This is a genomic window from Leifsonia sp. NPDC077715 (assembly GCF_040686855.1).
In the GTDB taxonomy this organism is placed as follows: domain Bacteria; phylum Actinomycetota; class Actinomycetes; order Actinomycetales; family Microbacteriaceae; genus Leifsonia.
On sequence record NZ_JBFBOG010000002.1, the window covers coordinates 1,317,056 to 1,371,995 of the forward strand.

General features: G+C 70.9%; 55 protein-coding genes and 1 tRNA gene (1 of these 56 only partly in view). 21 read left to right on the plus strand and 35 right to left on the minus strand.

Features of this window, described 5'->3' with window-relative positions:
- Positions 1-40 precede the first annotated feature (40 nt).
- From AB0P25_RS13410 to AB0P25_RS13425, 4 genes are all read left to right on the plus strand, one after another.
- Positions 41-496 carry an Lrp/AsnC family transcriptional regulator gene (locus tag AB0P25_RS13410; RefSeq protein ID WP_363807953.1) on the plus strand — a complete coding sequence of 152 codons (456 nt, stop codon included), beginning with the start codon at positions 41-43 and terminating at the stop codon, positions 494-496.
- Positions 497-550: 54 nt separating this feature from the next.
- Positions 551-1,369, plus strand: a complete 819-nt coding sequence (locus AB0P25_RS13415) for an aldo/keto reductase (protein WP_363807954.1) — start codon at positions 551-553, stop codon at positions 1,367-1,369.
- A 99-nt stretch (positions 1,370-1,468) separates the two neighbouring features.
- Positions 1,469-4,015, plus strand: coding sequence for an ATP-dependent Clp protease ATP-binding subunit (locus AB0P25_RS13420; protein ID WP_363807955.1), 2,547 nt, complete (start codon positions 1,469-1,471; stop codon positions 4,013-4,015).
- 134 nt (positions 4,016-4,149) lie between these two features.
- Positions 4,150-6,645 (plus strand): transglycosylase domain-containing protein, encoded by a 2,496-nt coding sequence (locus tag AB0P25_RS13425; RefSeq protein ID WP_363807957.1) that lies wholly within the window; start codon positions 4,150-4,152, stop codon positions 6,643-6,645.
- Between the two features lie 13 nt (positions 6,646-6,658).
- Here AB0P25_RS13425 and AB0P25_RS13430 read toward each other — a convergent pair whose 3' ends face one another.
- Together AB0P25_RS13430 and AB0P25_RS13435 are read right to left on the minus strand one after the other, a co-directional pair.
- On the minus strand, positions 6,659-7,546 hold the full coding sequence (locus AB0P25_RS13430) for a 3-methyladenine DNA glycosylase (RefSeq protein WP_363807959.1): 888 nt from the start codon (positions 7,544-7,546) through the stop codon (positions 6,659-6,661).
- Entirely contained in the window at positions 7,543-8,151 is a 609-nt protein-coding gene (locus AB0P25_RS13435) for a cyanamide hydratase (RefSeq protein WP_363807961.1), read from the minus strand. Before AB0P25_RS13435 ends, AB0P25_RS13430 begins: the two co-directional genes overlap by 4 nt.
- A gap of 101 nt (positions 8,152-8,252) precedes the next feature.
- On the opposite strand from AB0P25_RS13435, the gene AB0P25_RS13440 reads away from it, so the two are divergent.
- Complete coding sequence (locus AB0P25_RS13440; protein WP_363807963.1) at positions 8,253-9,044, plus strand: hypothetical protein; 792 nt, start codon at positions 8,253-8,255, stop codon at positions 9,042-9,044.
- Between the two features lie 51 nt (positions 9,045-9,095).
- Here the strand turns inward: AB0P25_RS13440 and AB0P25_RS13445 are convergent, their stop codons facing one another.
- Together AB0P25_RS13445 and AB0P25_RS13450 are read right to left on the minus strand one after the other, a co-directional pair.
- Positions 9,096-10,127, minus strand: coding sequence for a zinc-dependent alcohol dehydrogenase family protein (locus AB0P25_RS13445; RefSeq protein ID WP_363807964.1), 1,032 nt, complete (start codon positions 10,125-10,127; stop codon positions 9,096-9,098).
- Positions 10,124-10,594 carry a (deoxy)nucleoside triphosphate pyrophosphohydrolase gene (locus AB0P25_RS13450; protein ID WP_363807966.1) on the minus strand — a complete coding sequence of 157 codons (471 nt, stop codon included), beginning with the start codon at positions 10,592-10,594 and terminating at the stop codon, positions 10,124-10,126. Before AB0P25_RS13450 ends, AB0P25_RS13445 begins: the two co-directional genes overlap by 4 nt.
- Before the next feature lie 136 nt (positions 10,595-10,730).
- Here AB0P25_RS13450 and AB0P25_RS13455 point away from each other — a divergent pair, with 136 nt between their 5' ends.
- A complete protein-coding gene (locus AB0P25_RS13455) occupies positions 10,731-11,423 on the plus strand; it encodes a DUF1345 domain-containing protein (RefSeq protein WP_363807967.1) in 693 nt (230 codons plus the stop codon).
- A 6-nt stretch (positions 11,424-11,429) separates the two neighbouring features.
- On the opposite strand, the gene AB0P25_RS13460 is transcribed toward AB0P25_RS13455, so the two are convergent.
- Positions 11,430-11,729 carry a DUF1905 domain-containing protein gene (locus AB0P25_RS13460; RefSeq protein ID WP_363807969.1) on the minus strand — a complete coding sequence of 100 codons (300 nt, stop codon included), beginning with the start codon at positions 11,727-11,729 and terminating at the stop codon, positions 11,430-11,432.
- Between the two features lie 62 nt (positions 11,730-11,791).
- On the opposite strand from AB0P25_RS13460, the gene AB0P25_RS13465 reads away from it, so the two are divergent.
- Together AB0P25_RS13465 and AB0P25_RS13470 are read left to right on the plus strand one after the other, a co-directional pair.
- Positions 11,792-12,178 carry a hypothetical protein gene (locus AB0P25_RS13465; protein WP_363807970.1) on the plus strand — a complete coding sequence of 129 codons (387 nt, stop codon included), beginning with the start codon at positions 11,792-11,794 and terminating at the stop codon, positions 12,176-12,178.
- A 67-nt stretch (positions 12,179-12,245) separates the two neighbouring features.
- Positions 12,246-12,872, plus strand: a complete 627-nt coding sequence (locus AB0P25_RS13470; protein ID WP_363807971.1) for a hypothetical protein — start codon at positions 12,246-12,248, stop codon at positions 12,870-12,872.
- 1 nt (position 12,873) lies between these two features.
- Here AB0P25_RS13470 and AB0P25_RS13475 read toward each other — a convergent pair whose 3' ends face one another.
- The 3 genes from AB0P25_RS13475 to AB0P25_RS13485 all read right to left on the minus strand — a co-directional run bounded on the left by AB0P25_RS13475 (position 12,874) and on the right by AB0P25_RS13485 (position 15,610).
- On the minus strand, positions 12,874-14,328 hold the full coding sequence (locus tag AB0P25_RS13475; RefSeq protein WP_363807973.1) for a lipase maturation factor family protein: 1,455 nt from the start codon (positions 14,326-14,328) through the stop codon (positions 12,874-12,876).
- Between the two features lie 65 nt (positions 14,329-14,393).
- Positions 14,394-14,936, minus strand: coding sequence for a cysteine hydrolase family protein (locus AB0P25_RS13480; RefSeq protein WP_363807974.1), 543 nt, complete (start codon positions 14,934-14,936; stop codon positions 14,394-14,396).
- A complete protein-coding gene (locus AB0P25_RS13485; protein WP_363807976.1) occupies positions 14,933-15,610 on the minus strand; it encodes an endonuclease/exonuclease/phosphatase family protein in 678 nt (225 codons plus the stop codon). The genes AB0P25_RS13480 and AB0P25_RS13485 overlap by 4 nt, the downstream gene beginning before the upstream one ends.
- 155 nt (positions 15,611-15,765) lie before the next feature.
- Here AB0P25_RS13485 and ligD point away from each other — a divergent pair, with 155 nt between their 5' ends.
- Positions 15,766-16,785: a non-homologous end-joining DNA ligase gene (ligD, locus tag AB0P25_RS13490; protein ID WP_363807977.1), complete on the plus strand. Its 1,020-nt coding sequence runs from the start codon at positions 15,766-15,768 to the stop codon at positions 16,783-16,785.
- A 3-nt stretch (positions 16,786-16,788) separates the two neighbouring features.
- On the opposite strand, the gene AB0P25_RS13495 is transcribed toward ligD, so the two are convergent.
- Positions 16,789-17,859: an ATP-dependent DNA ligase gene (locus tag AB0P25_RS13495; protein ID WP_363807979.1), complete on the minus strand. Its 1,071-nt coding sequence runs from the start codon at positions 17,857-17,859 to the stop codon at positions 16,789-16,791.
- A gap of 79 nt (positions 17,860-17,938) precedes the next feature.
- Here AB0P25_RS13495 and AB0P25_RS13500 point away from each other — a divergent pair, with 79 nt between their 5' ends.
- Positions 17,939-18,379 carry an SIP domain-containing protein gene (locus AB0P25_RS13500; protein WP_363807980.1) on the plus strand — a complete coding sequence of 147 codons (441 nt, stop codon included), beginning with the start codon at positions 17,939-17,941 and terminating at the stop codon, positions 18,377-18,379.
- A gap of 191 nt (positions 18,380-18,570) precedes the next feature.
- Here the strand turns inward: AB0P25_RS13500 and AB0P25_RS13505 are convergent, their stop codons facing one another.
- From AB0P25_RS13505 to AB0P25_RS13535, 7 genes are all read right to left on the minus strand, one after another.
- The gene (locus AB0P25_RS13505; protein ID WP_363807981.1) at positions 18,571-19,416 is read right to left on the minus strand and encodes an SDR family NAD(P)-dependent oxidoreductase; all 846 of its coding nucleotides are present in this window, start codon (positions 19,414-19,416) and stop codon (positions 18,571-18,573) included.
- Entirely contained in the window at positions 19,413-19,793 is a 381-nt protein-coding gene (locus AB0P25_RS13510; RefSeq protein WP_363807982.1) for a Fe-S oxidoreductase, read from the minus strand. Before AB0P25_RS13510 ends, AB0P25_RS13505 begins: the two co-directional genes overlap by 4 nt.
- Positions 19,790-21,241 carry an NAD(P)/FAD-dependent oxidoreductase gene (locus AB0P25_RS13515; RefSeq protein WP_363807984.1) on the minus strand — a complete coding sequence of 484 codons (1,452 nt, stop codon included), beginning with the start codon at positions 21,239-21,241 and terminating at the stop codon, positions 19,790-19,792. The genes AB0P25_RS13510 and AB0P25_RS13515 overlap by 4 nt, the downstream gene beginning before the upstream one ends.
- 66 nt (positions 21,242-21,307) lie before the next feature.
- Complete coding sequence (locus AB0P25_RS13520) at positions 21,308-22,093, minus strand: crotonase/enoyl-CoA hydratase family protein (RefSeq protein WP_363807985.1); 786 nt, start codon at positions 22,091-22,093, stop codon at positions 21,308-21,310.
- A 10-nt stretch (positions 22,094-22,103) separates the two neighbouring features.
- Positions 22,104-22,970: an arginase family protein gene (locus AB0P25_RS13525; RefSeq protein ID WP_363807986.1), complete on the minus strand. Its 867-nt coding sequence runs from the start codon at positions 22,968-22,970 to the stop codon at positions 22,104-22,106.
- The gene (locus AB0P25_RS13530) at positions 22,967-23,716 is read right to left on the minus strand and encodes a PspA/IM30 family protein (protein WP_363807988.1); all 750 of its coding nucleotides are present in this window, start codon (positions 23,714-23,716) and stop codon (positions 22,967-22,969) included. The genes AB0P25_RS13525 and AB0P25_RS13530 overlap by 4 nt, the downstream gene beginning before the upstream one ends.
- Positions 23,717-23,775: 59 nt before the next feature.
- Complete coding sequence (locus tag AB0P25_RS13535; protein ID WP_363807990.1) at positions 23,776-25,848, minus strand: TPM domain-containing protein; 2,073 nt, start codon at positions 25,846-25,848, stop codon at positions 23,776-23,778.
- A gap of 147 nt (positions 25,849-25,995) precedes the next feature.
- Between AB0P25_RS13535 and AB0P25_RS13540 the strand changes: the two genes are divergently transcribed.
- Positions 25,996-26,736, plus strand: coding sequence for a gamma-glutamyl-gamma-aminobutyrate hydrolase family protein (locus AB0P25_RS13540; RefSeq protein WP_363807991.1), 741 nt, complete (start codon positions 25,996-25,998; stop codon positions 26,734-26,736).
- Between the two features lie 95 nt (positions 26,737-26,831).
- On the opposite strand, the gene AB0P25_RS13545 is transcribed toward AB0P25_RS13540, so the two are convergent.
- From AB0P25_RS13545 to AB0P25_RS13580, 8 genes are all read right to left on the minus strand, one after another.
- Positions 26,832-27,449 carry a protein-L-isoaspartate(D-aspartate) O-methyltransferase gene (locus AB0P25_RS13545; RefSeq protein WP_363807992.1) on the minus strand — a complete coding sequence of 206 codons (618 nt, stop codon included), beginning with the start codon at positions 27,447-27,449 and terminating at the stop codon, positions 26,832-26,834.
- 37 nt (positions 27,450-27,486) lie between these two features.
- Positions 27,487-28,488, minus strand: a complete 1,002-nt coding sequence (locus tag AB0P25_RS13550; RefSeq protein ID WP_363807994.1) for a BadF/BadG/BcrA/BcrD ATPase family protein — start codon at positions 28,486-28,488, stop codon at positions 27,487-27,489.
- On the minus strand, positions 28,485-29,756 hold the full coding sequence (locus AB0P25_RS13555; RefSeq protein ID WP_363807995.1) for a 6-phospho-beta-glucosidase: 1,272 nt from the start codon (positions 29,754-29,756) through the stop codon (positions 28,485-28,487). Before AB0P25_RS13555 ends, AB0P25_RS13550 begins: the two co-directional genes overlap by 4 nt.
- 5 nt (positions 29,757-29,761) lie before the next feature.
- Positions 29,762-30,670, minus strand: a complete 909-nt coding sequence (locus tag AB0P25_RS13560) for a carbohydrate ABC transporter permease (RefSeq protein WP_363807996.1) — start codon at positions 30,668-30,670, stop codon at positions 29,762-29,764.
- Positions 30,667-31,650 (minus strand): sugar ABC transporter permease, encoded by a 984-nt coding sequence (locus AB0P25_RS13565; RefSeq protein WP_363807997.1) that lies wholly within the window; start codon positions 31,648-31,650, stop codon positions 30,667-30,669. The genes AB0P25_RS13560 and AB0P25_RS13565 overlap by 4 nt, the downstream gene beginning before the upstream one ends.
- 10 nt (positions 31,651-31,660) lie before the next feature.
- Positions 31,661-32,992: an ABC transporter substrate-binding protein gene (locus AB0P25_RS13570; RefSeq protein ID WP_363807998.1), complete on the minus strand. Its 1,332-nt coding sequence runs from the start codon at positions 32,990-32,992 to the stop codon at positions 31,661-31,663.
- 81 nt (positions 32,993-33,073) lie between these two features.
- Positions 33,074-34,192 carry an ROK family transcriptional regulator gene (locus AB0P25_RS13575; protein WP_363808000.1) on the minus strand — a complete coding sequence of 373 codons (1,119 nt, stop codon included), beginning with the start codon at positions 34,190-34,192 and terminating at the stop codon, positions 33,074-33,076.
- Between the two features lie 119 nt (positions 34,193-34,311).
- On the minus strand, positions 34,312-35,319 hold the full coding sequence (locus tag AB0P25_RS13580) for an SDR family oxidoreductase (RefSeq protein WP_363808001.1): 1,008 nt from the start codon (positions 35,317-35,319) through the stop codon (positions 34,312-34,314).
- A gap of 143 nt (positions 35,320-35,462) precedes the next feature.
- Here AB0P25_RS13580 and AB0P25_RS13585 point away from each other — a divergent pair, with 143 nt between their 5' ends.
- Together AB0P25_RS13585 and AB0P25_RS13590 are read left to right on the plus strand one after the other, a co-directional pair.
- Complete coding sequence (locus tag AB0P25_RS13585) at positions 35,463-36,701, plus strand: mechanosensitive ion channel domain-containing protein (protein ID WP_363808003.1); 1,239 nt, start codon at positions 35,463-35,465, stop codon at positions 36,699-36,701.
- Positions 36,698-37,168 carry a hypothetical protein gene (locus AB0P25_RS13590; RefSeq protein WP_363808004.1) on the plus strand — a complete coding sequence of 157 codons (471 nt, stop codon included), beginning with the start codon at positions 36,698-36,700 and terminating at the stop codon, positions 37,166-37,168. The genes AB0P25_RS13585 and AB0P25_RS13590 overlap by 4 nt, the downstream gene beginning before the upstream one ends.
- Here AB0P25_RS13590 and AB0P25_RS13595 read toward each other — a convergent pair.
- Complete coding sequence (locus AB0P25_RS13595) at positions 37,165-37,890, minus strand: alpha/beta hydrolase (protein WP_363808005.1); 726 nt, start codon at positions 37,888-37,890, stop codon at positions 37,165-37,167. The genes AB0P25_RS13590 and AB0P25_RS13595 overlap by 4 nt on opposite strands.
- A 196-nt stretch (positions 37,891-38,086) precedes the next feature.
- Here AB0P25_RS13595 and msrB point away from each other — a divergent pair, with 196 nt between their 5' ends.
- The 4 genes from msrB (at position 38,087) to AB0P25_RS13615 (ending at position 40,847) form a co-directional block, all read left to right on the plus strand.
- A complete protein-coding gene (msrB, locus tag AB0P25_RS13600) occupies positions 38,087-38,536 on the plus strand; it encodes a peptide-methionine (R)-S-oxide reductase MsrB (protein WP_363808006.1) in 450 nt (149 codons plus the stop codon).
- Between the two features lie 14 nt (positions 38,537-38,550).
- A complete protein-coding gene (gene msrA, locus AB0P25_RS13605) occupies positions 38,551-39,060 on the plus strand; it encodes a peptide-methionine (S)-S-oxide reductase MsrA (RefSeq protein ID WP_363808007.1) in 510 nt (169 codons plus the stop codon).
- Between the two features lie 105 nt (positions 39,061-39,165).
- The gene (locus AB0P25_RS13610; RefSeq protein ID WP_363808008.1) at positions 39,166-40,038 is read left to right on the plus strand and encodes an ABC transporter ATP-binding protein; all 873 of its coding nucleotides are present in this window, start codon (positions 39,166-39,168) and stop codon (positions 40,036-40,038) included.
- Positions 40,035-40,847: an ABC transporter permease gene (locus AB0P25_RS13615; protein WP_363808009.1), complete on the plus strand. Its 813-nt coding sequence runs from the start codon at positions 40,035-40,037 to the stop codon at positions 40,845-40,847. Before AB0P25_RS13610 ends, AB0P25_RS13615 begins: the two co-directional genes overlap by 4 nt.
- 15 nt (positions 40,848-40,862) lie before the next feature.
- On the opposite strand, the gene rlmC is transcribed toward AB0P25_RS13615, so the two are convergent.
- The 7 genes from rlmC to AB0P25_RS13650 all read right to left on the minus strand — a co-directional run bounded on the left by rlmC (position 40,863) and on the right by AB0P25_RS13650 (position 49,746).
- Entirely contained in the window at positions 40,863-41,987 is a 1,125-nt protein-coding gene (rlmC, locus tag AB0P25_RS13620; protein ID WP_363808011.1) for a 23S rRNA (uracil(747)-C(5))-methyltransferase RlmC, read from the minus strand.
- 13 nt (positions 41,988-42,000) lie between these two features.
- Positions 42,001-44,286 (minus strand): glycoside hydrolase family 3 N-terminal domain-containing protein, encoded by a 2,286-nt coding sequence (locus AB0P25_RS13625; protein ID WP_363808012.1) that lies wholly within the window; start codon positions 44,284-44,286, stop codon positions 42,001-42,003.
- On the minus strand, positions 44,283-45,287 hold the full coding sequence (locus tag AB0P25_RS13630; protein ID WP_363808013.1) for an ABC transporter permease: 1,005 nt from the start codon (positions 45,285-45,287) through the stop codon (positions 44,283-44,285). The genes AB0P25_RS13625 and AB0P25_RS13630 overlap by 4 nt, the downstream gene beginning before the upstream one ends.
- Positions 45,288-45,289: 2 nt before the next feature.
- Entirely contained in the window at positions 45,290-46,357 is a 1,068-nt protein-coding gene (locus AB0P25_RS13635; RefSeq protein WP_363808014.1) for an ABC transporter permease, read from the minus strand.
- Positions 46,354-47,166 (minus strand): ATP-binding cassette domain-containing protein, encoded by an 813-nt coding sequence (locus AB0P25_RS13640; protein ID WP_363808015.1) that lies wholly within the window; start codon positions 47,164-47,166, stop codon positions 46,354-46,356. The genes AB0P25_RS13635 and AB0P25_RS13640 overlap by 4 nt, the downstream gene beginning before the upstream one ends.
- Complete coding sequence (locus AB0P25_RS13645) at positions 47,163-47,987, minus strand: ABC transporter ATP-binding protein (RefSeq protein ID WP_363808016.1); 825 nt, start codon at positions 47,985-47,987, stop codon at positions 47,163-47,165. Before AB0P25_RS13645 ends, AB0P25_RS13640 begins: the two co-directional genes overlap by 4 nt.
- Before the next feature lie 79 nt (positions 47,988-48,066).
- Positions 48,067-49,746 carry an ABC transporter substrate-binding protein gene (locus AB0P25_RS13650; protein ID WP_363808017.1) on the minus strand — a complete coding sequence of 560 codons (1,680 nt, stop codon included), beginning with the start codon at positions 49,744-49,746 and terminating at the stop codon, positions 48,067-48,069.
- A 150-nt stretch (positions 49,747-49,896) separates the two neighbouring features.
- Between AB0P25_RS13650 and AB0P25_RS13655 the strand changes: the two genes are divergently transcribed.
- Complete coding sequence (locus AB0P25_RS13655) at positions 49,897-50,544, plus strand: TetR/AcrR family transcriptional regulator (protein WP_363808019.1); 648 nt, start codon at positions 49,897-49,899, stop codon at positions 50,542-50,544.
- A gap of 22 nt (positions 50,545-50,566) precedes the next feature.
- Here the strand turns inward: AB0P25_RS13655 and AB0P25_RS13660 are convergent.
- Positions 50,567-50,639: transfer RNA gene (locus AB0P25_RS13660), tRNA-Arg, on the minus strand.
- A 49-nt stretch (positions 50,640-50,688) separates the two neighbouring features.
- Positions 50,689-51,309 (minus strand): iron ABC transporter ATP-binding protein, encoded by a 621-nt coding sequence (locus AB0P25_RS13665; RefSeq protein ID WP_363808020.1) that lies wholly within the window; start codon positions 51,307-51,309, stop codon positions 50,689-50,691.
- A 128-nt stretch (positions 51,310-51,437) separates the two neighbouring features.
- Between AB0P25_RS13665 and argS the strand changes: the two genes are divergently transcribed.
- Together argS and AB0P25_RS13675 are read left to right on the plus strand one after the other, a co-directional pair.
- A complete protein-coding gene (argS, locus tag AB0P25_RS13670) occupies positions 51,438-53,135 on the plus strand; it encodes an arginine--tRNA ligase (RefSeq protein WP_363808021.1) in 1,698 nt (565 codons plus the stop codon).
- Positions 53,136-53,144: 9 nt separating this feature from the next.
- Positions 53,145-53,939: a DUF2993 domain-containing protein gene (locus AB0P25_RS13675; RefSeq protein ID WP_363808022.1), complete on the plus strand. Its 795-nt coding sequence runs from the start codon at positions 53,145-53,147 to the stop codon at positions 53,937-53,939.
- 12 nt (positions 53,940-53,951) lie between these two features.
- Here AB0P25_RS13675 and AB0P25_RS13680 read toward each other — a convergent pair whose 3' ends face one another.
- On the minus strand, positions 53,952-54,203 hold the full coding sequence (locus AB0P25_RS13680; RefSeq protein ID WP_363808023.1) for a hypothetical protein: 252 nt from the start codon (positions 54,201-54,203) through the stop codon (positions 53,952-53,954).
- Between the two features lie 155 nt (positions 54,204-54,358).
- Here AB0P25_RS13680 and lysA point away from each other — a divergent pair, with 155 nt between their 5' ends.
- On the plus strand, positions 54,359-54,940 hold the beginning of the coding sequence (gene lysA / locus AB0P25_RS13685; protein WP_363808025.1) for a diaminopimelate decarboxylase. Its footprint extends 876 nt past the window's final position; 582 of the gene's 1,458 nt are visible here — the first part of the coding sequence; the start codon lies at positions 54,359-54,361; the stop codon falls past the right edge of the window.

Below are 54,940 nucleotides of genomic sequence, written 5' to 3' on the forward strand. Positions count from 1 at the left end.
GATTCGAATTTCATTCGATCCGACCGCTATTCTGGCGGCCATGGACGAATTAGATCGGGCGATCCTGCGTGAACTCCAGGCGGATGCGCGGCGCAGCAATCGCGACATCGCCGCGGCTGTGGGCGTCTCGCCGAGCACCGCGCTGGAGCGCACGCGGGCGCTGCGCCGGCGAGGGATCATCCGCGGCGCGACGCTCGACGTCGACCTCTCCGCGATCGGCCGGCCCGTCCAAGCGCTCATCGCGGTGCGCATCCGGCCGCCGTCGCGTCCGGTGATCGAGGGGTTCCGGGATTGGGTCGCGTCCCTTCCCGAGACGCTGGGCGTGTTCGTCACCAGCGGCAACGAGGACTTCATCGTCCACGTCGCGGTCGCCGACAACGAGAGCCTGTACGCGTTCGTCATCGACCGACTGACGCAGCGGCGCGAGATCGCCGACGTGCGGACCTCGGTCGTCTACGAGCACCTGCGTAACGGAGCGCCCCAGCCGCTGGACTGACCGTCGGGCGGGTCTACGATGTGGCGCACCGCATCCTTCTGAAGGGAACCCCGCATGCCTGCTCTGACCGACACCTTCACGCTCTCCAACGGCGTCGCCATCCCCAAGATCGGGTTCGGCACCTGGCAGATCCCGGACGGGAACGAGACCTACGACTCGGTCCGCACCGCCCTCGACGCCGGCTACCGCCACATCGACACGGCACGCGCGTACGGCAACGAGGCGAGCGTCGGGCGCGCGGTGCGCGACAGCGGCATCGCCCGCGAGGACATCTTCATCACCACGAAGTGCCCCGCCGAGGTGAAGGACGCGGACGGCGCCCGCCACGCGTTCCAGCGCTCCACCGAGCTGCTGGACCTCGGCCCGATCGACCTCTACCTCATCCACGCGCCGTGGCCGTGGAACGCGATCGGCACCGACCACCGCGCCGGCAACATCGAGGTCTGGAAGGTGTTCGAGGAGCTGTACGAGCAGGGTCTCACCCGGGCGATCGGCGTCAGCAACTTCGAGGTCGCCGACCTGGAGTCGCTGGTCGACGCCACCGAGGTCGTGCCGCACGCCAACCAGATCCGCTGGTTCGTGGGCAACACGCAGCCGGAGACGACGGCGTGGTCGAAGGAGCACGACATCCTCGTCGAGGGCTACTCGCCGCTCGCCACCGGCCGTCTGCTCGACAACGAGGAGATCGCGGAGATCGCGCAGAAGTACGGCAAGTCGGTCGCTCAGGTCAGCATCCGCTACCTGTTGCAGAAGGACATCCTGCCGCTGCCGAAGTCGACCACCCCCGAGCGCATCCGCGAGAACGCCGACGTCGATTTCGAGCTGTCGCCCGAGGACGTGGCCGCTCTCGACGCGCTCGACGCGGGGGAGTAGGCGCTCCGGAGTGGAGTTCTCAGCACCCCGGGAATAACCTCCCCCCTCCTGCGTTGAACTTGAGTGCACAAGGCTCAACTTTCAGAAACAGGAGAACACGTGCCTGAGAACTTCACTCCCGACGGTGACGGCGCCAACTCGTTCGACGAGTTCCTCGCCCGTTACCTCGCGGGCGAGCGTGCGCGCAACGGACGCTCTATCGACATCAGCCGCTTCCTCAGCCGGCGCACCCAGGAGATCCTGGCGGAGGCCGGACGGTTCGCGCTGCAGCACGGCCACAGCGAGCTCGACGCCCTGCACGTGCTGCGCGTGATGGCCGAGCAGGAGCCGGCCGCGGACGCCATGCGCCGCATCGGCGTCGACCCCTCGCGGGTCGCGCAGGCCGCCGAGTCGCGCCTTCCCGCGTCCGGCGACGTCATCCGCGCCGACGGCGCCTCCATCACCGGTGCGCTGCAGCGTGCGCTGTTCCACGCGTACCAGGTGGCGCAGGCCTCCGGCTCGACCTACATCGACCCCGAGCACGTCTTCTTCGCGCTCGTCATCGGCCGCGACGCCCCTGCGGGCCGCGTCCTGCAGTCCGCGGGCGTGACCCCGGAGGCGCTGACCGAGTCGATGCAGGAGAGCACGACCGTGGGCGCCGGCCAGCCCGGCGACCCGGCCGCGGAGGGCACCGCTTCCGAGACCCCCATGCTCGACCAGTTCGGCACCGACCTGACCGCGCTCGCGCGCGACGGCAAGCTGGACCCGGTCATCGGCCGCCTCGACGAGATCGAGCAGACGGTCGAGATCCTGTCCCGCCGCACCAAGAACAATCCGGTGCTGGTCGGCGAGGCGGGCGTCGGCAAGACTGCGATCGTGGAGGGCCTGGCCCGCGCGATCGTGGACGGCACCGTGCCCGAGCAGTTGCAGGACAAGAAGGTCGTCTCGCTCGACCTCGCGGGGATGGTCGCAGGGACCCGGTACCGCGGCGACTTCGAAGAGCGGCTCACCAACCTCATGGACGAGATCAGCGCCGGCAAGGACGAGCTGATCGTGTTCATCGACGAGCTGCACACCGTGGTCGGCGCCGGAGGGTCCGGCGAGTCCGGCGGCATGGACGCCGGCAACATCCTCAAGCCGCGCCTTGCCCGCGGCGACCTGCACCTGGTCGGCGCGACGACGCTCAAGGAGTACCGCCGCATCGAGAAGGACCCGGCGCTGGAGCGCCGCTTCCAGCCGGTGACGGTCGGCGAGCCCTCGATCGAGGACGCCGTGCTCATCCTGGACGGCCTGCGCGCCGCCTACGAGGAGCACCACGGCGTGCGCTACACCGAGGACGCGATCCGCGCCGCGGTGGAGCTGTCCGACCGCTACGTCTCCGACCGCTTCCTGCCGGACAAGGCCATCGACCTGATCGACCAGGCCGGCGCCCGCCTGCGCCTGTCGCTCGGCAAGCGCGTGGACACGTCCGCCCTCATGGAGCGCCTGGCCACCCTGGAGTCCGAGAAGAACTCCGCGGTCGCCGCTGAGCACTACGAGGAGGCGTCGCGCCTGCGGGACGAGATCGAGGATGTGCAGTGTCAGCTGGACGCCCTCGCCTCGGCCCCGCGCGTGGAGGCCGTCGTCGGCGAGCCGGAGATCGCGGCCATCGTGTCGCGGGCGACCGGCATCCCCGTGTCGCGTGTCGGCGAGGCCGACCGTGAGCGCCTGGCGCGCCTCGAGTCCGAGCTGCACGAGCGTGTGGTCGGCCAGGACGACGCGGTCGTTGCGGTCGCGAAGGCCGTCCGCCGCAACCGGACCGGTCTCGGTGACGAGCGCCGACCGGTCGGCAGCTTCCTCTTCCTCGGCCCGACCGGTGTCGGCAAGACCGAGCTGGCGAAGTCGCTCGCATCGTCGCTGTTCGGTGACGAGAAGGCGATGCTGCGGTTCGACATGAGCGAGTTCGGCGAGCGCCACACCGTCGCCCGTCTGGTCGGCGCCCCTCCCGGGTACGTCGGCTACGACGAGGCCGGTCAGCTGACCGAGCGCGTGCGCCGCAACCCGTACTCGGTGGTGCTGTTCGACGAGATCGAGAAGGCGCACCCGGACGTGTTCAACCTGCTGCTGCAGGTGCTCGACGACGGGCGCCTGACCGACGGCCAGGGTCGCACGGTCGACTTCCGCAACACGGTGGTCATCATGACCTCGAACCTCGGTTCGGAGTTCCTGGCCTCCCGCAGCGGTGCGCTCGGCTTCGTGCCGGCCGGCTCGGACGGCTTCGCCTCGGAGAAGGACATCCGCGACCGCGTGATGGGCAAGCTCCGCGAGGCCATGCGTCCCGAGTTCCTGAACCGCATCGACGAGATCGTGCTGTTCCGGAAGCTCGACCCGGAGCAGCTGCGCGACATCGTCCGCCTGCTGCTGAACGCGACCGCGAACCGCCTGGCCGCCCGCGAGATCGCCTTCGAGGCGACGAACGCGGCGATCGCCTGGATCGCGGAGGCCGGCTACGAGCCCGAGTACGGCGCCCGCCCGCTCCGCCGCGTCATCCAGCGCGAGGTCGACGACCGCATCGCCGAGCTGATGGTGTCCGCCGAGCTGGAGGAGGGCGGCCGCGTGATCGTGGACGCCGCCGACCGCGAGCTCCGCGTGACCGCGGAGTCGGTCGCCCTGCAGTTCGCGGCGTAACCCACCGCACCACGAAGGCGCCGGTCCTGTTCGCAGGGCCGGCGCCTTCCGCATGTACGCATCCTGAACATCTCCAAACCCGTACACACGCAACCCCCTGGAGTCGCCCAGACTCTCCTGGTTGGTTGGAAGGGATGTCCGCACCCGATCGCCCCCTGCCCTCCCGTCTCGCCGCCCTCGACGAGCGGCTGGAGCCCGTCAAGCGCTTCGAGTTCACGCCCGCCCGTACCCGCGGCGGCCAGATCGCGCAGTTCCTCGGCCTCGCCCTCGTCGCCGCCGTGCTCAGCTCGATCTTCGTGCTGCCCGCGTTCGTCGGGCTCGGCGCGACCGCCGCGGCCGGCGCCAGCGACTTCAACGCGCTGCCGTCGAATCTGAACATCCAGCAGTTCGCCCAGAACTCGACCGTGTTCGCCAAGCAGGGCGGTCAGGATGTGCCGATCGCGACGTTCTTCGCGCAGAACCGGCAGGACGTCGCGTGGGAGCAGATCGCGCAGACGATGAAGGACGCGACCGTCTCGGCCGAGGATCCGCGGTTCTACTCTGAGGGCGCCGTCGACATCTGGGGCACCCTCCGCGGCGCCGTCTCGACCGTCGCAGGCGGCGACGTCCAGGGAGGCTCGTCGATCACGCAGCAGTACGTGAAGAACGTCGAGGTCGAGAAGTGCGAGGCGCTGACCAGTCAGAAGAAGATCGAGGCCTGCTACACCGACGCGGCCGGCGTGACCCTGCAGCGCAAGGTGCAGGAGATGCGCTACGCGGTGCAGGTCGAGAAGAACTACTCCAAGAAGGAGATCCTGACCGGCTACCTGAACGTGGTCGGCTTCGGCGGACAGGTCTACGGCGTGCAGGCCGCGGCCCAGTACTACTTCAACACGACCGCCGCGAAGCTCGACCTCGCGCAGGCGGCCACGCTCGCGGCCATCCTGAACAACCCCGCGAACCTCCGCATCGACCAGCCGGACAACAAGGACAACGGCAAGGCGAACGGTTACAAGCTCACCAAGGAGCGGCGCGACTACGTGCTCGACCGCATGTACATCACGCACACGATCACGAAGCAGCAGCGGGACGCTGCCAAGGCGACCCCGATCACGCCGACGATCACGCCGACGACCCAGGGATGCGCGGGAGCGCAGCAGTTCAACGCCGCGTTCTTCTGCGACTACGTCCGCGACGTCATCCTCACCGACCCGGCGTACGGGAAGACGGCGGACGAGCGCTTCCAGACCCTCAACCGCGGCGGCCTCAAGATCTACACGACGCTGAACCTCGACCTGCAGCAGGTGGCGCAGGCGTCGCTGAACAACTACATCCCCGCATCGCGTCCGGGCATCGACCTCGGAGCGTCCAACGTCGCGATGGAGCTGGGGACGGGACGCATCGTGACGATGGTGCAGAACCGCGCCTTCAACAACACGGACACGCCCATCGACGGCACGACGGCGGTGAACTACAACACCGACGAGGACTACGGCGGGTCGCAGGGCTTCCAGACCGGCTCGACGTTCAAGGCGTTCGACCTGGCGGCGTGGCTGGAGTCGGGCCACAGCCTCTACGAGACGGTCAACGCCTCGCAGCACACGTTCCCGACCTCCGACTTCACGAACACCTGTGCCAACATCGACGGTCCGGACTGGCACGTCACCAACGACGAGGGATCGGCGAGCCGGCTCTCGGTGATGTCGGCGACCGCCGAGTCGGTCAACACCGCCTTCGCCCAGATGGGCACGAAGACCGACCTCTGCGCGATCCTCAACGCCGCGAAGGCGCTGGGAGTGCACCCCGCGTCGAAGAGCAACCCGCTGACCTCCACGCCGTCGATGATCCTCGGCACGAACTACATCTCGCCGCTCACCATGGCGACCGCCTACGCGGGCATCGCCAACAACGGCACGGTCTGCACGCCGGTCGCGATCGACCGCGTCGTCAATGCGGACGGCACCGACCACGCGGTCAGCAAGACGACGTGCACGCAGGGGCTCAAGCCCGATATCGCGGCGGGCGTCGCCTACGCGCTGCAGGGTGTCATGAAGGGCGGCGGAACGGCCGTGAGCGCCAACCCGTACGACGACATCCCCATCATGGCGAAGACCGGAACGACGGACGACTCGCTCGAGAACTGGCTGATCACATCCACCACCAAGGTCGCGACCGCGACGTGGGTCGGCAACGTCTCGGGCGACACCCCGCTGCGGTCCCTGTACTTCAACGGCGTCGGCGGCGGGAACGTGAAGTTCTCGATCGCGAAGCCGATCCTGAAGGCGCTGAACGCGCTCTACGGCGGCACCGACTTCACCGAGCCGACGGATGCGGTGCTCTACGGCAGCGAGATCACGATGCCGGATGTGACGGGCAAGGCGCCCGATGTGGCGCAGAAGCTCCTGGACGGCCTCGGCCTCGACGTCACCGTCGACCCGACGCCGGTCGACAGCGACCAGCCGGCGGGCACGGTCGCGGCGAGCGACCCGGCGGCGGGCGCGACGCTGAGCGACGGGGAGTCGGTCACCCTGACGGTCAGCAACGGCAGCTCGGGAGGATCGTCCGGGCCGGGCAACGGGACGTCCGCGCCGACTCCGACGCCGACGCCGACTCCGACGAAGGGTGACGGCAAGGGGAAGGGCGGCGGCTGACCTCTCGCCGCACTCAGGCGGCGGCCGCCTCCGCGCCGAGCCACCCATCGAGGATGCGCGCCCGCAGCGCGTTCGACCGCTCGGCGAACCCGCGCTGGCGCCGGACGTACTCCGCCTTGCCCTCTGGCGTCTCGATCGCGACCGGCTCCGCGCCCCACGGCCGCATGTCGTAGGGCGAGGCCTGCATGTCGAGCAGCCGGATCTCGCGGGCGAGCTCGAATGCATCGAGCAGCACCTCCCCGGGCACCAGCGGGCCGAGCTTCATCGCCCACTTGTAGACGTCCATCCCGGCGTGCAGGCAGCCCGGCTGCTCCAGCTCCGGTTGTGTCTCGCGCGTGGGCGCGTACCGGTTGAGCGGCACGGCGTCCGGCGTGAAGAAGCGGAACGCGTCGATGTGCGTGCACCGAAGCTCGTGCGACTCGACCACCGCGTCGGTCGCGTCCTGCCCGAGGCGCAGCGGAACGGGGTGACGATGCTCGTCCTGCCGGTACACCATCGCCCACTCGTGCAGGCCGAAGCACCCGAACCGGCCGGGACGCGCGGCGGTCGACCGCAGGATGCGCTCGACCGTGCGCAGCATCGGCGCCTTCTCGCGCTCCATTCCGTCGCGGTCGACGGTCAGCGAGCCGGGCGTACTGCCGGGGACGTACCAGCGCCAGGAGGCGCGCGGTTCGCCCGCTGCGTCGGCGAGCTCGACCCCGGGTCCCGGATGCCAGCGACGTAGCTGGGCCGGGGAGTACGAGTAGTAGGTGAACAGGAAGTCCCACACCGGGTGCTTCTCGCCGCGCGCGGCCCGGGCGCGATGGTCCGCGGTCAGCGCGTCGACGCGCTCGGCGTGAGCGCGCTCGCGGGCGCGCCAGCTGTCCGCGGGCAGCAGCACGGTGTCGGGGGCGACGGTCACCCTTCGAGGATACGTTCCAGCGGGTTGTCGCGGAGCTTGCGCTGCACGCCGCCGTCCACCAACCGCCGGGCGGAGGTGTCCGGCTTGCGCTCGGCCTGGTCGGCCACGCACGCGCCGAACTCGGCGGCGAGCTCCAACCGCGGGTACTCGGTCAGCACGTCGCGCTGGAACTCGACCGGGAGGACATCGGCGCGGGCGCCGGAGATGTCGAGCCCGGTGGCGATCTCGAGCAGGTGGCCCTCCACATCCATCGCCGGGTCGACCTCCGGCCAGTTGTGCCGCACGATCACCTCGTGCGCGCGGACGCGGCGCTCGGCCGGCCACCCGGCGCCCGCGGTCAGCGCGATGGCGACGTGCCCGGCGGCGTCCTCGTAGGCGAGGGTGGCGTTGTCGAACTCCGGCGTGATGCCGAGGTCGTGCAGCAGCGCAGAGACGTAGAGCAGTTCATGGTCGGGGGCGAACCCGCCGAGCGCGGCGAAACCCTCCGCCCACAACCACGACCGCTGCACGTGGTTCAGCAGGGAGGGGGTGTGGTAGGTCGTCGCGATCTGCACGGCGGCGCGGGCGGCGGCCGTGTCCGGGCGAGGGAAGTCGGCGATGCGCATCCCTTCATTCTGCCCGATGCGACCGAGCGTCATGATTCGCCGTCGAGCTCGTCTTCAAAGATGAACGAGCTCTTCTTACAACCGGAACGGCAGGAACCAGCATGGATCACATAGGCACGACGACCCGAGGGCCAGGCTGGCGGCGGCTCTCCCTCTGGCTGGCGATCGGTGTCCTGGTCGCGGCAGCGCTGCTCGGGTCGGTGTTCATCATCCTGGGCGATCAGGCGGAGATCGCGGGACGGGCGTGGCTGACACTGTTGATCGCCGCGGCGTTCGCCGGCACCGTCGTGCTCGACGCCGGGTTGGCTAACGGTCCTCACCGGTGGTACCTGCCCGTGTCGACCGGGGTCGACGCGGTCCTCGTCCTCGTCGGACTCCTCAAGACGTGGGGCGGCCTCTTGCAGCCGGAGGACGCGGCGAGCGGTGTCGTCTGGTCCATGCAGTTCTTCCGGTTCTTCTGGATCGTCGTCCTGGTCAGAGCTGCGTTGCTCGTCACCCAGACGTACGGCCTTCGGTTCGTCGCCCGGGCGACATCGCAAGCTACGAAGCTCTTCGCAGCCCTGGCGGTCGCATTCGTCTGGGCGATCGCCGTCCTGCTCGCTCTGCCGCCCACCCTGCCCGAACTGGAATGGCCCGATGTGTGGTGGCGTCTCGTGGGGGCGGCGACACTCGTGACGGCCGTTCTGTTCCTCATCCCGATCATCGTGTTCGCGTTCGAGCCGAAGCCGCCATCGCCGTCCGTCACGCTCGCCACCGGCACGCCCGTCGTGCCCGAGTTGTTCGTCGCCGAGCCGCCGTCGGCGCCCGAGGAGCCCGGATGGACTCCACCCATGGCTGAGGGGTTGTCTCCGGCGGCGCCCGGAGTGGAGTCGGCGGCCGGCCCTCAGACCTGAGGGCCGGCGGGGCCCACGCCGGAGCTGTTCGGGCCGGGCCGACGATGCGGGTCAGCCCACCGGGTGCAGCACGGCGATGCCCGTCGGCGGCGCCGTCTCGGCCGTCTCCAGCAGCCGCGCGGCCTCGTCGAAGCCGACCGTGCGGCCGAGGAGGTCCTGCGGGCGGAGGCGCCCCGAGGCGACCAGGGCCAGCATCTCCGGATAGTCGGCCGCGGCCATCCCGTGGCTGCCGAGCACGTCGAGCTCCCAGCCGATGACGCGGTCGAGCGGGAGGTCGGGCACCGCGGTCGCGAGCAGGCCGACCTGCACATGGCGGCCCTGGCGACGGAGCGAGCGGACGGACGCGGTCGCCGTCTCGGCCGAACCGACCGCGTCGACGCTCGCGTGCGCGCCGCCGCCGGTCGCATCCACCACAGCGGAGGCGGCGTCCGGCCCGGCCAGGACAGTGCGCTCGGCGCCCAGCCGCGTCGCCAGCTCCAGCGCGGCGGGGGAGCGGTCGACGGCCACGACGCGCGCGCCGAGAGCTTCCGCGATCATGACGGCGCTCAGCCCGACGCCACCGGCGCCGTAGACCGCGAGCCACTGCCCGGGCTGGATGCGCGCTCGCGCGGTCACCGCTCGGAACGCCGTCGCGAACCGGCAGCCGAGGGCGGCGGCGGCATCCGCCTCGAGACCGGTGGGCAGGCGGACGAGGTTGGTGTCGGCGGCCCGCACGGCGACGAGCTCTGCGTGCGAGCCCCAGTGCGTGAACCCGGGCTGCGTCTGCTGCGGGCACACCTGCGCCGCCCCGGCGCGGCACCACTCGCACGCGCCGCAGCCGTTGACGAAGGGCGCGGTGACACGGTCGCCGGGGCGCCAGCGGGTGACGCCCGCGCCGACCGCCTCCACCGTCCCGGCGAACTCGTGGCCCGGAACATGCGGGAGCGCCACGGTGTCGTCGTGCCCGGCCCAGGCGTGCCAGTCGCTGCGGCACAGGCCCGACGCCTCGACGCGGATGACGGCGCCGCCGTCGGGGACCGTGGGATCGGGGAGGTCGGCCGCCGTCACCGGTCCGCCGAAGCGCTCGTAGTACAGGGCCTTCACGTGTCCTCCTCGTCGTCGGCCGCCGAACCGCGGCGGACGCCCGTCTCGTCGCCTCCTGCGCCCGGGAGTGCGCCCGCGGCCAGCATCCTCACCACCGGCAGATCGGCCTCCGCCCAGCGCAGTTCCTCCAGCTCGGCCGGATCGACCCACCGCAGGTCGTCGTGGTCCGTGCTGGTGACCGGCGCAGCGCCGTCGAGTCGGCAGTCGTAGCAGGCGAGGTCGATCGCCCGGCCGTCGGGACGCACCGTCACCGTGCGGTCGAGCAGCGCGCCGACCCGGATGCCGACGCCCAACTCCTCGCCGATCTCGCGCGCGAGCGCCGCCTCCGGAGCCTCGCCGGCCTCCACCTTGCCGCCCGGGAACTCCCACCGTCCGGCAGCATCCTTGCCCGGCGCGCGCCGGCAGGCGAGCACGCGGCCGCCGTCGTCGGAGCGGATGACCGCGGCGACGACGAGAAGGGGCTGCATCCCTCCATCCTGCCCTGCGGTCCGTCTCGTCGGAGAACACCCTCCGAATCTCCGACGGAAAGCGGTGCGGCAGGAGATTCCGACGGATCACGGCCGAAACTCCGACAGAGACGGCGCGACCCCCTAGCATCCAGGTATGTCGCAGAGCGCGCCCGCACGTCGCCCGATGGTGGTCGTGGGATTCGTCGCGAGCCTGCTCGCCCAGCTGGCGATGATCGCGGTGGGGCTGTGGCTGGTCGTCTTCGCGGAGGACGACGTGGTCACGACGCTGCTCCTGCTCGGCCTGTGGTGCTCGATCGGGACGGTCTACCTCGTCGTCACGCTCATCGTCCTCGGCCGGCTCTCGAAGGTCGTGGCACCGCCCGCCGGCCGCCCGGCCCGCTGGGAGACGGGCCGTGGAGCGCGGGTGGTCTCCATGACGGCGACCATCCTCGCCAGCCTCATCGGGCTGGGCGCGGCCATCCAGGTGCTCGGTCCGCGCAACGACCCCGAGATCGGCTCGTTCACCGACGTCGTCGGCGTCTGGTCGATGCTGCTGGCCTGGGGATTCCTGCACTGGGGCTTCTCGCAGATCTACTACCAGCGCTACTACAGCAGGCCGACGCCGATGCTGCGCTTCCCGCATCCCGCCGACCAGCCGCCGACGGACCCGCGGTTCGTCGACTTCGTGTACTTCGCCTTCACCCTGGGCACGACGTTCGCCGCCTCTGACGTGGAGGTGCTCAGCACGCGCCTGCGCTGGACGGTCGTGTGGCACTCGGTGCTGAGCTTCTTCTTCAACGGCCTCATCATCGTGCTCGCGCTGAACACGATCACCGGGAGCAGGTAGCGCGCGCTACAGCAGGGTCTCCACGCCGATCCTGACCCGGTCGCCCAACTCGACGCCCTCCGCCTTGCGGACCGCGCTCTTGATCGGCACGACGTACGTGCCGTCCGACTCCGGGAAGATGGACGTCGACCAGCGCGAGCCGCCGAGCGTCACCGACACCTTCACCGAGTCGAACCCGGCGGGTGGATGCGGCTGCAGGCGGATGTCTTCCGACACCTCCAGCGGCAGCCGCGCGAACACCCAGAGCTCCCGCCGGGACGCCCAGCGGAACAGCTCTGCCTCGAACTCGTAGCGGTAGCCGGCCATATCCGCCAAGCTACCGGAAGCGACCGACATCGGCGCGGCCGCGGAGAGCGGAGGAGAACGACATGAACCCACGACCCGGATCGGTCACCTTCGTGGCCGTCCTCACCTACATCAACGGCATCCTGAACATCATCGGGGGCATCCTCGTGCTGTTCACGCGCGATCGGATGGCGGCGGGGAACGGCGGCGCGCTGGCGGGGATCACGACGGGGGCCATCCTGTCGATCCTGCTCGGCATCATCGTCGTGATCGTGGCCCGCGGACTGCTGCGGGGGAGCTCCGGCGCGCGGGCGGTCGTCACGATCGTCATGATCATCGACATCCTCAACGGCCTGCTCATGCTGTTCACCGGGCAGGTCGCGAGCGGCATCATCCAGATCCTCTGGTCGCTGCTCATTATCGTCCTGCTCTACACGCGCCGCGCGAACGAGTTCTTCGCCAACCGCTGATCCGTCGGCGGTTTCGGCCAGAATGGACGGGGGCGCGAGAGTTGCGCCTCCTGTTCCGAGGAGTTCCATGCGCTGGCCGAAGTGGTTCCGCAGGAGCGTCGAGAAGACGACGCGAACGCGTCCGTTCGACGAAGACGCGCTGCCCGAGCCGGTCGCCCCCACCCTCGAGCAGTCAGTCGAAGAAGGCATGCTCCTCGCGGAATACGCCACCCGCATGTCGGTGAAGAACCACATCGTGGTCGACACCATCCAGTACGGCAACTCGTACGATCCGGCGCTGCACGCGATGGAGGCGGCCGCCATGCTGCGGGAGCTCGCGTCCGAGCAGGGGATCGCGGCAGGCCGCATCGAGGAGGAGCTGGAGGCGGCGGAGAATCTGGGCGGCGACGCCGAGCATCCCCACGACTACCGCAAGGTGGATGTGGACAACCTCCGGCTGCGGCGGGATGCGGCGATCGAACTGGCGCGCCAGCTGCGGGCGAAGGCCGACTCCGACGACGAGCTGACGGCGCTGGTCGAGCGCGGCCGGAAGGACGCGTGGGACGAGGTCGGCCGCGCGATCGAGGCGGGGCTGGACGCGTTCTCCGGCGCCGAGGCGCTGAAGGCCGACTACGAACGGGAGAAGCCGGCGCGGCTCAAACTGCTCATCTGGCGCGACCTCGCCCGGCTGGAGGACGAGCGCACCGGCTACTGACTCAGTGCCCGCGGAGGCTGATCGGCGGCACGAGGTCGCCGACCTCCGACCGCACCCACACGTCGCCCGTCTCGCGCTTCTCGGCGTGCGTCGTGAAGCGGTAGAGGAACATCCTGGCGCGGACCGCGCGCGGCGCTTCTCCGTCGAACGGGTCGTGCCGGAGGAGCTTCAGCGTCGGCCTGTCGGCCTCCAGCAACCGCAGCAGGAACACCTCGAACCAGGGGGAGTCTCGCGAGCCGAGCGCCAGGAACCACATCAGCCAGTCCAGCCGCAGATGGTACGGCGCGAACTGTCGCGGAACCCGGTGCGGATCGCCCGGCTTGCCCTTGAAGCCGTACTCGCGCCAGACGGCCTCGGGGTCGTACGGGTCGTCGGCCGTGCCCTCCACCACCACCTCGTAGCGCTCCCGCGTGACACTGCCGAACGCTCCGTAGGCGTTCACCAGGTGCCAGCGGTTGAAGCTCGCGTTCATCAGCTGGCGGCGGGCGAACAGGTTGCGCAGCGGGGCCCAGCTCAGGACGACGAGGAACACGGTCACCGCGACCGCGACCACCGCGTACCAGAGCGGCACCGTGTCCGCGCCGATGCCGCCGACCGCCGCCCCGCCGAGCAGCCACGACCACACGCCGTCGCTGATGCCCGCGAACGCCAGCACGATCGTGATCCAGTTCAGCCAGGCGAAGTTGCCGGTCAGCACGAGCCACAGCTGGGTGAGGATCATGACGGCGGCCGCGACGCTCGCCACCGGCTGCGGCGCGAACAGGAACCACGGCACGATCAGCTGCGCGAAGTGGTTGCCCAGCACCTCCACCCGGTGCCACCACTTCGGCAGCAGGTGCGCCGTCCGGCTCAACGGGTTCGGCATCGGCTGCGTCTCGTGGTGGTAGTACAGCGCCGTCAGGTCGCGCCACACGCGGTCGCCGCGCATCTTGATCATCCCCGCGCCGAACTCCAGCCGGAACACCAGCCATCGGAGGAAGAACACGATCGTGATCGGCGGGGCCGTGTCCCAGGCGCCGAGGAACGCCACGACGAACCCCGCCTCGCACAGCAGGCTCTCCCAGCCGAAGCCGTAGAAGGTCTGCCCGATGTTCACGATCGAGAGGTAGAGGAACCAGACGATCAGGAAGACGAGGACGAACACGGAGGTCGGGGCGAGCTGCACGACCCCCGCGACGATGAGGGCGGACAGCACCGCGCCCGTCCACGCGACCGCACGCAGCAGCCGGTCGGAATAGCGCCACCGGAAGAGGGTCGGCTGCCTCTGCCCGTACGGATGCCGCAGGAAGCGGCGCGCGGGCAGCAGCCCGTGGTCGCCGAGCAGCGCCGGGAACTGGTTGACCGCCGACACGAACGCGATGAGGTAGATCGCCGCGACACCTCGCTCCAGGATCTCGCGGGCGATCGTGTAGTCGTCGCCGGCCAGCCACCCGGTCAGCCACGCGGGGAACTCCATCCACACCACCTCGCCGTCGGATGTGGATCACCGTACGCCGGGGGTGGAGTCGGCGCGAGGGCGCGTCAGAGCACGACGGACGTCGCGGGCTCGGCCGCGAACAGCTGCCCCGGATACCGGAGCCCGGCGAAGTACCGGTTGGTGTGCGCGACGATCTGCTGCCCGCCGATCGCGACGCCGTCCCACTCCGTGTCGGTCGTGGTGTGGGCGTCCGACACCAGGGTGACGTCGAAGCCGCGGACCGCCGCGCTCTGCGCCGTCGTGCGGATGCAGTAGTCGGTCTGAGCGCCGGCGATGACCAGGCGGCCGACGTCCAGGCTTTCCAGCACCTCGTCGAGGTCGGTGTCGGCGAACGCGTCGCGGTAGTGCTTCAGGATGCGCGGCTCGCCGTCGGCCGGGACCAGCTCGTCGGCGAGGTCGAACGCGGGCGTGCCCTCCTCCATCCCATCCTCCTCGTGCTGAACCCAGACGACCGGGGTGCCGGCCGCGCGGGCGCGGTCGACGAGGGCCGCGGTGCGCTCCAGGACGCCGGGGACGTCGACGCACCCGGGCAGCACGCCCTTCTGCAGGTCGATCACGAGCAGGGCGGAGGGGACGCCGTCGCTCACGCCGCGAGCTCCGCATCCAGGCGGATCGCCCGGTGGTCGGACGCCCCGGCCGGCAGCACATCCACGTGCTCGATCTCGAACCCGGTGGAGGTGACGAAGTCGAAGTAGCCCGAGAAGAACTTGTAGCGCAGGTAGGTGGGCTCGGTCGTCCGCTTCAGTGTGTAACCGGACGTCGTCAGGTGACGCTCGAGGCCTCGGATGAACCACGGGTAGTTGAAGTCGCCGACCATGACCGCGGGGGTGTCGGGCGAGAGGGACCGCATCCCGGCGTGCGCGGCGGCGATCTGCTCGCGGCGCAGCGAGTTGAGGGCGGTGAGCGGCGCGGCGTGGAACGAGCCGACGAGGACGTCCTCGCCGCTGTCGCGGTCCCTCAGGTGCACGGCGAGCAGGCGCTCGTTGGCGGGCGCGAGGACCCGGTCGTGCAGTGACTTCTTCACCGCGAACACCTGGGAGTGGAGGATTTCGTAGCGGTCGTCGCGCACGTACACCGCGAGTCCCAGCCGGTTGGCGCGCGTGGTGTCGGCGAGCGCCAGGTGGTGGAGGCGGGGCGGAAGCGCCTCGCTGTCGCACTCCTGCAGGCAGAGCACGTCGACGTCGTAGTCCTGCGCGATGTCCTGCAGCTCGCCGCTGGCGGCGTGCTTACGGAGGTTGTAGCTCACGATCCTCAGGGTCATGCACCTCTTCTCGAGACCTCGTCGGCGCGGGCGGCACGGATGCGTGCCCGCTTAGCCATTCTGTCCCACGCGCGCCGACGCTCAAGCGGCCCCGCGGTATCCCACTGCGAATTCACATCGCGGTCCCCGGCGGTTGGGGCGGTACGGTGGGTGCCATGGCAGGTGACGCGGTCGTCCTCACGGTTCCCGGTCCCCACGGCGATCGGGAGGTGCGCATCTCGAGTCCCGGCCGGGTGATCTTCCCCGAGGTCGGGATCACCAAGCTCGACCTCGCGAACTACCTCGTCGAGGTGGGCGACGCCTTCGTCCGCGCCAACGGCGACCGGCCGGTGTCGCTCCAGCGCTTCCCGGAGGGGATCGACGGCGAGCAGTTCTTCTCGAAGAACCCGCCGCGCGGCACGCCGGACTACGTCCGCTCGGTGCCGGTGGTCTATCCGAGCGCCCGATCGCACCCGCAGCTCGTCATCGACGAGCCGGCCGCGGCGGTGTGGGCCGCCCAGATGAACACGGTCGTCTTCCACCCGTGGCCGTCGCGCGCCGAGGACTCCGACAACCCGGACCAGCTGCGCATCGACCTCGACCCGCAGCCGGGCACCGGGTTCGCGGACGCGGTGCCCGCGGCGATCGAGCTGCGCACGGTGCTGCAGGAGGCGGGACTCACCGCGTTCATCAAGACGTCGGGCAACCGCGGACTCCACGTGTTCGCGCCGATCGTCCCGGAGCGGGAGTTCCTGGATGTGCGGCACGCCGTCATCGCCGCGGCCCGCGAGCTGGAGCGGCGGATGCCTGAGAAGGTGACCACCGCGTGGTGGAAGGAGGAGCGCGGGGAGCGCATCTTCGTCGATTTCAACCAGGCGAACCGCGACCGCACGATGGCAGGCGCGTACAGCCCGCGGGCGCTCCCGCACGCCTCCGTCTCGGCCCCGATCACCTGGGACGAGCTGGAGCATGTCTCGCCCGAGCAGTTCACCGTGCTGACGATGCCGGAGCGGCTGCGCACGCTCGGCGACCCGTGGGAGTCGTTCGGCGAGTCGCCCGGGCGCATCGACGAACTCCTCGGCTGGTGGGAGCGCGACCTCTCGAACGGGCTCGGCGAGCTGCCGTTCCCGCCGGACTACCCGAAGATGCCGGGCGAGCCGCCGCGTGTGCAGCCGAGCCGGGCGAAGAAGGCCTAAGGCTCAGGTCAGCACGTCTCCGAGGTCGTAGGCGATCGGACGGTCCAGCTGCTCGAAGGTGCACGACCGCGCCTCGCGGTCCGGCCGCCAGCGCTCTAACTGCGCGGTGTGCCGGAACCGCATCCCCTCCATCTGGTCGTACCGCACCTCCAGCACGCGCTCGGGGCGCAGCCGCACGAACGACACGTCCTTGCTGCCGGAGAACCGGCTGCGGTCGGTCTCGCCGGTGACCGCCTCGCCGTTCTCGTCGCGCTCGACGAGGGGGGCCAGCTCGTCGATCAGCGCCAGCCGCTTGGCGTCGGTGAACGCCGAGACGCCGCCGACGTTGAGCAGCCGTCCGCTGTCGTCGTACAGGCCGACGAGCAGCGAGCCGACACCGCGGCCACTGGTGTGGATGCGGTAGCCGAGCGCGACGACGTCCGCGGTGCGATGGTGCTTGATCTTCAGCATCGTGCGCTTGTTCGGGGCGTAGGCGCCGGCGAACGGCTTGGCGACCACGCCATCAAGGCCGGCGCCCTCGAACTCCTCCAGCCAGCGCTGCGCGGTCTCCTGGTCGGTCGTCGTCCGGGTCAGCTGGATCGGCGCGGGCAGGTCGCCGGCGAACTCCTCCAGCGCCGCGCGGCGCTCGGCGAACGGCCGGTCGACGTACGACTCGTCGCCGATCGCGAGCAGATCGAACGCGACGAAGGTGGCCGGGGTCTGCTCGGCCAGCATGTTCACGCGGCTTGCGGCGGGATGGATGCGCTGCGACAGCGCCTCCCAGTCCAGCCGCTGCTTCCCGGGCTCGCCGGTCGGGACCACGATCTCGCCGTCGAGCACGCACGGTCCCGGCAGGATACGACGGAACGCGTCCACCAGCTCCGGGAAGTAGCGCGTCAGCATCTTGGAGCCCCGGCTGCCGATCTGGACGTCGCCGATCGTGCCGTCTCCGGCGTCCTCGGCGTAGACGATCGCGCGGAACCCGTCCCACTTCGGCTCGTAGCTCAGGCCCCCGGCGACGCTGTCGGGCGCGGGCACGGCGGGAACCGCCTTCGCGAGCATCGGGGCGATGGGGGAGGAGGCGGAGGGCTGCATGCTCCGATCATGCCGCGAACCCCCGACCTCCGGAAGGGATGCGGAGGTTAGGTGAGCCTCACCTATAGTGGAAGGCGAGATGTACCGTCCCGACCACGCCACCCACACCGCCTCGACCGCGCACGCGGACGACCGCGTCCAATTCCTCGTCGTCGGCGACGAGACGTCGTTGGCGCAGTTGGAGGCGGAGCTCGCGCTGCTGCCGCTGTGCGCCCGTGGGCGGGTGTTCGTCGAGGTTGCCGACGCGTCCCAGATCGTCCCGCTGGCGACCCCGATGCGGATGACCGTCACCTGGCTGTCGCGCTCGCAGCGCACCGGACGCCCGGGCAGCGGGGAGCGGTGCGCCGCGGGCGAGGCCGGCGCCCGCGCCGTGCGCGCCTGGTGCGACGAGATGCTGTGCGACGGCCCGGGAGAGACCCGCGCGATCGTGACCGGCGCGTTCACGCTGGTCGCCGAGGTGCGCGACCACCTCCTCGACGCCGTCGGCATGGCCCCCGCCGCCGTTGGCGCCGGCCGCTGACCGCCGCCTCCGCCCCCGCCCGCCGCTGACCGCCGCCTCCGGCCGGCCGGCCGTGCGCCCATCCATGGGCCGCAACACGCCGTTATCCGCGCCGCTCAACGGCGTGTTGCGTCCCGCGGATGCGAACGACTGGTCCCAACACGCCGTTACGCGCCAGGCCGTGACGGCGTGTTGGGACGAGTAGTTGGGGGTCAGGCGGGGGTGGTGAGGCCGACAAGGGACTCGCTCGCGGCCCAGAGGTCGCGGCCGAGCTGGGCGTTGCGCGCCTGCGGGTTGGTGCGTCCGTTGGCGGTCAGCCGGTCGAAGTAGGTGCCGCTCGGGGCGCCGACCGGCGCCGGCCCGGCGAGGAACAGCAGGGGTGCGGCGCCCGCCTCCACCGGGATGCCGAACGTGCTCCGCGTCACCAGGTGCCCGAAGCGGATGAGCGGCGACGAGTTGCCGAAGTTGGTGGCGATCGTGCCGGGATGGAACGAGTACGCGGTCACGCCCGTCCCGGTCAGCTGCTCGGCGAGCTCGGTGGCGAACAGGATGGTCGCGAGCTTCGCCGTGCCATACGCCCGCCAGCCGCCCTGCCACGGCCGCTTCTTCCAGTCGAGGTCGTCGACGCGGAGCTGCCCGAAGCGGTTGGCCAGACTCGCGGTGGACACGACCCGGACATCCCGACCGGCGGCGGCCGTCTCGAGAAGCCGCGGACGCAGCAGCGCGGTGAGCAGGAACGGCGCCAGGTGATTCGCCTGGATGGTGCGCTCGTGCCCGTCGACCGTGAGCTCGCGCTCGTGGTTGAGGCCGCCGGCGTTGTTGGCGAGCACGTCGATCGTGTCGTAGCGGTCGAGCAGCGCGGCGGCGAGGGCGCGCACGTCGTCCAGGCGCTCGAAGTCGGCGAGGAAGGGGGTGGCGCCGATCCGCTCGGCGACCGCGCGCGTCCGCTCCGGGTTGCGGCCGACGACCGCGACCTCGTCGCCCGCCGCCGCCAGCCGCTCCGCGGCGACGACGCCGATGCCGGAGCTCGCCCCCGTGATCACGATGGTGCGGGTCACCGGTAGCCGCCCTTCTCGAGGCCCGCCTCGATCTCGAATCTGTTTCGCAGCGGGTCTCGTCCCGCCACGAGGTAGAGGAACGGGAACAGCATCCCGTACCGCTGCCACTGCCGCTTGTGCACGGCCTCGTGCTCGAGCACGTCGTCGCTGACGTTGTGGTCGGTGAGGTAGACGCCGCCGACGCACGAGCCGCCGCGGCCGAAGGTGCGCGTGGGCATGCCGCGGAACACCGTCAGCCCGGCGCGACGCTCGATCCGTCCGGTGCTCCACAGGAAGCCCCAGGCGTGCCCGACCGCGGTCGCGTACAGGTACCCGGCGCGGCTCAGTGGTGAGTCGAGCAGGAGGCGCCCCACAGGCGTCCGATCGAACGCCGTCATTCGGTGGGCCGCCCGTAGGCCTCGAGCAGCCGCAGCCACACCTCGCTGACGGTGGGATAGGACGGGACGGCGTGCCACAGCCGGCTCAGCGGCACCTCGCCGACGACCGCCACGGTCGCCGAGTGCAACAGCTCGCCGACGTCCTGCCCGACGAACGTGACGCCGAGCACGACGCCGCGTTCCTCGTCCACGACCATCCGGGCCTTGCCCGTGTAGCCGTCGGCGACGACGTGCGCCCCGGAGACCCGGCCGATGTCGTAATCGACCACGCGGATGCGGTACCCGGCCTTCTCGGCGCGCGCGGCGGTCAGCCCGACGGACGCGACCTCCGGGTCGGTGAACGTCACCTGGGGAACCGCCTGGTGGTCGGCGGTCGCCACGTACGTGCCCCACGGTTCCAGCGACACGTCGCGTCCATGCGCACGCGCGGCGATCGCGTCGCCGGCGGCGCGCGCCTGGTACTTGCCCTGGTGGGTGAGCAGCGCCCGGTGGTTGACGTCGCCGACGCCGTAGAGCCAGCCACCGTCGACCGGACGGCCGTCGGCGCCGAGCACGCGCATACTGTCGTCGACATCGAGCCAGGCGCCCTCCTCCACGCCGAACGCGTCCAGGCCGATGCCGAGGGTGCGCGGGAGGCGTCCGGTCGCGACCAGGAACTCCTCGGTCTCGATCGCCGTGCCGTCGTCGAGCCGGATGCGGAAGCCGTCGTCGTCGGTGCGCTCCACGCTCTCGGTCTTCGCGTCGAGGTGCAGGGTGACGCCGAGCTCCTTCAGGGACGCCTCCACCAGCTCGCCGGCGAACGGCTCCTCGCCGCCGAGCAGCCCGCTGCGTGCGATGAGGTGCACCTCGGTGCCGAATCCGGCGTAGGCCGTCGCCATCTCGGTCGCGACCACGCCGCCGCCGAGGATCGCGAGCGACACCGGCACGCGCTGCGCGCTGGTCGCCTCCCGGCTCGACCACGGCTCGCTCTCGCGCAGGCCCGGGATGTCGGGCATCAGTGCCGCCGAGCCGGTCGAGACGGAGACGGCGTGCTTCGCGCGCAGGACGGTCACCGTGCCGTCCTCGGCCGTCACCGTCACCTCCTTCGGTGCGGTGATGACGCCCCAGCCGCGGACCAGGTCGATGCCCGCGCCGTCGAGCCATTCGACCTGGCCGGCGTCGTCCCAGTTGCTGGTGATGTCGTCGCGGCGCTTGAGCACGGCCGCGACATCCAGCGGACCCGTGACCGCCTCCCGCGTACCGCCCACCCGCTGCGCCGCCCGCAGCAGGGCGCCGCTGCGCAGCAGTGTCTTGGAGGGCATGCACGCCCAGTAGGAGCACTCGCCGCCGACCAGCTCGGACTCGACGATCACCGTCTTGAGCCCGCCCTGCGCGGCGCGGTCCGCGACGTTCTCGCCGACCGCACCCGCCCCGATCACGATGACGTCGTAGTCCCGGGTCTCGCTCATGCCTTCTCCTCGGTTCCGCGGCCTCGCCGCTCCTGGTTGTTCGTCGTGTGGGAGGGATCGGATCGGTCAGCGGCCCACGAACTGCGCCTCGGTCCGGGTCAGGAACGCCTCCATGCCGATCCGGGCGTCCTCGCTGCCGACCAGACGGACGAGCGCGGGCTGCAGCTCGGCTTCGGCGGCGGCGTCCCCGTCGCGCACCGCGCGCTTCGCGTTCGCGAGGGCGGCCTGAACCGCGAGCGGCGCCTGCGCGGCGACGCGCTCGGCGAGCTCCAGGGCGCGGTCGAACTGCGCGCCGTCGTCGACGACCTCCTGCACCAGCCCGAGCCGGTGGGCCTCGGCGGCGTCGAAGAGGTCGCCGGTCAGGATGTAGCGCATCGCGTTCCCCCAGCCCACCGCCCGTGGGAAGCGCAGGGTCGCGCCGCCGAACGGGAGGATTCCGCGCGTGACCTCGATCTGGCCGAATCGCGTCCCGGCCGCCGCGACGACGATGTCCGAGGCCAGCATCAGCTCGATGCCGAGGGTCAGGCACGTGCCCTGCACGGCGACGACGACCGGCTTGCTGAGCTGCCGCCCCGACACCTGCCACGGGTCGATGCCGTGCTCGCCCACGAACGAGAGGCCGTCGCGCCCGATGCGGGGGCCGAGGTCGGCGAGGTCGAGCCCGGCGGTGAAGTGCTCGCCGACCGCGTGCACCAGCCCGACGCGCAGCTCCGGGTCGCGCTCGAGCTCTCCGTACGCGTCGGCGAGCCGGCTCAGCAGTTCGAAGTCGGCGGCGTTGCGCTTCTCGGGGCGGTTCAGGCCGATCAGCAGGATGTGGCCCCGCCGCTCGACGAGGATCTTGGGCTCGCTCATGCTGCCCACGCTAGCGCGCCTCCGCGGGGCCGCCGGTCGGACCGGTCAGCGCCCCGAGGATGCGCAGGATCACGGGCAGGTCGCGCGTGGCCGCGTCCGGCGACTCCGGCGCGAACTCCATGAGCCCGGCGCCGACCAGCTCGAACCGGCGCCGCAGCGCGCGGATCGCCTCCGTCAGCCGCTCGGGCTGCACGCCGAACGGCTCGGGATACCCGATCCCGTCGATCGCGGAGGGGTCGAGCACGTCCAGGTCGATGTGGAGGTACACGGCCGTCGCCCCGGTCGCCGCGACCGCATTCACGATCGCGTCGGGGTCGTCGAACTCGCCGGGTGCGACGACGCGGATCTCCTGGTCGGTCACGTAGGCCGACTCGCCGTCGTCGAGCGCCCGCGTGCCGGCGAGCACCAGCTGGGCGGGCGCGAGGCGGTTCGCCTCGGTCGAGGCCAGCCCGTCCGGGCCGTCGCCGAGCAGCGCGCGCAGCACCATCCCGTGGAAGGCGCCCGACGGCGACGAATCCACATCGTTGAGGTCGCCGTGCGCGTCGAACCAGACCACCGCGACACTGCCTGCGGGATGCGACCCCAGCACGTGCTGCACGGCCGCGAGCTCCACGCCGCAGTCGCCGCCGATCGTGACCACCGGCTCCTCGAGCAGCGCGAGCTCGGCCTCCGTCGCCTCGCGCACCGCGGCGAGCGACGAGAACCGGTTGACGCCCGTGCCGAGCGATTCCCCGGCCGCCGCGGGCACGGGAACCTGATGGGTGCGGGCGCCGGGCAGGTCTCCGCGGATGGCCTCCGCGCCGTCGATCAGGCGCATCGCCCGTGACGACCCGGAGCCCTGCCACTGCGGGACGACGAGGAAGGACGCGCCGCTCACCCCTCGGAACCCGACGTGACAGACTGCTGGGCACCGCCGCCGGCTTTCAGCGCCGCGAGCCGGGCATCCACCTCGGTCAGCTCGCCGAGGTCGTCCAGCTGCTCGAACTGCGCGTCGAGGCTGGAGGCGGCGAGCTCCTGCTGGCCGCGCACCTTCGCCTCCTCGCGGCGGATCTTCTCCTCGAACCGCGAGACCTCGCTGGTCGGGTCCATGATGTCCACGCTCTTGACCGCGTCGATGACCTGGGCCTGCGCCTGAGCGCTCTTGGCCCGGGCGATCAGCTCGGCGCGCTTGCTCTTCAGCTGCTCCAGCTTCTCCTTCATCTGGTTGAGCCCGTTCTTCAGCTTCTCGACCACCTCGGTCTGCGCGGCGATCTGCGGCTCGGCGGCCTTCGCCTCGTTCTCCGACGAGATCTGGCGCTGGATGGCGACCTTCGCGAGGTTGTCGAACTTGTCGGCGTCGGCGGTGTTGCCGGATGCCCGGTACTGGTCGGCCTGACGGCTCGCGGCCAGCGCCTTGTCGCCCCACTCCGCGGCGGCCTCGACGTCTTCGCGGTGGTCGTCCTCGAGCAGCCGCAGGTTCCCGATCGTCTCGGCGATCGCGCTCTCGGCGTCGGCGATGCTGTTGGTGAAGTCGCGGACCATCTGGTCCAGCATCTTCTCCGGGTCCTCCGCCTGGTCGAGGAGGGCGTTGATGTTCGCCCGCAACAGTTGCGAGATCCGCCCGAAGATGGACTGCTTCGCCATGTGCTCTTCCTTTCGCTCCCGCCCCCGATGGGCGCTTGTGAGGTCTGTCGTGGTTCCGGTCAGAATCGTCCGCCGCCGCGCCGGCTGCGCGTGCCGCCGCCGCCGAAGCTGCCCGCGCTGAAGCCGCCTCCGCCGCCGCTGCGACCGCCGCCTCCGCCGCCCCAGCCGCCGAAGCCGCCACCGCCGCCTCCCCAGCCGCTGCCGCCTCCGCCGCCCATGCCGCCGCGCAGCACCGAGTCGATGAGGATGCCGCCGAGGATCGCGCCCATGGCACCGCTTCCGCCGCCGCGGCCGGACGTGCCGCCGCCGAAGATGTCGCCCAGGCCGCCGCCGGTCTGGGGCGAGAAACCGCCGACATCCTGCTGCGCGAGCTGCGTCGCCTCATCGGCGAGCTGAGCGGCCCGCTGGGCCAGAGCCAGCGCGGACACCGCGTCGGTGGCCGCCGTCTGCTCGGCCTGCACGACGAGTCGCCCGGCCTCGGCGAGCCGGGTGCGGGCCTCCGGGCCGACCGCGCCGCGGCGTGCGGTGATGAAGTCCTCGCACGCGGAGACGCGGGCCTTCGCGGTGAGCAGCGTCTGCTGCAGGGCCGAGGCCGCGCGCTGCGCCTGCGCACGCGCATCCCGGACCCCCTGCAGCACGCCGTCGATGGACCGGTTGGCCGCGTCCAGCCGCTGCGCCAGTTCCAGCGGGTTCACGCGACCGGCGGCGATCTTCGCCTGCACGTCGTTCACCGTCTGCTCGGTGCCGGCGACGGTCGCCGCGATGGTGCCGCCTGGGTCGTCCGCGGCCGCGAGGGCCTTGGCCTCGGCGAGGTCGCTGCGCAGCTCGGCGAGCGTGGTGTCGAGCGACTGCTGCGCGGCCGCGAGGTCCGCGCCGAGGCGGTCGACCGCGTCCAGCAGCAGCCCGGCCTGGTCGGCCGACTCCTCGGCCGCGCGCACGCCGACCGCCGCCGCACCGGCCTGTCCCGCCGTCGCCTTCTCGGCCGCCCCGGCGAGCGCGGTGTCGGTGAAGTCGAGACGCTGCGTCGCCTGCTCGACGTTGTCGGCCACGGTCGCGAGCGACGCGTCCGTGTACCGCTGGGCGAGCGCGTCCAGCGTGGCGGTCGTGGTGGTCAGACGCTGCCGCAGCGCCGCCGCCTGCGTGCGGATCTCGGCCGACGCCTCCGGGATGCGCTTCTCCAGCGCCCGCAGCTCGTCGAACGCGTCCGCCTGGGCGTCCAGCGCCTGGTTGGCCGCGCCGCACAGCTGGACGATGCGGATGTTCCACTCGCGCCGCTGCTCGTCGGTGTCCGGCTCGGCGTCGTCCAGCCGCTGCTTGAGGGTGAACGCCTCCCGCAGTTGCCCCTTCGCCTGGTCGAGCGCGGCCTGGAACGGCAGCACCGCGTCCGCGCCGTACTGCGCGGTCGCGAAGCCCAGCTCCTCCTCGCTGGTGCGGATGGCGTCGTCCGTCTGCACGAGCGCCGACCCTGCGCGCCGCTCCAGCTCGTCCAGCGGGATGGTCTGCAGCTCGCTCTGCGGGGTGGCCGGTCCGGTCGCGGCCTGCTTCTTGCGCGAGGTGCGGGAGCGCACGAGCACGAAGACGACGACGCCGACGACGATCACGCCGATCAGGAAGACCCAGAAGAACACGGCTCCGCCGCCTCCGCCGCCGACCGCGTCGCCGAGTCCCTGCGCCGCCGCGACGGCCGCGCCGGTCCAGTCGTTCGCCTGCAGCTTCGGCTCGATGTCGTTCTGCTCGATGCTGTCGAGCTGATCGGCGCTGACCGGCCCGTCGTCGTCGCCGGAGAGGTAGTAGGTGCGGCCGTCCGTCGACACGGCGAGCAGGTAGTCACGCTGGCCGAGGCCGTTGCGCGCGGCCGTCTCGTTGGCCCAGTCGGCCGCCTCGGTCGGGTTGGTGAACCGGGGCACGAAGACGACGAAGAGGTCGACGCGGTCCTGGTCGTAGAGCTTCTTCGCCGCGTCGGCGATGCGCGCCTCGTCGGCGCCGCTCAGCACCTGTGACTCGTCGACCACGTGGCTGGGGCCGAGATCGACCGGGTCGGACGCGGCGGCGGGGGAGGCGGTGAGCGCCAGCGAGCCGGCGATGAGCCCCAGAACGAGCGCGGCCCGGCTCAGCAGACGTCGCAACGGCATCAACCCACTCTCTCGGGTCCCGGCTGGGATGCTGCCGAGTCTATTCGGGCTCCCCGGCACTGTGAAGGTTTCGGCCTGTTACGGCCCGGGGTGCGGCCGGCGCGGAGGCCTGGTGGGATGGAGTGACCCGGTCGAGAGGAGGAGCGCATGTCCGTGCAGCCCGTCCTGGCCGTCGTCGAGGCGACCCGCCTCCGCGCCCACGACCCGGCGTACCACGACTACGTGCAGCTCCTCGTCGGCAACGTCCTCGCCGAGGCGGGAGCGCAGGGCTGGAGCGTCGACCGCCTCGCGGCCGACGCCGGTACGGAGGCGCTGCTCGCCGCAACCGCCCGGGCCGACGCGATCGTGATCGTCGGCGGGGAGGACATCCACCCCGGCTTCTACGGCGCCCAGACCGGCTACCCCAACGAGTCGCGGCACCTGCCCGTCGCGGATGCGGCCCAGCTGGCCCTCGCCCGCGCGGCGATCGAGCGCCGGACGCCGCTGCTCGGCATCTGCCGCGGCCTCCAGATCGTCAACGTCGCCCTGGGCGGCACCCTGGTTCAGGACCTGGGTGAGGAGTGCGGTCACGTCAACCGCGGCGTCCCGATCCCGCAGGTGCTGACCACCCACACCGTGGACGTCGCGCACGGCAGCCGCGTCGCCGATCTGCTGGGCGAGCCGACCGTCGAGGTCCGCAGCGCCCACCACCAGGCCGTGGACGCGCTCGGCGACGGCCTCGTGGTCACCGCCCGCTCGCACGACGGCCACGTCGAGGCGGTCGAGCACCGCGACGCGCCGGTGCTCGCTGTGCAGTGGCATCCCGAGGACGTCCACGCCCCCGAGGGCCAGCTCGCCGCCCTGCTCGCCGGCCTCCGCACCCCGGCCCTCGCGGCCGCGCTCATCTGACCGGTCCGCCCCTCCATCGAGTCCGCAAAGACTGCACGCTCGGTCGGCGTGTCGCGTGCAATCTTTGCGGACTCGATGGCGGGGAGGGGAGCGGGTCAGGCGGGCCAGCCGTGCTCGCCGACGAGGGGGACGAACGCGACGCCGCCGAGGTTGGTCTCGCGCACCGCGCCGTCGTCGTCGCGCTCGAAGAGCGCCAGGCGCTGGGCGCGGCCGGGGCGGCCCACCGGCATGACGATGCGGCCACCCGGAGCGAGCTGCTCCCACCACGCCGGCGGGACGGACGGACCGGTCGCCGCCGCCACGATCGCGTCGTAGGGCGCGCCCGCCGGCCAGCCGAGCGTCCCGTCCCCGGTCACCACGTCCACCCGGTAGCCCAGCGCTTCCAGCGTCGCCGCCGCACCGACCGCGAGGTCCGCGTGCCGCTCGATGCTGACCACGCGGTGGGCCAGCACCGCGGCGATCGCGGCCGCGTAGCCGGAGCCGGTGCCCACATCCAGCACCGCGTCCTCCGGGCCGATGCGCGCCGCCTCCAGCATCAGCGCGACGATGTACGGCTGCGAGATCGTCTGCCCGTCGCCGATCGGCATCGGATGGTCCTCGTACGCGTACGGAGCGGCCGTCGCCTCCACGAACAGGTGGCGCGGGACGCGTCGCATCGCATCGAGGACCCGCTGATCCCCGATCCCGCGGCGGGCGAGCTGTTCCTCGACCATCCGCGCGCGTTCGGCGGCGTAGTCGTAGTCGATACGACTAGTGAACCACCGCGGCCGGCCGCTCCGTCAGGGTGCTTCTGGCGGTCTCGACCGCCTCGGCGGACGCGTCCGCCGACTCCAGCGCGAGGAGGGCCGCGCCCAGGATGGGCGCCGCCGTCACGAGCTCCGTCCTGGCCAGAGGCGCGCGCTCGGCGAGCAGCCGTTCCACCGTCCCGAGCAGGCGCTCGTCGCGGCTGCCGATGACGCCGCCGCCGAGCACCACGGGCACCGCGCGGTCGAGCAGGTCGAGGCGCCGCAGCGTGGTGACCGCCATCGTCGCGATCTCCTCCGCCTGCTCGTCGGTCAGCCCGGTGGCGATGGCGTCGCCCTCGCGCGCGCAGGCGAACACGACGGGGGACAGGCGCGACAGCTCGCTGCTCGCCAGCCGCCCGAAGTGGATGGCCTCGATCACGTCCTGGACGCTCGCCAGGCCCAGGGCTGCGGGAACGGCCTCCGCCAGCACGGTCGGCTCCCCGCGTCCGTCGACCGCCCGCGCGGCGTACCAGAGGGCGCGCTCGCCGAGGTGCCAGCCGCCGCCCCAGTCGCCCGAGATCGTGCCGAGCGAGGCGTAGCGGACGACCGCGCCGTCGGAGCGGACGCCCACGCAGTTGATGCCGGTGCCGCAGACCACGGCCACCGCGTCCGGTTCGCCGGTGCCCGCGCGGAGCAGGGCGAACAGATCATTGTCGATCGTCGCGTCCGCCCACGGCGTGCCGGCGATCCGGTCACGGAAGTCCGCGATCTCCGCCGGCAGGTCGAGCCCGGAGAGGTACAGGTTCGCGGCGGCGAGCGGCCGGGGTCCGGTCCGGGCGAGCAGCTGCTCGATGAGGTCGCCGACCAGCGCGACGGCGCCGTCCATCCCCAGCACGTGCGGGCTGGAGGTGCCGGCGCGCGCCTCGGCGAGCACCGTGCCGTCGAGCGACAGGGCGACGGCGTCGGTCTTCGAGCCGCCGCCGTCGACCGCGACGACGATGGGGCCAGCCGTCCCGTCGCCGCTCATCGCGCCCACGCCAGGTGGTCCCGGTTGTGCGCGATCAGCAGATCGGTGAGGCGTTCCGCCCGGTCGTACTGCCCGACGAGGGGATGGGCGAGCATCGCCCGCAGCACCCGGTCGCGACCGCCGTGCACGGCCGCCTCGAGCGCAAGGCGCTCGTAGCCGGCGACATGCGCGATCAGGCCCGCGTGGTCGGCGGGCAACGGCTCGACCGGCAGCGCGGTCACGCCGCGCGCGTCCACCGTCGCCGGCACCTCGATCACGTGGTCGTCGGGCAGGAAGGGCAGCGTCCCCCCGTTGCGGAGGTTCACGACCTGGACGTCGCCGCGGTCGCCGGTGAGCGATGCGATGAGGTCGACCGCGGCCTCCGAGTAGAAGGCGCCGCCGCGCTGCCCCAGCTGCTCCGGCTTGGTGTCGACCGACGGGTCGCCGTAGAGCTCCAGCAGCTCGCGCTCGACGCGCTGCACGGCCTCGGCGCGGGTGGGGGAGTCGAGCTGTTCGCGCAGCACCTCGTCGTGGGCGTAGTAGTACCGGAGGTAGTAGCTGGGCACGTCGCCGAGCAGCCGCAGCAGCGATGCCGGGAGCTCGACCTCCTCGGCCAGCTGCTCGAGCCGCGCGTCGAGGAGGCCGGGCAGAGCATCCCGGGTGCCGGAGTCGTCGGTCACCAGTACGGACCGCTCCCAGGTCAGGTGGTTGAGTCCGACGTGTCCGAGCTGCACCTGCGAGGGCGAGACGCCGAGCATCCCGGCGAACCGGCGCTGGAACCCGATCGCGACGTTGCACAGCCCGACCGCGCGGTGGCCCTCCTGGAGCAGCGCGCGCGTGACGATGCCGACCGGGTTGGTGAAGTCGACGATCCACGCGTCCGGCTTCGCGTGCCGGCGCACCTCCTCGGCGACGCGCAGCACGACGGGGACCGTGCGCAGCGCCTTGGCGAAGCCGCCCGGGCCGGTGGTCTCCTGCCCGATGCAGCCGCACTCGTGGGGCCAGGTCTCGTCTCCGTGCCGCGCGGCCTGCCCGCCGACGCGGAGCTGGATGAGCACGACATCCGCGTCCGCCACGCCCGCGACCAGGTCGGAGGTCGGCACGATGCGCCCGGGGTGACCGGCGGCGCGGAACATCCGCTCGCTCATGCCGCCGACCAGCCGCAGCCGGTCGGGATCGGGGTCGACCAGCCACAGCTCCTCGACCGGGAGCACGGAGCGCAGCCGGGCGAACCCGTCGATGAGCTCGGGAGTGTAGGTGGAGCCGCCTCCGACGACGGTGAGTTTCACGTGGCTTATCCCTTCACGCCGGTGAGTGTGATGCCCTCGACGAACACGCGTTGGGCGAAGAAGAAGATCAGGACGACGGGCACGGTGACGAGCATCGTCATCGCCATGGTGAGTCCCCAGTCGGTGCCATGCACGCCCCGGAACGACGCGAGCCCGTAGGCGACGGGCCACGCGGCCGGGTTCTCGGACGTGTACAGCAGGGGACCGTAGTAGTCGTTCCAGGAGGCGAAGAACAGGAAGATCGCTGTCGCCGCGATGCCGGGCTTCGCCATCGGGATGACCACCCGCCACAGCACCCCGAACTCGCCGTTGCCGTCGATGCGTGCGGCGTCGGAGTACTCGCTCGGGATGGTCAGGAAGAACTGCCGCAGCAGGAAGATCGAGAAGGCGTCGCCGAGCAGGTTCGGCAGGATGAGCGGCCACAGCGTGCCGGTCAGGCCGAGCTGCGACCACATCACGTAGATCGGGATGGCCGTGACCTGCGGCGGCAGCAGCATCGCGATGATGATCACGGTGAACAGCACGCCCGATCCGCGGAAGCGGATCTTGGCGAGGGCGTAGGCCGCAGGGACGCTGGACACCAGCATGAACACCGTCGCCAGCACCGCGTACAGCGCCGAGTTCGCGAACCACTGCGCCAGCGGGACGGTCGTGAACACCTTCACGTAGTTGTCCCAGTGGAACGGCTGCGGCCACAGCGATGCCGTGAGCGTCTGCTCGCTCGACATCAGCGAGGTCAGGAAGACGAAGACGACCGGCGCGATGAACAGCACCGCGAGCACGACCAGCACCGTGTGCTCCGCGATCCAGCCCAGGACGCTCCGGGCGCGCATCGATCGCGGCGTGGGGATGCGGCGGCTCGCCGGCGGACGGCTGTTCGTCGTGGTGCCGGGGGAGAGGGTGGCGGAGGTCATTGCGCGCCTTCCGGGGTGAACGCCTTGAAGCGGCGGAGCAGCAGGACGAGGATGACGGCCGCGACCACGAACAGCAGCACCGCGAGCGCCGAGGCGTAGCCGAGCTGGTAGGTGCCGAAGCCGCGGACGTAGAGCCATTGCGTGTAGGTCAGCAGCGAGCCGTCGGGGTAGCCGAGGTTGGTCGAGATGCCCTGGCCAACGACTGCCTTGCCCGACGCAACCGACGACGCGACCGCCGCCTCCGTGAAGTACTGGATGGCCGCGATGACCCCGGTGACCGCCGCGAACAGCAGCACGGGTCCGATCGAGGGCAGGGTCACGTACCGCAGCTTCTGCAGGCCGCCCGCGCCGTCCAGCGACGCCGCCTCGTACTGCTCGCGCGGCACATCCAGCAGCGCGGCCAGGAAGATGATCATGACGTCGCCCATCACCCAGATGCCGAGCAGCACCAGCGACGGCTTCGACCACGCGGGGTCGTTGAACCACAGCGGGCCCTTGATCCCGAACCACGCGAGCACCTGGTTGACCGGACCGGTCCCCGGGTTGAACAGGAACACGAACGCCACCACGCTGGCCACCGGCGGCACGAGCGCCGGCAGGTAGAACACCGTCCGCCAGAACCCGGATGCGCGCCGCGCCCGGGCGAGAAGCCCCGCGATGAGCAGCGCGAACGCCGTCTTCACGGGCACCCAGATCACCACGAACCAGAGGGTGTTGAGGGTCGCCAGCCACACGTTCGGATCCTGCGTGAACAGGTACTCGTAGTTGCGCAGGCCGATCCACTCCGGGGCCGAAACCAGATCGAAGCGCGTGAACGAGTAGTACACGGACGCGATGAGCGGGTAGACGAAGAAGATCAGCAGGCCGAGCAGCGCCGGGGCGAGCAGGGCGAGGGTGACGAGGCTGCGGCGGCGCCGGGCGGCCGAGCGCCGTGCGGGGCGGGCGGCGACCCGCCCCGCACGATCGAGGGTGGCGGTCATGAGGCTCGGCTCACGGTCCCGTGCTCAGCGAGAGCGCGTCGTCGATCTGCTTGTCGACCGCCTTCAGGCCCGCATCCAGATCGCCGCCCTGGCTCTGGTACTTGTTCCAGTAGTCCTCGAAGGTCTGCTGGTAGCCGGCGCCGAGCGGGCTCGGCGGCGTGGTCTGCACGTTCTTGTCCGCGGCGATGTCGAGGAACGTCTTGAACTGCTCCGACACCTCCAGCTTCGGGCTGTTGAGCGCGTCCTTCGTGGTGGGCACGTTCTTCAGGCCGTTCGCGAGCTTCACGACCGCGTCCGTGTCGGTGCTCAGGTACTTCAGCAGCGCCCAGGCCAGCTCGGGCTGCTTCGAGCCCTTCGAGATGCCCATGATGTTGCCGGTGATGTAGCCGCCGCCGTAGAGGTCGGAGTGCTCGTCGGTCGTCGGGAAGGGCGCCGTGCCGTAGTTCAGCCCCTTGGCCTGATCGTCGATGAACGCCGTGCGGTACTCGCCGTCGAGGTTCATCGCGACCTGGCCGGTCTGGAACGCGTTGTCGGCCGAGAACTCCTGGCCGAGCCCCGAGGTGAACGCGTTGAGCTTGTCCCAGCCGATCTTGTCGACGAAGCCCTTCTGCCACGTCATCAGCTGCTTCCAGCCCTCGCTGGAGCCGACCGCGCTGGTGCCGTCCGGCTTCAGCCACTGGGCGTCCGCGGCCGGACCGTAATGGGCGGCCGAGTTCTCGTACCAGCCCATCGTCGGATTGAAGCCGAGGGTCTTGATCGAGCCGTCCGGGTTGAGGGTGGTCAGCTTCTCGGCCATCGTCTCCAGCTCGGTGAGCGTCTTCGGCGGCGCCGTGTAGCCGGCGGCCTGGAGCAGGTCCTTGTTGTAGTAGAGGCCGTACACGTCGGCGAGCATCGGCATCGCGCAGCGGGTGCCCTTGTACTCGGTGTACGACTTCACGGTGTCGGAGAACTGGCTCAGGTCGACGCCGTCGCGCTCGATCACCTTGTTGAGGCTGCGGAACGCGCCGTTCGAGCAGAAGTTGCCGACGATGTCGGTGGAGTACGAGAGGCCGACGTCGACCTTGCTGCCGGTGGCGATGGCCTTCTGCAGCTTCTCGTCGTCCTGGCCGGAGTGGACGTCGACCTTGATCTTCGGGTACTTCTTCTCGAAGTCGTCGACGACGGACTGGATGACCTTCGCCTCCCGGTCGGAGAAGAAGTGCCAGAACGAGACGGTGCCGCTCAGATCCTTCGGGGTGCTGTCGCTGAAGTTCGCGCCGCCGGAGCCTCCGGAGCAGCCGGAGAGGGCGAGCGCGGCGGCGGCGGTGATCGCGGCCGCGGCGACGAGATGACGGTGTTTCACGGGTGGGGCTCCCTCACTGTTGGTGGTGCCGAATGGTGCAGTGCCGGGTGGTGCGGTGCTGGATGGTGCGGTGCGCGGGCGCTACGGTGCGATCCGCGACACTTCGGCGAAGAGCGCGTCGCGCACGTCGCCGACGAGGTGTTCCCGGGCTCCGCGGAGCACGGGATGGGCGGCGACGCCGGTCGCGACGACGCTGCGATCGCCCCAGGCGGGGCGGAGCTCGGCGGTGACGAGCTCGGCGAGGCGCGGACCGCCGGCCAGGCCGGTCGCGCCGCCGAGCACGACGAGCTCGGGGTCGAGGAGGGCGAGCACGGGCACGACGCCGACGGCGACCCGGCGGGCGAGCTCGCGGAGGAACCCGTCCCGGTCCGACCCGTGGTGCGCGGCGAGCCGTGCGACCGCAGGGCCTCCGATGAGGTCCTGCAGGTCGCGGGCGTCCGGGTCCAGCTCGGCGGCGGAGCGGGGGATGGGCAGGTAGCCGATCTCGCCGGCGCCGCCCGACGCGCCGCGGTGGACGCTGCCGCCCTGGTCGACGGACAGGCCGAGGCCTTCGTCGAGCCAGAGCAGGGCGAACCCGCCGGTGTCACGGCCGGCGCCGTCTGTGCGTTCGGCGAGCGCCGCGAGGTTCACGTCGTTGTCGATGTGCACGGCGATGCCGAGCGCGTCGGACAGCCGGCGCCGGATGCCCTGCTTGGGCCAGCCGGGCAGCGTCTCGATGTAGGTGAGCTCGTCGGTGCGCGGGTCGAGCGCGCCCTGCACGCCGATGCACACGGCGCCGACGCGCTGCGGGTCGGCGTCCGAGGCCGCGCAGGCGGCGTCGACCGCGAGGCGGATGTCCTCCTCCGGTGTGCGCGCGGCGAGCGGGGTGACGGCGATGGGCCGCTCTGCGCCGGCCGCGTCCACCACGGTCGAGCGGATCGCCTCCGCGTCGATGTCGATCGCGACGCCGAGCATCCGGTCGGTGCGCACGGCGTAGCTGGCGGCGTTGGGTCCACGTCCGCCGGAGACCTCGCCGACCACGTGGATGAGACCCGCGGTCTCGAGGCGGGCGACCATCTGGGCCGCGGTGGGCTTGGAGAGCCCGGAGAGCTCGCCGATACGGGAGCGGGTGAGGACGCCGTGCTCGAGCAGCAGCGACAGCGCGGTGCGGTCGTTGGTCTCGCGCAGCCACCCGGGGGTGCCGCGTACAGGTCCGGCCATCCTCATCCCTTCGTTGGAACGATCCTTGCCGGAGAATGTATCAGGAAAGTTTCTTTATAGTAAAGCTCCTGTTTCTTGCTTCTGATGGTCAAAAGTGCTGCGAGGGGTTCGGTAGGCCGTCAGACGGACACCGCGGCGAACGCACGCGCGTGGTCGACCAACCGGTCGAAGGCGGCGTCCAGATCCGGGTCGACCTTCTGGCGCTCGGCGTCGGCGAGGAACCACTCCACGATCTCGCCGGCCCCGCGCGCGAAGGGCACCTTCGGCTGGAAGCCGGGGACGAGCGCCTTCACCTTGCTGTTGTCGAAGTGCATCGAGTGGGCCTTGTCCCCGAGCAGACCGGGGCCGGCCTCCGGGATCACGGCGGCGATGGACTCGCTCGCGACGTGCACCAGTTCGGCCTCCACGCCGAGTGCTTCGGCGAGGTCGCAGTAGATCCGATCCCAGGTCGGGGCCTCGTCGCCGGTGATGTGGAAGTTGTCGCCCACGGCCTCCGGACGTCCGAGGAGGCCGACGAATCCGACGGCGAAGTCGGTGTTGTGCGTGATCGTCCACCGGCTGGTGCCGTCGCCGTGCACGACCACGGGCGCCCCCCGCCGCATCCGCGCCAGGTCGGTCCAGTGCCCGGTCGTCGGGATGAGCGTGCGGTCGTAGGTGTGCGAGGGGCGCACGATCGTGACCGGGAAGCCGCGGTCGCGGTACGCCTCCATCAGCAGGTCCTCGCACGCGATCTTGTCGCGCGAGTACTGCCAGAACGGGTTGCGGAGAGGAGTGGACTCGGTGACCGGCACGCGCGACGGCGGCTTCTGGTACGCCGACGCCGAGCTGATGAAGACGAACTGCCCCACCCGGCCCTCGAACAGCTCCAGGTCGGTCCGAATGTGCTCCGGGGTGAACGACAGGAACTCCGCCGCCACGTCGAAGCTGCGCTCGCCCAGGACGCGGTGGACGCTCTCGGGGTCGCGGACGTCGGCGTGCAGCACCTCGACGCCGTCGGGCAGGGGACGCGTCGAGCTGTTGCCGCGGTTCACCACCGTGACCTCGTGACCCTGCTCCAGCGCCTCCGCCACGCAGGCCGAGCTGATGACGCCTGTCCCTCCGATGAAGAGTGTCCGTGTCGCTGCCATCACCGCTCCTTCACGTTCCGGGAGGGACCTCCGCCCGAATGGCCAGGCTAGTCCCGCTTCACCGCGCGTGCGAGCCGGGTCGAGCCGGGGGTCGGGCGCGCGTACACTGCCGAAGCGAACCGACCCGAGGAGTCCGCCGACCCGTGTCCCCCCTTCGCAGCTGGCCCGCCCTGGCCGTCGCCTGCTTCCTGGCCCTCGTCGTCGCCGTGGTGGTGACCGCCCTGCTCGCCCTGATCCTGCGGCTGATCGGGCGGAGGAGGGAGTGGCCGGCGCTGCTCATCCGGCGGTCGCGGCTGCCGTTCCGGCTGTTCCTCCTGGTCGTCGTCCTGTGGATTGCGGTCACGGTGACCCTGCCGCCGGACACCACCGCGGCGTGGCGCAGCGGCATCCATCACACCTTCCTCATCCTGACGATCGCGACCGGCACGTGGTTCGCGGCGGCGCTGGTCATCTTCGTCGAAGACCTGGGCCTCGCCCGCTACCGGCTCGACGTGCCCGACAACCGGTACGCGCGGCGCGTGCGCACGCAGGTGCTCATCCTGCGCCGGCTGACCGTGGTCGCGGCCGTCGTCATCGGGCTCGGTGCCATCCTGCTCACGTTCCCGGCGCTGCAGGCGGCCGGCGCGAGCCTCCTGGCCTCGGCCGGGATCATCGGCATCATCGCCGGTGTCGCAGCGCAGTCGAGCCTCGCCAACCTGTTCGCCGGCATCCAGCTCGCCTTCTCGGACGCCATCCGCATCGACGACGTCGTCGTGGTGGAGCAGCAGTGGGGCACGATCGAGGAGATCACCCTCACCTACGTCGTCGTGCACATCTGGGACGACCGGCGGCTGGTGCTCCCGTCGACCTACTTCACGACGAAGCCGTTCGAGAACTGGACCCGTCAGCACAGCGAGCTGCTGGGCTCGGTGGAGTTCGACCTCGACTGGCGCGTCTCGACCGGCGGGATGCGGGCGGAGCTCAATCGCATCCTCGCCGGCACCGACCTGTGGGACCACCGCACCGGCATCCTGCAGGTGACGGATGCGGTCGGCGGGTTCGTGCGGGTCCGCGTCCTGGTGACGGCGAAGGACGCTCCGACGCTGTTCGACCTGCGCTGCCTGATCCGGGAACGCCTCATCGACTGGATGCAGCGCTACTCGCCGGCCTCCCTTCCGCGGCAGCGGGTCGAGCTGGTGGAGAAGCCGGAGGCGCAGGAGCGTCCGCTGCGGGCCCGCAGCGAGGACGAGGGCCGGCTGTTCAGCGGTACGCCCGAGGGCGAGCAGCGCGCGCAGCAGTTCACCGACGCGATCCCGGTGATCCGGTCGACCGACGGCGAACCCGTCGCGGTCGACCCGGACGACATCCCGGACAGCGCGAGAGCACCGAAGGAGAACCGATGACCGGTCAGGACGCCTCCCCGGAAGCTGCCCCCGCCGACGGGCCCGACGAGGCCCACCGCCGCCCGGACGGGCTCGACGACGCCACCGTGGAGGCGCTGGGCAAGCTCTCCGAGGCGCTGGAGGTGATGGAGCAGGCCCGCGGCTTCCTGTACGGCTTCCACCGGCTGACGGGCAAGGCGGATCTCACTCTGGGGGAGGCCGTCGAGGCGCTGCGGGACGCGGGCCACACCGACGTCGCCGACCGCATCGAGCGCGAGCTGGTGGGCCGCAACGTCATCGAGGGCCGGTGGACGTTCCAGATCGTCGAGGACTTCGACGACGGCTACTACGCCTTGTTCCGGTCACTCGAGAAGGATGCGCGCGACCGGCTCGCCGCCGGCCGCCGCCACCTCTTCGAGGCCGAGATGAAGGAGGATCGTCGGACGCACGGCGAGCCGGGCCACGAGGCGCGGCCCGCGGAGGGCTAGGCCACCGACTCCGCCGCCGCGACGATCGCGCCGGCCGCGACATCCGGCGCGGACAGCATCGAGACGTGGCTCGACGGCGTCTCGACGATGGTCGCATCGGCGCGTTCCGCCATCCGGCGCTGCAATGCGGGCGGGATCACCTTGTCCTCCGTGCCGACGACCGCCCACACCGGCCGCTCGCGCCAGGCCGGGGCCGGGGCGGGCGTGGTGTTCGCGGCGAGGGCGATCGGACGCTGGCCCGCGACGATCTGGTCGCGCGCCTCCACCTCGAGGTCCTGCGCGAACGACGCGTGCACGGTGGCTGGCTTGAGGAACACGTCGGGGTTGCCCTCCGCCGCGCCCGGAACGCCGATCAGGTCGAACACGGTGGACGGGTCGGGCACGTCGAACACCGAGCCGGAGCCGCCGAGCAGGCTGAACACGGTCTCGCCCTCGTCAGGCAGGAAGGCGTCGACGTAGACGAGCGCGCGCACGTCGCCGCCGTGCGCGCCGCCGGCGCTGATGACCGCGCCGCCGTACGAGTGCCCGACCAGGACGACGGGCCCTTCGGTGCGCTGCTGCAGGAACGCGGCGATGTACGCCCCGTCGTCGGCCGCGTTGCGCAGGTGGTTCGGCGGGGCGAGCACGGTGAAGCCGCGGTCGCGGAGATCGGTGATGACGGGATTCCAGCTCGACGCGTCCGCCCACGCTCCGTGGACGAGGACGATGGTGGGGAGTGCCATGGGGTTCCTTCGCTCGGTGCTGTGAACGGGTGGGATGGACGCTCTCGGAACGGCGCCAGGCTAGGGCCCGCGCGCGCAGCGCGTCTAGCCCTCAGCGCACTCGGCGAACTCACAGGAACGGCGGGACCAACCGGGGCATGCAGCGTGTTCCATCTACTGACGGCGCCGCAGCCAGCGCGCCGCGCAAGGAGGAAACGTGACACAGGACTACCGCAAGAGCCCGGAGGCCGTGAGCCGGCTGACGCCGCAGCAGTACGCGGTCACCCAGGAGGCCGCCACGGAGCCGGCGTTCCGCAACAAGTACTGGGACAACCACGACGAGGGTCTGTACGTCGACATCGTGTCGGGTGAGCCGCTTTTCGCGTCCGTCAACAAGTACGACAGCCGTTCGGGATGGCCGAGCTTCACCGTCCCGGTCGAGCCCGGCAACATCGTTGAGAAGACCGACCGCACGTACGGGATGATCCGCACCGAGGTCCGCTCCGCTCACGGTGACAGCCACCTCGGCCACCTGTTCGACGACGGCCCGGCCGAGGCGGGCGGGCTGCGCTACTGCATCAACTCCGCGGCCATGCGCTTCATCCCGCTCGACGAGCTCGACGAGGCCGGCTACGGCCAGTACACCCATCTTTTCGAGAACAAGTAACGAAGGACACGAATATGACTGAGAAGGCCATCCTCGCCGGAGGTTGTTTCTGGGGCATGCAGGACCTCGTCCGCAAGCTCCCCGGCGTGACCGACACCCGCGTCGGCTACACCGGCGGTGACGTCCCGAACGCCACCTACCGCAACCACGGCACCCACGCCGAGGCGATCGAGATCGAGTACGACCCCGAGAAGACCAGCTACCGCGACCTCCTCGAGTTCTTCTTCCAGATCCACGACCCGTCGACGAAGAACCGCCAGGGAAACGACATCGGCACCAGCTACCGCTCCGCCATCTTCTACGAGGACGACGAGCAGCGCCGGATCGCCGAGGACACCATCGCCGACGTGGACGCCTCCGGCCTCTGGCCGGGCAAGGTCGTCACCGAGGTGACCGCGGCCGGCCCGTTCTGGGAGGCCGAGCCGGAGCACCAGGACTACCTCGAGCGCATCCCGTGGGGCTACACCTGCCACTTCGTGCGCCCGGGCTGGAAGCTGCCGAAGCGCGAGTCCGCCGCGAGCTGACCCGGCTGACCCCGGGCGGCCCGGTCGGCCGTCACCGGCGAATCACAGTGAGCGCCGTATCCCGCAACGTGTGCGGGATGCGGCGCTCGCTGCGATACTGACCCGGTGAGCAGTGATCCGGCCGTCTCGGTCCGCGGCCTGACGAAGGCGTACGGCGCCGTCGAGGCCGTCCGCGGCATCGACTTCGACATCGCGCGCGGCGAGACGTTCGCGCTCCTCGGCCCCAACGGCGCGGGCAAGAGCACCACCATCGAGATCCTCGAGGGCTACCGCGACCGCAGTTCGGGCGACGTGTCGGTGCTCGGCGTCGACCCGGCGACCGGCGGCACCGCCTGGAAGGCGCGGCTCGGGATGGTGCTGCAGACCAGCGCCGAGGCGGCGAACGTCAGTGTGCGCGAGCAGTTGACCCATTTCGCCCGCTTCTACCCGACACCGAGGGACGTCGACGAGGTCATCGCTGCCGTCGGCCTCACCGAGAAGGCAAAGACCCGGGTCCGCAACCTCTCCGGTGGCCAGCGACGGCGGCTGGACGTGGCGCTCGGCGTGATCGGCCGCCCCCAGCTGCTCTTCCTCGACGAGCCCACCACCGGGTTCGACCCGGAGGCGCGGCGGCAGTTCTGGGAGTTGATCCGGCAGCTCAAGCGCGAGGGCACCACCATCCTGCTCACCACGCACTACCTCGACGAGGCCGCGCAGCTCAGCGATCGCGCGGCCGTCATCGCCGCCGGCCGGCTCGTCGCGTTGGGACCGGTCGGCGAGCTGGGCGGGGACGCGGCGCGCATCCCGATCGTGCGCTGGCGCGACCCCGACGGCACACTGCAGTCCGAGCGCAGCGACCGCCCGGCCACCCTCGTGGCCCGGCTCGTGGGCGAGGCCGACGGCGAGCCCCGCGAGCTGGAGGTCATCCGGCCCAGCCTGGAGGACATCTACCTCGACCTGGTCCGCGAGGCCGAGGCTCCGGCCGAGGTCGGCTCGTGAGCGCCGCGTCCCTCGGCCTCGAGCGCGCCCGCTACGAGACCCTGGTCTACTTCCGCCAGCCGGACACCATCTTCTTCACCTTCCTCTTCCCGGTCGTCATGCTCGGCATCTTCTCCGTCGCCTTCCAGGGGCTCGGCAACGTCGGCGCCAACCCGGACGGCTCGGGCGGCATCACCCGCGCCGCCTACTACCTGCCCGGGATGATCGCGGCCGGCATCCTGCTGTCGGGCGTCCAGAACCTCGCCGTCGACATCGCCGGCGAGAAGAGCGACGGCACCCTGAAACGCCTGGGCGGGACCCCGCTGCCGGTGCTGTCGTACTTCACCGGCAAGATGGGCCAGGTGCTCGCGACGAGCGTGCTGCAGATCGCCCTGCTCCTCGCGGTCGCCCGGCTGGCGTTCGGGGTCGCCCTCCCCACCGAACCCGACCTCTGGCTGCGGTTCGCCTGGATCTACCTGCTCGGGATCGTCACCTCGGCCGTCCTCGGGATCGCGCTGTCATCCGTGCCGCGCACCGGCCGGAGCGCGACCGCCGTGATCATCCCGATCGTGCTCATCCTGCAGTTCATCTCGGGCGTCTACATCCCGTTCGACGTGCTGCCCACCTGGCTGCAGAACGTCGCGTCGATCTTCCCGCTGAAGTGGATCGCGCAGGGGATGCGCAGCGTCTTCCTGCCCGACAGCTTCGCGGCGTCCGAGCCGAGCGGCGGGTGGCAGCTGGGCTGGATCGCCGTCGTGCTGTCGATCTGGCTTGTCGTCGGGCTGATCGGCTGCCGCCTCACCTTCCGCTGGGTGCGCAGGAACGGCTGAAGCGTCAGCGGACGGTCAGCGCCGCTCCAGCAGCACCGCGACCTCCATGTGCCCGGTCTGCGGAAACATGTCGAGCACGCGCCCGGCGCGGATGCGGTACGACGGCATCCGGGCGAGGTCCGCCGCGAGGCTCTTCGGGTTGCAGCTCGAATAGACGACGCTCGGCACGCCCGAGTCCTCCAGCCACCCGGACAGCTCCGCCCCGATCCCGCGACGCGGCGGATTCACGATGACCAGCTCCGGCGCGGCGGCCGCGCCGAGCGCGAACGCGGTCGCGTCGCCCGCCCGGAACGCCACCTCCGGAAGCCCCGCCGCGGAGGCGCTGGCCCGCGCGCTGCGGACCGCCTCCCGGCTGGTCTCGACGCCGACCACGCGGCGGCCCGGCGCGGCGACGTGCAGCGCGAAGCCGCCGACGCCGCAGTACAGGTCCCATACCGACGCGGGGGAGACCTCGTCGACCCACGCCGCGACCTGCGCGTAGAGCTCGGTCGCGACGGCGGTATTCGTCTGGAAGAAGCTCTGCGGTCGCAGGCGCAGCGACACCGGGCCCAGCCGCATCGGCAGCGCCGAGTCGCGGGTGAGCACGACGTCCGTCTCTCCCTCGACGACCGCCTTATGCTCCGGCTGGAGGTTGACGGTCACCACCCGCGCGGCGGGCAGCTCGGCGAGCAGCCATGGCAGGCCCGACCGCACGCGCGACACCGTCGCGTCGGTCCGCGCGACGAACCGCACCATCAGCTCACCGTCGGGGGATTCGGTGACGAGCACGTACTTCAGCTCGCCGCGGCGGTCGGGGACGCTGTACGGCTCGAGCCGCTGCCGCCCGATGAACCGCGCCAGCACCGGCAGCGCCGCCCGGATTCCGGGAGCGCAGATCCCGCACTCGCGGAGGTCCACCCCGCGTCCGGCCTCGTCGAGGATGCCGATCGTGGGGGCGTCGGCCGTGCCGCCGATGACCATCTTCGCCTTGTTCCGGTAGCCGGACTCGGCGCTGGCCACCGGCGGCAGCCACGACGCGTCCCCGAACGGCGCGAGCAGGTCGCGGGCGAGCCGGTCCTTGCCCTCCAGCTGCTCGGAGTACGGCACACTCATCAGCGTGCACGAGCGGCACACGCCGGCGTCGAAGTACGAACAGTCCATCCCGCGCCCGATTCTACGGCGCGACCACCTCGAAACCCGCCGAGAGCAGCACGGCCTCGCGCGACGACGGGCCGACCAGCAGCTCGAAGTCACCCGGCTCCACCACACGGACGCCGTCCGCGTCGACGATGGTGCAGTCCGCGACCGGCAGCTGGATGCGCACGCGAGCCGATGCACCGGGCGCGAGCTCGACCTGCCGGTACGCCTTCAGCTCCCGGTCGGTCCAGCTGACGCTGGTCACCGCATCCCGCACGTACACCTGGACGGTCTCATGGACAGGACGGTCGCCGGTGTTGCGGACGGTCACCGACGCCTCGATCTGGTCGCCGACGCCGAGCCGTGTCCGGTCGAGCGCCAGGTCCTCGTACTCCACGGTCGTGTACGACAGGCCCTCGCCGAACGCCCACGCCGGCCGCTGGGTGAGGTCGGCGTAGCGGTCGCCGTGCTGCCCGCGCAGCTGGTTGTAGTACGTCGGCTGCTGGCCCACGTGCCGGGCGAACGAGATCGGCAGGCGCCCGGAGGGCTCGATCCGGCCGGCCAGGAGCTCGGCGATCGCCTGTCCGCCGCGCATGCCGGGGTTGGCCGCCCAGACGACGGCCGCGGCGCGTCCCACCGACGGCGGCAGGACGAGCGGCTTGGAGGCGAGGAGCACCACCACGACGGGCTTCCCGGTGGCGATCACGGCGTCGAGCAGCGCGTTCTGACCGCCGATCAGCTCCAGCGTCGCGGTCGAGCGGCCCTCTCCGACCAGCTCGATCCGGTCGCCGACCACGGCGACGACGACATCGGACGCCGAGGCGGCCGCCACCGCGTCGTCGATCAGACCCTGATCCGGCGGAGAAGGCACCACCACCCGTGGCCGCGGCTGCCCGTCCGGGAAGGTCGCGCCGCGCGGGTCGTCCTCGAGCGTCAGGATGTCGGCCCCGCGGGCGTGCACGAGCTCCCAGCCGTCGATCGCCTGCAGGCCGTCGAGCACGGTGGTGATCATCTCCCGCGGCTGTCCGTCGAGCCAGCCCGCCTGGCCGGAGCCCCCGGCCCAGTCGCCGAGCTGCGTCTGGGCGTCGTCCGCGAGCGGGCCGACGAGGGCGACGCGCAGCGGCGCCGACGCAGAGGGAGCAGCAGGCAGCGGCAGCGTCCCGTCGTTCTCGAGCAGCACCAGCGACCGGCGCGCGATCTCCAGGTTGAGCTCGGCATGAGCGGCACTGCCGACCACCTCGTCCAGCGACGGGGAGGGCAGGCGCGGGTCCTCGAACAGGCCCAGGTCGAACTTGAGCGTCAAGATACGGGCGACGGCCGTGTCGAAGGCGTCCTCCTCGAGCAACCCCAGCGAGACCGCCTCCAGCGCCCCCTCGAAGAACATCGGCGTGGTCATCACCATGTCATTGCCGGCGCGGACGGCCGCGGCCGCCGCGTGCGCGTAGTCCGGCTGGACCTTCTGCTCCCACACCATGCGGCCGACGTTGTCCCAGTCGGTGATGAGCGTGCCGGTGTACCCCCACTCGCCGCGGAGGACGTCGCTGAGCAGCCAGTCGTTCACCGTGATCGGGACGCCGTCCGTGCTCTGGTAACCGAGCATGAACGTGCGGCAGCCCTCGCGGGCGACGCGCTCGAACGGCGGAAGGAACCAGCTGCGGAGCTTGCGGCGGGAGAGGTCCGCCTCGCTCGCGTCGCGTCCGCCCTGGGTCTCGGAGTACCCGGCGAAGTGCTTCGCCGTCGCGAGGATGGCAGACGGGTCGTCGAGCCCCGTGCCCTGGTAGCCGCGGACCATCGCGCTCGCGAGTTCGCCGATGAGGAACGGGTCCTCGCCGAAGGTCTCGCTGATCCGCCCCCAGCGCAGATCGCGGGCGATGCACAGCACGGGGGAGAAGGTCCAGTGCACGCCGGTGGCGGCGACCTCCTCTGCGCTCGCGCGGGCGACGCGTTCGATGAGCTCCGCATCCCACGACGCGGCCATCCCGAGCTGGGTGGGGTAGATCGTCGCCCCCGGCCAGAACGAGTGCCCGTGGATGCAGTCCTCGCCGACGAGCAGCGGGATCCGCAGCCGGGTCTGAGCCGTGAGCCGGTTGGCCTCCAGGATGCGCTCCGGCGATGTATGCAGGATCGAGCCGGCGTGGCGTCGCAGCACGTGGTCGCGCAGGTCGTCGCGCGCGTCCAGCTGCAGCATCTGCCCGATCTTCTCCTCCACGGTCATCCGGGAGAGGAGGTCGTCGACGCGTTCCGCCGTGCTGAGGGCGGGGTCCTGATAGGGGAGTGTCTCCTGTTCGGTCGTGGTGTCGGTCGAGGGGAGCAGCGAGGTCATTCGGTGGGACTTTCCGGTGCGGTGCGGACCTGGGTGACGGCGGCGTTGATGTTCATGCCCTTGCGCTTCATCGCCCGGGCGCGCTCGCCGGCCGAACGGAGGCGCGGGTTGACGTACTCGTCGATCCCGAAGTTGATGAGGGCGAGGGCGACGCCGAGCAGCGCGATGCAGAGCCCGGCGGGGACGTACCACCACCAGTAGTCGGGGAACGCGTTGTTCTGCTGCGCCCAGAACAGGATGGTTCCCCAGTTCAGGTTCGACACCGGGATGACGCCGATGAACGCGAGCGTGGTGAGTCCGAGCACCGCGGCCGTCATGGTGCCGACGAAGCTGGACGCGATGATCGCGAGCAGGTTCGGCAGCATCTCCACGAGGATGATGCGGTGCAGCGGCTCTCCGTTGGCGCGGGCGGCCTGGATGAAGTCGCGGTTGCGCAGCGACATGGTCTGCGCGCGCAGCACGCGGGCGCCCCACGCCCATCCGGTCAGCCCCAGCACGGCGGCGATCAGCCAGAGCGGCGGGTCCTGGAACTGCGACGCGACGATGATCATCAGCGGCAGCGCCGGGAGGACGAGGAACACGTTCGACAGCGCGGACAGCGACTCGCTCTTCCAGCCGCGGAGGTAGCCCGCCGTCACGCCGACGACGATCGCCACGACGGTCGCCATGATCGTCGCGAGGAAGCCGACGACGAGGACGCCGCGGGTGCCGTAGACGAGCTGGCTGAACACGTCCTGGCCGATGTGGGTCGTGCCGAGCAGGTGCGTGAACGACGGCGGCTGCAGCGTCTCGTCGAGGTGCTGCGCGTTCGGGTCGTAGGGCGCGATCACCGGGGCGAAGATCGCGACGAGCACGAACACGCCGAGGATGATCAGCCCGGTGGCCGACTTCCGGTTGCTGAACATCGCCAGCGACGCCTTCAGCTGCGACCAGAAGGTCGCCCGGGACGGTGTCGCCTTCGGGGCGACGGCCTTCAGGTGGTAGGTGGAGGGGGTCGTCATGGTCAGGCCTCCGTCTGACGGGTGCGCGGGTCGAGGATGGCGTAGGCGATGTCCGCGATGATGTTCGCGATGAGCACCGCGAGCACCAGGACGAGGAAGATGCCCTGCATCAGCGCGTAGTCCTTGGCGTTGGTCGCGTTGAGCAGCAGCAGGCCGATGCCGGGGTAGGAGAACACCATCTCCATCACGATGGTGCCGCTCACGATGAAGCCGAGGGCCAGCGCGAAGCTCTGGATCTGGGGGAGCACCGCGTTGCGGGCGGCGTAGCGCCAGAGCACCCGCCGGTTCGGCATGCCCTTCGCCTGCGCGACGGTGATGTAGTCCTCGTCGAGGACGGTCAGCATCATGTTGCGCATACCGAGCACCCAGCCGCCGAGAGAGACGACGATGATCGTGAACATCGGGAGCGCGGCGTGCGAGACCACCTGGCCGATGAACTCCCCGTTCCAGCCGGGCTCGACGCCCAGCTCGTAGGCGTGCCCGGCGGGGAACCAGCCGAGCGTCGTCGAGAAGATCGCGATGAAGATCAGGCCGACCCAGAAGTAGGGCACGGTCCCGAGGAACGTCGTGGCCGGGATGAACAGGTCGAGCCGGCTTCCGCGCTTCCAGCCGATCACGGCTCCGAGGCACGTCCCCACCAGGAACGAGATCACCGTCGCGAAACCGACGAGGCCGAGCGTCCACGGCAAGGCGGAGGCGATCGCGTCGCCCACGGGCGCCATGCCGGTGGAGATGGAGACGCCGAGGTTGCCGTGCAGCAGCATGTTCCAGTAGTCGAGGTACTGCTGCCAGAGCGGCACGGAGTGGTCCACGCCGAACATCAGGCGCAGCGCCTTCTCGGCGTCCGGGGTCAGCTGGCCCTGGCTGCGCGCCATGTACGCGTCGACGGCGTCGCCCTTCATCAGGCGCGGCAGGAAGAAGTTGATCGTGATCGCTGCCCAGAGGGTGAACGCGTAGAACGCGACGCGTCCGCCGATGAAGCGCCACGGGATGCGCGCACGACCGCGCTCGGCGCGCGTGGCGGTCGTGCCGACCAGCGTCGGGTCGAAGCGTGTGGTCTCAGCGCTCACAGCGCACCTCCTGCAGTCTGTGCGGCCAGCGCCCCGAAGTGCTCCTCGGGGTCCGGGGACGCGGCGCGGAGCTCGCGGGTGTAGGGGTCCTGCGGTCGGAGGATGACCTCGTCGGCGGGTCCCTGCTCCACGATCCGGCCCTGGTTGAGCACGATGATCTCGTCGCTGAAGTGCCGCGCGGTGGCCAGGTCGTGGGTGATGTAGAGCACCCCGAGCCCTTCCTCGCGCTGCAGATCGGCGAGCAGGTTGAGCACGCCGAGGCGGAGGGACACGTCGAGCATCGACACGGGCTCGTCCGCGACCAGCAGGGCGGGCCGGGAGGCGAGGGCGCGGGCGATGGCGACGCGCTGGCGCTGGCCGCCGGACAGTTCGTGGGGGCGGCGGTCGATCACCGTGTCCGCATCCAGCTGGACGCGGTTCAGCAGGCGCCGCACCTCGTCGTCGACCTCGCCACGCGGCACCACGCGGTCGAGGCGCAGCGGGCGCTCGATGTGGTGACGGATCGAGTGGGAGGGGTTCAGCGAGGCGAACGGGTCCTGGAAGACCATCCGGAGCTCCTGCCGGTACCGGCGCAGTTTCTTGCCGGAACGTGGGACGGGGGAGCCGTCGAGCAACACCTCGCCGCTGGTGGGGGTCTCCAGCTGGGTGAGGATCTTCGCGATCGTGGACTTGCCGCTCCCGGACTGGCCGACCAGGCCGATGGTCTGGCGCGGGCCGAGCGTGAAGCTGACGTCGTCCAGCGCCTTCAGCTGGCCGGAGCCGCGGACGTTGTAGATCTTGGTGACGTTCCTGAACTCGAGCGTCGTCATCGGACCACCACTCCTCTCTCGCCGGTGAGCCGCGGGAACGACCGCAGCAGGGTCCGCGTGTACTCGTGCTGCGGGTTCGTCCAGATCTGCTCGGCGGTCGCGAGTTCGACGATCTCGCCCTCGCGCATGATGGCGATCCGGTCGCTGATCTCCAGCAGCAGCGGGAGGTCGTGCGTGATGAAGACGACGGAGAACCCGAAGTCGTGGCGGAGCTGCGAGATCTGCTTCAGGATCTCGCGCTGCACGAGCACGTCGAGCGCGGTGGTCGGCTCGTCCATCACCATCAGCTGGGGGCGAAGAGCGAGGGCCATCGCGATCATGACGCGCTGGCGCATGCCACCGGAGAGCTCGTGGGGATACGACTTGATCCGCTGGCCGCCGACCTTGACGATCTCCAGGAGTTCGATGACGGCCGCGCGGCGCTCCTGCCGGCTCATCCGCGGGCGGTGCACGCGGAACGCGTCGTCGAGCTGGGAGCCGATCGTGGCGACCGGGTTGAGCGCGTTCATCGCGCCCTGGAAGACCATCGAGACCTTGTCCCAGCGGAAGCGGCGCATCTGCTCCGCGTCGAGGGAGTCGATGGCGATGTCCTCGCCGCCCTCGTCGTGGAAGACGACGCTGCCGCTGGTGATGACCGCGGGCGGCTTGAGGAGGCGCTGCACGCCGTAGGCGAGGGTGGTCTTGCCGCAGCCGCTCTCGCCGGCCAGGCCGACGATCTCGCCGCGTTTGATGTCGAGGGTGACGTTCTTGACCGCCGCGACCGGCGGATCCACGTCGTACACGACCGAGAAGTCGCGTACGGAGAGAAGGGAGTCTGTCATGGTGTCGCTTTCCTGCTGTCCGCGGAGGGTCCGGGGCGGGTGCGGCCGGGGGAGCCGCACCCGCCTCGGATGTCGGTGACTACTTGCCTGCGGGCTTCAGGTTCATCAGCACCTGGACGGCCGACGGCTGGGTCGGGTCGGCGGTCGCGTACTGGTCCTTCTCGCTGGGCCAGCCGGTGAACTTCCGGGTGTTGTACTGGGCCAGCTGCGGGTGGGTGCCGATCGCGATGGCCGGGACGTCCTCCACGAAGATCTTCTGCAGCTTCTCGAGGGCGGCGGTGCGGGCGCTGTCGTCGGACGCCTGGGCGTACTCCTTCAGCAGGGCGGTGGCCTCCGGGTTGCTGTAGCGACCGAAGTTGTCCGAGACCTTGCCGTCGGCGGCCTGGTCGAGGTAGCTCGAGTTCATGACGTCGTCGTAGATGTGCCACGGGTTCGAGCCGGAGCCGGTCCAGTGCAGGGCCGCGTCGAAGTTGCCGGACGCCATGTTGGCGAACCAGGTGTCCGCATCCGGGGTCGCGACCTTGGCGTCGGCGCCCAGGGTGCTCTTGATCTGGGTCGCCGCCAGCTGGATGCCGGTGACGTAGTCGTTCCAGCCCTGCGGGTCCTGCAGGGTGAAGGAGACCGGAGTGCCCTTCGGGTCGATCAGGGCGCCGTCCTTCCAGGTGTAGCCGGCGTCGGTCAGGACCTTCTTGGCGGCGTCGACGTCGATCTTGAAGGTCTGGTCCTTGTACTCGTCGGCGATGTACTGGTCACCGGTCGGCTGCGGGATGCCCGTCACGTTGGTCAGCTCGGGACCGGCGTTGCCGCGGGCCTTCTCGGCGTGCGCCTTGCGGTCCACGACGAGGTTCACGGCCTTGCGGAACGCGACGTCGTTGAACGGGGCCTTGGTCGTGTTGACCACGATCATGTCCGGGCTCAGGACGTTGGCGCCCCAGAACACGTTGTGCTTCGGGTCCTTGTCGACGTAGTTCTTCTGGTAGTCGGTGATGAAGATCTGCGCCCAGTCGGTCTCGCCGCTCTGCAGTGCGCGGAGGAGGCCGGTGTTGTCGTTGTACTCGAGGTACTTGAGCTCGCCCACCGGGACCTTGCCGCCCCAGTAGTCGGTGCGCGCCTTGAGCACGACGCCCTGCGACGAGAACGTCTTGATCGTGTACGGGCCGGTGCCGACCGCGTCCTTGACCGCGTCCTTGGTCGGGTCGGCGATGCCCTTCCACTGGTGCTCGGGGACGATCGCGACCTGGAGCACGTCGCCCTGCTTGACGAACTTCGACTCGCTGAAGCTCAGGACGACGTTGTCGCCGTCCTTCTTGACGTCGGCCAGCTTGAGCCCGCCGAGGTCCAGGGCCGGGGTGTTCTTGATCAGGGTGTAGGTGAAGACGATGTCGTCTGCGGTGAACGGCTTGCCGTCGCTCCACTTCACGCCCTTGCGCGGGGTGACCGTGAGCTGCGTGTAGTCGTCGTTCCACGTCACCTTGGACGCGAGCCACGGAGTGGTCTCGTTCTTGCCGACCGGGTTGACGATCGCCAGGGGCTCGTAGATCATCCGGTCGTAGCCGAGCGACATGCCGGATCCGGTGGTGATGAACGGGTTGTTGATCTGCGTCGCCAGGATGGCCGCGCCGTCGGGCTTCGCGACGGTGAGGGATCCACCGGTCGAGCTGCTTGCGCCGTTCGAACCGTTCGACGAGCAGCCGGTGAGCGCCATCGCGCCGATGGCCGCGATCGCGGATGCCGTGACCAAGTACTTCCTAAGCCTCATTGCTTCTCCTTCGTGGTGGACACGTCCGTTGTGTCCGGGTGGTGCTGCGGAATGGTTGCTTGCTTACTGGTCAGAAAGTAACCAAGTTGGAGTGAGGTTACTGGCTGGTAAGCTCGCACGCAACTACGACGAGCAGGAAGCGATATCGGGATGGCCACGAGCAGCAGCAGCGCCACTCCGCGCCCGGAGACGGAGCGCAAGCGCACGGAGATCCTGCGGGCAGCGATCGAGACCTTCGGGACGAAGGGCTCGGTGAACGGGACGCTCAACGACGTCGCGGAGCAGGTCGGCATCACCCACGCCGGCGTGCTCCACCACTTCGGGTCGAAGCAGAACCTGTTGCTCGAAATGCTCGAGTTCCGCGATCGCGACGACGTCGCGCACCTGGCCTCCCGCCGCATCCCCGACGGGCCGGCGCTCTTCGCCCACCTCGTCGCCACGGCCCAGCGCAACGCCCAGCGCGAAGGGATCGTGCAGGTCTACACCGTGCTCTCGGCGGAGTCGGTGACCGATGAGCACCCGGCGAAGTCGTTCTTCGAGGAGCGGTATCGCACCCTCCGCGGCGAGGTCGCCGACGCCTTCCGCGCGCTCTGCGCCCAGGAGGGCGTGACGGAGCCTGCGACGATCGCGAAAGCCTCGGCGTCCATCCTCGCGGTCATGGACGGGCTGCAGCTGCAGTGGCTGCTCGAGCCGGACGCGGTCGATCTGGCCCAGGCGAGCGCCTTCGCCATCGAGGCGATCGTGAACGGCGTGCTGCGACCGGCGCCGCCGGTGTCGTCGTACCTCCGCGAGGAGTGATCGCCGGCGAGAGGGGAAAGGGTGCCCCCAGTAGGATTTGAACCTACGGCCTTCTGCTCCGGAGGCAGACGCTCTATCCCCTGAGCTATGGGGGCCAGGGTGCAACCCAGGCTAGCATCCCCGAGACGCGGCCCGTGACACGGGTCAGGACGCCGGGACGTTCCCCATGACGCTCTGCATCAGCGGCGCGGCGTCGCCGGGCTCGAAGAACGACGTCGACTCCGCGACGATCCAGTACGGGCCGCGGAAGATCTGCACCTGGCCGGCGTCGCCCGGCTTGAAGTAGCCCTCGACGGTCGGCGGCGTGCCGTAGGTCGGCACCGGCTTCGCGGTGGTGATCGCCGTGTTCTTCAGGCTCTCCATCACGTCCGACGGCGGCTTCGCCACCGCGATCTGGATGACGTCGCCGCTGGTCTGGTTCAGGTAGGCGCAGGCGACGCCCTGCCAGTCGGTGATCTTCTTCTCGAGGGAGCCGTCCTTCGGCGCGTAGTCCGGATCGGGGCCGAAGTTGGGGTTGAACGCGTACAGCTGGTCGGCGGTGAGCACCTGGTCGCAGGTGAGGCCCACCGGCGTCGGCGGGGTCGTCGGGGTGACGACGGGCAGCGGCACGTCGGAGGGCTTCGCGGTGGCGCTCGCGCTGGCGGAGTGCGAGGGGGAGGCGGCAGGCGTCGCGCTCGGGGCGCAGCCGGCGAGGGCGGCTGCGGCGGCCAGACCGGCGGCTGCGGTCGCGGCGAGAAGAGCGAAGCGGCGGGGGGTGAGTGTCATGCGGCGACTCGTCTTTCTGCTCGGCGCGCGCCGTGCGGGGACGCGCGTCGCGACGACCCTATCAATTCGTGCTGGCCCTCCCGACCGCGCGCGGGAGCGTACCCGCGCGCCCGGTAGAATCGATCCTCATGACTCCCGCTGACCTCTCCGCCGCCCTCCTCGACATCGTGACGACGGTGGTCGAGCAGCGACGAGAGGCCGGCGCCGACATCCCCGAGCTGACCCTGACCGTCGACGACGTGCCGCTGGAGCGCCCGAAGAACCGCGACCACGGCGACTGGGCCTCGAACGTCGCGATGCGCCTCGCGAAGAAGGTCGGCGCGAACCCGCGGGAGCTCGCCGAGCAGATCGCGACCGCGGCCGCCGGCATCGACGGCGTCGCGTCCGCCGAGGTCGCCGGCCCGGGCTTCATCAACTTCCGGCTGGAGGCGGGCGCCGCCGGCCAGCTGGCGCAGACCATCGTCGAGGCGGGCGAGGCGTACGGCCGCGGCGACGTCTACGACGGCCTGAGCGTCAACCTCGAGTTCGTCTCCGCCAACCCCACCGGCCCGGTGCACATGGGCGGCGCGCGCTGGGCGGCCGTCGGAGACAGCCTCGCGCGCATCCTGCAGGCCGAAGGCGCGGATGTGACCCGCGAGTACTACTTCAACGACCACGGCTCGCAGATCGACCGGTTCGCCCGCAGCCTGCTCGCCGCTTACCTCGGCGAGCCGACGCCGGAGGACGGCTACGGCGGCGCGTACATCGGCGAGATCGCCGACCGCGTGGTGGCGGAGTCGCGCGCGCAGGGCACCGACCTTGCCACTCTTCCCCGCGAGCAGCAGCAGGAGGTGTTCCGCTCCATCGGAACGCAGCTGATGTTCGAGGAGATCAAGCAGCGACTCCACTCCTTCGGCGTCGACTTCGACGTGTACTTCCACGAGGACTCGCTGCACGAGTCCGGCGCGGTGGAGCGCGCGATCGAGCGTCTGCGGGAGCAGGGCCACATCTTCGAGGCGGACGGCGCGATCTGGCTGCGCACGACGACGTTCGGCGACGACCGCGACCGCGTCGTCATCCGCTCCAACGGCGAGCCCGCCTACATCTCCGGCGACCTCGGCTACTACCTCGACAAGCGCGAGCGGGGCTTCGAGCAGAACATCATCATGCTGGGCGCCGACCACCACGGGTACATCGGCCGGATGATGGCGATGGTGGAGGCGTTCGGCGACGTCCCGAACGTCAACCTCCAGATCCTGATCGGGCAGATGGTGAACCTGGTCAAGGACGGCGAGCCCATGCGCATGTCGAAGCGCGCCGGCACCATCGTCACGCTCGACGACCTGGTGGATGCCGTGGGCGTCGACGCCGCCCGCTACTCCCTGGTCCGCTCGTCCACCGACTCCCAGCTCGACATCGACCTCGACCTGCTCGCGAAGCGCAGCAACGAGAACCCGGTCTACTACGTCCAGTACGCGCACGCCCGCACCCGGTCGGTCGCCGCGAACGCCGAGAAGGCGGGGGTCGACCGCAGCGCGTTCGCGCCCGAGCTGCTGACGCACGAGACCGAGTCGGCGCTGCTGGGCGGCCTGCAGGAGTTCCCGCGCATCGTCGCCCAGGCGGCCGAGCTGCGCGAGCCGCACCGCGTCGCCCGCTACATCGAGGAGCTGGCCGGCCTGTACCACGCCTGGTACGCGGTCCGCGACGGCTCCACCCGGGTGCTGCCGCACGGCGACGAGCCGGTCACCGACCTGCACCGCACGCGCCTGTGGCTGAACGACGCGACCGGCCAGGTCATCCGCAACGGTCTCGGGCTGCTGGGGGTCTCGGCGCCCGACCGCATGTAAGGGGGACGCATGAGCGACAACACCACGCAGGTGCTGCCCGGCGCCGAGGCGCCTGTACGCCGCCGTCGCCCGCGGTGGCTGAAGCTGCTGCTGGGGATCGGCATCCCGGTCGTCGTCATCGTCGTGCTCCTCGTGATCGCCGACGTCGCCGTGCGCGCCTACGCCGAGCAGCGGGTCTCCGACGAGATCGAGAAGAACCTGCCGTCGGACATCCAGGGCCAGGTGCACACGCACATCGGCGGGTTCTCGGTCATCCAGCAGTACCTGTCGGGGACCTTCCAGCGGGTCGAGCTGGATGCGCCGCGGGTCGTGGTGAAGGGCGCGCCGCTGAGCGCGAAGGTCGTCGCCACGGGCGTCCCCGCCGACTTCTCCAAGCCCATCGCCGACGCGACGGGGACGCTGTCCGTCAGCCAGGACTCCCTTAACAAGCTGGTGCAGATCCCCGGCGCGACCGGTGACATCACGCTGAACGACGGGACGATCGGCTACGACGGCAGCATCGACCTGCTCGGCCTGCCGGTCGGCTACACAGTGACAGCGACGCCGGAGGCCGCGGGCGACCAGGTGCTGCTCACCGCCGACAAGGCGTCGCTGAAGACCGGAGCGGGCAACGTCAACCTCGACCGTCTGCTGCAGTCGCTGACCTCCCAGGGGCCGTTCCCCGTCTGCGCCGCGCAGTACCTGCCGGAGGGCGTGAAGGTCTCCGACATCCAGGTCACGCCCGGTCACGCGACCGTGACCCTCACCGCCTCGGACTTCGTGCTCGACGAGAAGTTCCTGAACAGCAAGGGCAGCTGTTCCTGACGCGGAGCCGGCTCAGGCGCGCGGGCGCAGCGAGATGAGGCGGCCGGCCGCCTTCAGCATCCAGGCGAAGGAGGCGGCGGTCGTCGCGGCGTCGAGGCCGTGCGCAGCCGGTCGCACCACCAGGCGGTAGGCCGCGGGGCCGTCGGCCGGCGCATCCACGGGCTGGATGCTCATCGCCGGGCGCCCGGTGACCGCGCGGGCGTAGGCGGAGAGCTGGCGGCGCGTGCATCCCCGCACGCGGAGGTCGTAGGTGAAGGTGTCCATACTCCTAGAGACGCCGCGCGGGCCGTTCGTAACACGCATCATGCGGCCCGTTCCGCCCCGATAGACTTCCAGAGCACTCTCCATCCGGCTTCAGGGGCCAATCCGGGTCCGCTCGCCTAGGAGGACCCCACTCGTCGCCGCCCGTGAGGATCCCTATGGCCGTATCCGCCGCTGCCCCCAACCCGCTCGCCCCGCCGTGGCTGCACGTGCCCGCCGACGCGAACGCCCTCGCACCCGGTCTGTGGTCGCGCACCGTCTCCCGTGAGGGCGGAACGCTGACCGTCGGCGGCGTCGCCGCGTCCGAGCTGGCTGAGCGCTTCGGCACGCCGCTCTACGTCATCGACGAGGACGACGCCCGCTCGCGCGCCGTCGAGGTGCGCCGCGCCTTCGACGACGCGTTCGCCGAGGTCGGCACCGCCGCCAAGGTCTACTACGCGGGCAAGGCCTTCCTGAGCGTCGAGGTCGCCCGGTGGATGGACGCGGCGGGACTCTTCATCGACGTGTGCAGCGGCGGCGAGCTCGCCGTGGCGCTGGCCGCGGGCGTCGACCCGGAACGGCTCGGCTTCCACGGCAACAACAAGTCGCTCGCCGAGATCGAACGCGCGGTCGAGGTGGGCATCGGCGCGATCGTCATCGACAGCCTGCAGGAGATCGACCGCGTCGCCGAGGCGGCCGCTCGCCACGGCGTACGGCAGAGCGTGCGCCTGCGGGTGAACAGCGGCGTGCATGCGCACACC

What these genes read in the sequence shown, in the direction of transcription:
- AB0P25_RS13410 (WP_363807953.1), top strand. Translation starts at nt 41, where the DNA reads ATGGACGAATTAGATCGGGCGATCCTGCGTGAACTCCAGGCGGATGCG.
- AB0P25_RS13415 (WP_363807954.1), top strand. Translation starts at nt 551, where the DNA reads ATGCCTGCTCTGACCGACACCTTCACGCTCTCCAACGGCGTCGCCATC.
- AB0P25_RS13425 (WP_363807957.1), top strand. Translation starts at nt 4,150, where the DNA reads ATGTCCGCACCCGATCGCCCCCTGCCCTCCCGTCTCGCCGCCCTCGAC.
- AB0P25_RS13435 (WP_363807961.1), bottom strand. Translation starts at nt 8,151, where the DNA reads ATGCGCATCGCCGACTTCCCTCGCCCGGACACGGCCGCCGCCCGCGCC.
- AB0P25_RS13440 (WP_363807963.1), top strand. Translation starts at nt 8,253, where the DNA reads ATGGATCACATAGGCACGACGACCCGAGGGCCAGGCTGGCGGCGGCTC.
- AB0P25_RS13450 (WP_363807966.1), bottom strand. Translation starts at nt 10,594, where the DNA reads ATGCAGCCCCTTCTCGTCGTCGCCGCGGTCATCCGCTCCGACGACGGC.
- AB0P25_RS13455 (WP_363807967.1), top strand. Translation starts at nt 10,731, where the DNA reads ATGTCGCAGAGCGCGCCCGCACGTCGCCCGATGGTGGTCGTGGGATTC.
- AB0P25_RS13460 (WP_363807969.1), bottom strand. Translation starts at nt 11,729, where the DNA reads ATGGCCGGCTACCGCTACGAGTTCGAGGCAGAGCTGTTCCGCTGGGCG.
- AB0P25_RS13465 (WP_363807970.1), top strand. Translation starts at nt 11,792, where the DNA reads ATGAACCCACGACCCGGATCGGTCACCTTCGTGGCCGTCCTCACCTAC.
- AB0P25_RS13470 (WP_363807971.1), top strand. Translation starts at nt 12,246, where the DNA reads ATGCGCTGGCCGAAGTGGTTCCGCAGGAGCGTCGAGAAGACGACGCGA.
- AB0P25_RS13475 (WP_363807973.1), bottom strand. Translation starts at nt 14,328, where the DNA reads ATGGAGTTCCCCGCGTGGCTGACCGGGTGGCTGGCCGGCGACGACTAC.
- AB0P25_RS13485 (WP_363807976.1), bottom strand. Translation starts at nt 15,610, where the DNA reads ATGACCCTGAGGATCGTGAGCTACAACCTCCGTAAGCACGCCGCCAGC.
- ligD (WP_363807977.1), top strand. Translation starts at nt 15,766, where the DNA reads ATGGCAGGTGACGCGGTCGTCCTCACGGTTCCCGGTCCCCACGGCGAT.
- AB0P25_RS13495 (WP_363807979.1), bottom strand. Translation starts at nt 17,859, where the DNA reads ATGCAGCCCTCCGCCTCCTCCCCCATCGCCCCGATGCTCGCGAAGGCG.
- AB0P25_RS13500 (WP_363807980.1), top strand. Translation starts at nt 17,939, where the DNA reads ATGTACCGTCCCGACCACGCCACCCACACCGCCTCGACCGCGCACGCG.
- AB0P25_RS13510 (WP_363807982.1), bottom strand. Translation starts at nt 19,793, where the DNA reads ATGACGGCGTTCGATCGGACGCCTGTGGGGCGCCTCCTGCTCGACTCA.
- AB0P25_RS13515 (WP_363807984.1), bottom strand. Translation starts at nt 21,241, where the DNA reads ATGAGCGAGACCCGGGACTACGACGTCATCGTGATCGGGGCGGGTGCG.
- AB0P25_RS13520 (WP_363807985.1), bottom strand. Translation starts at nt 22,093, where the DNA reads ATGAGCGAGCCCAAGATCCTCGTCGAGCGGCGGGGCCACATCCTGCTG.
- AB0P25_RS13530 (WP_363807988.1), bottom strand. Translation starts at nt 23,716, where the DNA reads ATGGCGAAGCAGTCCATCTTCGGGCGGATCTCGCAACTGTTGCGGGCG.
- AB0P25_RS13535 (WP_363807990.1), bottom strand. Translation starts at nt 25,848, where the DNA reads ATGCCGTTGCGACGTCTGCTGAGCCGGGCCGCGCTCGTTCTGGGGCTC.
- AB0P25_RS13540 (WP_363807991.1), top strand. Translation starts at nt 25,996, where the DNA reads ATGTCCGTGCAGCCCGTCCTGGCCGTCGTCGAGGCGACCCGCCTCCGC.
- AB0P25_RS13545 (WP_363807992.1), bottom strand. Translation starts at nt 27,449, where the DNA reads ATGGTCGAGGAACAGCTCGCCCGCCGCGGGATCGGGGATCAGCGGGTC.
- AB0P25_RS13550 (WP_363807994.1), bottom strand. Translation starts at nt 28,488, where the DNA reads ATGAGCGGCGACGGGACGGCTGGCCCCATCGTCGTCGCGGTCGACGGC.
- AB0P25_RS13560 (WP_363807996.1), bottom strand. Translation starts at nt 30,670, where the DNA reads ATGACCTCCGCCACCCTCTCCCCCGGCACCACGACGAACAGCCGTCCG.
- AB0P25_RS13565 (WP_363807997.1), bottom strand. Translation starts at nt 31,650, where the DNA reads ATGACCGCCACCCTCGATCGTGCGGGGCGGGTCGCCGCCCGCCCCGCA.
- AB0P25_RS13575 (WP_363808000.1), bottom strand. Translation starts at nt 34,192, where the DNA reads ATGGCCGGACCTGTACGCGGCACCCCCGGGTGGCTGCGCGAGACCAAC.
- AB0P25_RS13580 (WP_363808001.1), bottom strand. Translation starts at nt 35,319, where the DNA reads ATGGCAGCGACACGGACACTCTTCATCGGAGGGACAGGCGTCATCAGC.
- AB0P25_RS13590 (WP_363808004.1), top strand. Translation starts at nt 36,698, where the DNA reads ATGACCGGTCAGGACGCCTCCCCGGAAGCTGCCCCCGCCGACGGGCCC.
- AB0P25_RS13595 (WP_363808005.1), bottom strand. Translation starts at nt 37,890, where the DNA reads ATGGCACTCCCCACCATCGTCCTCGTCCACGGAGCGTGGGCGGACGCG.
- msrA (WP_363808007.1), top strand. Translation starts at nt 38,551, where the DNA reads ATGACTGAGAAGGCCATCCTCGCCGGAGGTTGTTTCTGGGGCATGCAG.
- rlmC (WP_363808011.1), bottom strand. Translation starts at nt 41,987, where the DNA reads ATGGACTGTTCGTACTTCGACGCCGGCGTGTGCCGCTCGTGCACGCTG.
- AB0P25_RS13625 (WP_363808012.1), bottom strand. Translation starts at nt 44,286, where the DNA reads ATGACCTCGCTGCTCCCCTCGACCGACACCACGACCGAACAGGAGACA.
- AB0P25_RS13630 (WP_363808013.1), bottom strand. Translation starts at nt 45,287, where the DNA reads ATGACGACCCCCTCCACCTACCACCTGAAGGCCGTCGCCCCGAAGGCG.
- AB0P25_RS13640 (WP_363808015.1), bottom strand. Translation starts at nt 47,166, where the DNA reads ATGACGACGCTCGAGTTCAGGAACGTCACCAAGATCTACAACGTCCGC.
- AB0P25_RS13645 (WP_363808016.1), bottom strand. Translation starts at nt 47,987, where the DNA reads ATGACAGACTCCCTTCTCTCCGTACGCGACTTCTCGGTCGTGTACGAC.
- AB0P25_RS13650 (WP_363808017.1), bottom strand. Translation starts at nt 49,746, where the DNA reads ATGAGGCTTAGGAAGTACTTGGTCACGGCATCCGCGATCGCGGCCATC.
- AB0P25_RS13655 (WP_363808019.1), top strand. Translation starts at nt 49,897, where the DNA reads ATGGCCACGAGCAGCAGCAGCGCCACTCCGCGCCCGGAGACGGAGCGC.
- AB0P25_RS13665 (WP_363808020.1), bottom strand. Translation starts at nt 51,309, where the DNA reads ATGACACTCACCCCCCGCCGCTTCGCTCTTCTCGCCGCGACCGCAGCC.
- argS (WP_363808021.1), top strand. Translation starts at nt 51,438, where the DNA reads ATGACTCCCGCTGACCTCTCCGCCGCCCTCCTCGACATCGTGACGACG.
- AB0P25_RS13675 (WP_363808022.1), top strand. Translation starts at nt 53,145, where the DNA reads ATGAGCGACAACACCACGCAGGTGCTGCCCGGCGCCGAGGCGCCTGTA.
- AB0P25_RS13680 (WP_363808023.1), bottom strand. Translation starts at nt 54,203, where the DNA reads ATGGACACCTTCACCTACGACCTCCGCGTGCGGGGATGCACGCGCCGC.